Genomic DNA, 56,182 nt, shown 5'->3' on the forward strand with positions numbered 1-56,182 from the left:
CCAGGGGTTCCGTGACATGACCGAACGCATCCTTCATATCCGCTGCGGCGACGATCTGCGCGCCAAACTGCCCGATGCCGGGATTGTCGGCGATTACCTCAAATGGTGCGATCCGCTCTGCGATGGGCCGACACCGCTCGAGGTGCCGAACGACGATTGGTACAGCTTCCGCGCCAAATGGATCTCCGCCCGTTATGGCGATGTGCTGGCTGCCGTCATGGGCGACCTCATGCAGCAGGATCAGGGGCTGTTCGAGGCACGGCTTTACGACAAGGTCGTCATCTGGTCCGAACATGACCTGTTCGATCAGTCGATCCTCGCCCGTCTGCTCGCCCATTTCGCCGAACGCCCGCACCCCGGCCTGCATCTGATCGATCATCCCGATTACCTCGGGAGCCTGGAGCCGGGAACGCTGGCCAATCTTTACGTCAAAGCCCAGCCGGTGACGGATCAGCAGCTTCGCCTGGGTCACCTGGTCTGGGATGCCTGGCGTGATCCCTCCCCGCGTGCCTTGGCCGAGATCGCGAACAGCGAGCAGCAGGTACTACCCAATCTCCAGGGCGCGCTGCGCCGTCATCTCGCCAATCTGCCGGGGGTGACGGACGGGTTGTCGATGACCGAACGGCTGGCCTTGCAGGCGATAGCCGACGGCGCCACGACAGCCAGCGAGATCTTCAAGTCGGTCGGGCGGGCGGAACCGGCACTCTGGCTGGGCGACACGATGTTCTTCCCCATCCTCGACGATCTGGCACAGGGTCCCCTCAGCCTGCTTGAGAAGCGCGGAGGAACTTACAAGCTCTCCCCCGTGGGCGGGGCCGTCGTGATGGGCCAAGCCGACGCCACCCGCTTCCTGGGCCGCGAGCGCTGGGTGGGCGGGGTGCAGCTTTCCCCCGTTCCGGAATGGCGCTGGGACGAGCGCACTTTGAGACTGGTCGCCGCTGGCTAATCGCGAACCTAGTCGTTAGAGTGCGCCCATGGAACCGATCCCCGATCTTGGCTCCGACCCCAGTGTCGTCGGCCCGCTGAAACGTCTTCCGCCCCATAATGATGAGGCGGAGATGGCGCTGCTTGGCGCCATCCTCCACAACAACAAGGCGCTGGAACGGGTCTCCGAATTCCTGAAGGCGGATCATTTCGCCAGCCGGGTACACGGCAAGATCTATGAAGCTATCGAGAAGATCGTGGAGCGCGGCCAGATCGCCGACCCGATCACGCTCAAGCAGTATTTCGAGACCAATGAGGACCTCGCCACCGTCGGCGGTTTCGCCTATCTGGTGAAGCTGGCCGATAGCGTCGGCACCATCATCAGCTCAGCCGATTACGGCCGGGTGATCCACGAGCTTTACCTGCGCCGCAAGCTGATCGAAATCGGCGAGGAAATGACCAATGCCGCCTTCGAGCATTCGGTCGATACCCAGGCCAAGGATCATATCGAAGAGGCGGAAAAGAACCTCTTCAACCTCGCGACGCTCGGCGATACAGAAGGCGGTTTCCAGCCGCTGAAGCAGGCGATCACCAAGGCGATCCATATGACCGAGGCGGCTTTCCGTCGCGACGGTCAGCTGGCAGGCGTTCCCACCGGCTATCGCGATCTCGATAAGCTGCTGGGCGGCATGCATAATTCAGATCTGATCATCCTGGCGGCCCGTCCGTCGATGGGCAAAACCGCCTTTTCGACCAACGTCGCCTATAATGCCGCCCGCGCGCTGATCGACCCCGACAAGCCAGGGCGCCATTCGGTCGCGTTTTTCAGCCTCGAAATGTCGGCCGAACAGCTGGCGAACCGTATTCTCGCCGACGCCTCGCAGATCGCCTCGCACCGGCTGCAGCGCGGCGAGCTGGACAATAACGACTTCGAGAAGCTGGTCCGCGCCAGCCAGGATCTCGAAGGGCTGAACTATTTCATCGACGATACCCCGGCCTTGAGCATCGGCGCGGTGCGCACCCGTGCCCGCCGTCTCCAGCGCCAGCAGGGCCTGCATCTGATCATCGTCGACTACTTGCAGCTTCTGCGCGGCTCGACGTCCCTGCGCAACGAAAACCGCGTGCAGGAAGTCTCGGAAATCACCCGCGGCCTGAAGGCGCTGGCAAAGGAACTGGGCATCCCGGTCATTGCACTGTCCCAGCTCTCCCGTCAGGTGGAATCGCGCGAAGACAAGCGGCCCCAGCTTTCCGATCTTCGCGAATCAGGCTCGATCGAGCAGGACGCCGACGTCGTGATGTTCATCTATCGCGACGAATATTACCTCGCCCGCCGCGAACCCGGTGAAGGCACGCCGGAGCATGAGACCTGGCAGGCCGAGATGGAAAAGGTCCATAACAAGGCCGAGATCATCATCGCGAAGCAACGTCATGGGCCTATCGGTAAGGTCACCCTCTATTTCGATGGCGCGACTACCCGCTTCTCGGATCTCGCCGAAGAAGATCATATGCCGGAGTCTTACTAAGCTTGCCCGCCCCTGCCCGTCTGACCATCGATCTCGGCGCCGTCGTCTCGAACTGGCAGTTCCTGAAATCCCAAGCCACCCATGGGCAATGCGCCGGGGTGGTGAAGGCCGATGGCTATGGCCTGGGGGCCGATAAAGTCGGCCCAGCGCTTTATGCTGCCGGATGCCGCCAGTTCTTTGTCGCCCATCTGCCCGAAGGCATCGCCCTGCGGACCGCCCTGCCCCAGGCCGAGATCTTCGTGCTGAACGGCCTGCTGCCCGGCGAGGTCGGCCCCTATCGTGCCAGCCGCCTTATCCCTGTCCTGAACGATCCAGGGCAGGTCGCCCTCTGGATGAAAGAAGCCCAGGGCGCCGCCGCCGCAATCCATGTGGATACCGGCATGAACCGTCTGGGCCTGCGTGTCGACGAAGCCCGCACGCTCTTTACAGAGCCCTCCGTCCAGGCCTATCCCTGGCGCCTGCTGATGAGCCACTTTGCCTGCGCGGACGAGCCCGGCCATCCGTTGAACCAGATCCAGCGCGATGCCTTCTTTGATATCGCCAAGCTGCTGCCGGATGTCCCGACCAGCCTTGCCAATTCGTCTGGTATCTTCTTGGGAACCGACTATCACGGCGACCTGCTGCGGCCCGGCGTTGCGCTCTATGGCGTCAATCCGGTGCCGGGAAAGCCCAATCCTCTGAAAAGCACTGTGACGCTTGAAACCAGCATTCTCCAGGTCCGCCGCGTTGACCCCGGTATGAGCGTCGGTTACGGTGCGGCGCACAAAGCGGATCGTCCGACCCGCGTTGCGACCGTAGCCTACGGCTATGCCGATGGTTATATCCGCAGCGGCAGCGGCAAGGGCGCAGCTTACCTTTCCGGGCATGCGCTGCCCATTCTTGGCCGGGTATCGATGGATCTTCTGACACTCGACGCAACCGACCTGCCCGAGGCGCTGGTACATCCCGGCGCGATGGTCGAACTCTTCGGCCCGTCGCGCAGCGTCGACGATGTCGCCAATGATGCCGGAACCATCGGCTATGAAATTCTGACCGACCTCGGCCGCCGCGCCGACCGCGTCTATATCGGAGCGCGTTGATGATCCCCTTGGTCACGCCGCTCGGCGCTACCGTCCTGGCTTTCCTGGCCGCCACCGGCCGCCTTGCCATCTTCGCGGCAGAGGCATTGCTCGCCTGCGTCCGTCCCCCCTATCACTGGCGCCAGATCGGCCGGCAGATGATCGAGATTGGCTATTTCTCGCTGCCCGTCGTCGGCTTGACCGCACTCTTTACCGGCATGGTGCTGGCGCTGCAGTCCTACACCGGCTTTGCCCGCTTCAATGCCGAAGGCGCCATCGCTAATCTGGTCGTCCTGTCGATGACCCGCGAGCTTGGCCCGGTGCTGGCTGGCCTGATGGTTGCCGGACGTATCGGTGCCGCGATGGCAGCCGAGCTTGGCACCATGAGGGTAACCGAGCAGATCGACGCCCTAACCACCCTCTCGACCAATCCGATGCAATATCTGGTCGCCCCTCGCGTCATCGCGGCGGTCGTGACGATGCCGCTGCTGGTGCTGGTGGCCGACGTCATTGGTGTGATGGGCGGCTGGATCATCGCCAACGGCAAGCTGGATTTTAATTCCTTCTCCTACCTGCAGAACACGATCTCCTTCATCCAGGCGTCGGACGTGATCTCGGGTCTGGTGAAGGCGGCGGTCTTCGGGTTCCTGATCGCGCTGCTGGGCTGCTACATGGGCTATAATTCGGATCGCGGCGCCCAGGGCGTCGGCCGGGCGACGACCAATGCGGTCGTCACCTCCTCGATCCTCATCCTTGTGTTCGACTATCTGCTGACGGAGGCCTTCTTCGCGTCATGAGTGAAGCTCCCGTCAACAAGATCTCCCTCAAGGGCGTCACCAAGCGTTTCGGCCCCAAGGTGGTACTGGATGGTATCGACCTAGACATCCCAGCGGGCCAGTCCACCGTCATCATCGGCGGGTCGGGCACCGGCAAGTCGGTGATGCTCAAATGCATTCTGGGGCTGATGGAGCCGGATCGCGGCACTATCGCCATTGATGGCGCCGACACGACCCGTGCCCGCGGCAAGGCGCGTGAGACGGTGATGGCCAAGGTCGGCATGCTGTTCCAGGGTGGCGCCCTCTTCGACAGCCTCAAGGTCTGGCAGAATGTGGCCTTTGCCCTGATCCAGGCCGAAAAGATGGCCCCAGCCAAGGCGCGCGAGATTGCTATCGAGAAGCTTGCCGCCGTCGGCCTTTCCGCTGATGTCGCCGATCTTTTCCCGGCCGAGCTTTCGGGCGGTATGCAGAAGCGCGTCGGCCTTGCCCGCGCTATCGCCCGCGAACCGGAGATCTTGTTCTTCGACGAGCCCACCACCGGCCTCGACCCTATCATGTCCGACGTGATCAACGGTCTGATCCGCAAGTGCGTGCAGGATCTGGGCGCGACGGCCGTGACCATTACCCACGACATGCATTCGGTCCGCCGCATCGCCGACCATGTGGCCATGCTCTATCAGGGTAAGCTGATCTGGAAGGGTCCGGTCGGCGATATGGATAATGAGGGCAATCCCTACCTAAGTCAGTTCATCAACGGCCGCTCCAAAGGCCCGATCCAGATGCAAGTACGTGGCTAAAGGCTCCATCTTCGTCTGCCAAGCTTGCGGAGGCGTGCACTCCAAATGGCAGGGCAAGTGCGACGCCTGCGGAGAATGGAATACGCTTGTAGAAGAAACCGCCGGTCCGCCGCTGGGCGGTAAGTCCAGCGGCAAGGGCGGCCCGACGCGGGGCGGCGGCAAGCTGGATTTTGTCGACCTCGGCGGCGTGTCGGAAACCGCGCCGCGCCGGGTGTCGAATATCGGTGAGTTCGACCGTGTCACGGGCGGCGGTATCGTCCCCGGCTCAGCCATCCTCATCGGCGGCGATCCAGGCATCGGCAAATCCACCCTGCTGATCCAGGTGACCGCCCGCCTCGCCGCCACGGGAACCACCTGCGCCTATATCTCTGGCGAAGAGGCTGTGGAGCAGGTGCGGCTGCGGGCCTCCCGCCTGGGTATCGCCAGCGCGCCTGTCTCGCTCGCCTCGGCCACCAACGTCCGCGACATTCTGAGTGCGCTGGAGAACGGTAAGGGCCCGGATGTGGTCGTGATCGATTCGATCCAGACCATGTATCTCGACGCCCTCGACAGCGCACCCGGCACCGTGGCCCAGGTCCGCGCCTGCGCTCAGGAACTGATCCGGGCCGCCAAGCGCATCGGCTTTGCGCTGCTGATCGTCGGCCATGTGACCAAGGAAGGCACCATTGCCGGGCCGCGTGTGCTTGAGCATATGGTCGATACCGTCCTCTATTTCGAAGGCGAGCGCGGCCATCAGTTCCGTATCCTGCGCGCCGTCAAGAATCGCTTCGGCCCAACGGACGAGATCGGCGTCTTCGAGATGACCGATGGCGGCCTTAGCGAAGTTCCCAACCCGTCCGCCATCTTCCTGGCCGAGCGGCGCGACGATGTCTCGGGCGCCGCCGTCTTTGCAGGCATGGAGGGGACGCGCCCGGTGCTTGTGGAGATCCAGGCCTTGGTCGCCCCCTGCCCAGCGGGTAGTCCGCGCCGTGCGGTCGTCGGCTGGGACAGTTCGCGCCTCGCCATGGTCATCGCTGTGCTGGAGGCGCGCTGCGGCCTCACCATCGGGGCTCAGGACGTATACCTGAATGTCGCAGGTGGGTTGCGTATTACGGAGCCCGCGGCAGATCTCGCAGTCGCCGCCGCGTTGGTGTCGGCCTATACCCAGGTGCCGGTTCCGTCGGACAGCGTCGTGTTCGGTGAAATCGGCCTGGCGGGCGAGGTTCGACAGGTCAGTCAGACTGACGCACGCTTGAAGGAAGCCTTGCGTCTGGGCTTCGAAAAGGCTTTCATCCCGGCGCGTAAATCCGCTGGTGGATCGAAGGGCAAAGGGGCCGATGGGCCGTCAATCCAAGAGATTGACCGTCTGGTCGAACTTGTAGCCTTGCTTTCCCCGTCGGATACAGGCACATGGCAACGAAAGATCCCCTGATCCTCCATCCACTCCTTTAGGGTCGCGAACGAGCTAAGCATGAATGGCGGACTGACTATGGCGGATATGGCGGTCATCATCATCATTTTGGTGTCCGGCGTACTTGCGTTCCTAAGAGGCTTTGTGCGTGAAGCGCTGGGCATCGCTGCCTGGGTCGGCGCCGCCTTTGCCGCTGTCTGGCTTTATCCGTTTGTGCAGCCGCTGGCCCTCGAGCTCATCGGGATGGATGTGGTCGCGAACCCGGTTGCCTGGGTCTCGATCTTCCTGATTGCGTTAGTATTGCTGTCCATTCTCGCCTCCGCCCTTGCAAGTCAGGTGAAGTCTAGCCACCTGTCGGCTCTGGATCGCTCGCTGGGGTTCGTGTTTGGACTTTTCCGCGGGGCGGTGCTGGTGTCGCTCGCCTTCTTCCTCGCGACTTTGATCGGTTTCGTGAAACCGGCAGAACCGCCGATCTGGCTGGCCCAGGCGCGCACTTTCCCGCTGATCCAGCAGGGGGCCGACATGATCTCGGTCTTCGTGCCCAAGGATCAGCAGGCCCGCAGCGCTGCACAGGCCGAGGAAGCGAAACGCAAGGTGGAACAGGTACAGGACGCAAAACGTGCTTTCGACGCGCTCAATCAACCGGCGCCCAAACCGGCACCGAACGATCCGAGCGGCTATAATCAACAGGACCGCAATAAGCTGGATCAACTGATCCAAGCCAAATAAAGGACTTCCCGGCGACCGGCCCGCCGCGACGGAAGGAGTGACCCGAGTATGCTGACGACCAACCCGTTCGATGACGACACTCTTCACGAGGAGTGCGGCGTCTTCGCGATCTATGGCCATGCGGAAGCAGCAGCGCTGACGGCGCTCGGGCTGCATGCGCTTCAGCATCGCGGGCAGGAAGCGGCGGGCATCGCGGCTTTCGACGGCAAGACCTTCAATGTCCAGCGCGCTCTGGGTCACGTCGGCGACAATTTCTCCTCCCAGGAAGTGATCGGGCGCCTCAAGGGCCATGCCGCCATCGGCCACACCCGCTACGCCACCACCGGCGACGTCGTATTACGCAATGTGCAGCCGCTGTTCGCCGAACTGTCGGTCGGTGGTTTCGCGCTTGCCCATAACGGCAACCTGACCAACAACCAGAAGCTCCGCCGCCGCCTTGTCGAGCGCGGCTCGATCTTCCAGTCGACCACCGATACCGAAGTGGTGGTGCATCTGATCGCGACCTCACTGAACAATACCGTCGTCGACCGCATGATCGATGCGCTGCGTCAGGTCGAAGGTGCCTATTCCTGTGTCGCGATGCTGGATGACGCCATCATCGGCGTCCGCGACCCCAATGGCGTGCGCCCCCTGTGCCTCGGCAAGCTGGGCGACGTCTATATCCTGGCGTCGGAAACCTGCGCGCTGGACATCATCGGTGCCGATTTTGTGCGCGATATCGAGCCGGGCGAGCTGGTCATCATCGACAAGGACGGGCTGCATTCCCGGCACCCCTTCCCGCGCGCCCAGCGCCGCTTCTGCATCTTCGAGCATATCTATTTCGCCCGCCCCGACAGCGTCGTCGAAGGCACCAGCGTCTATGAGGCCCGCAAGCATATCGGCGCCGAACTGGCCCGCGAGAGCCACGTAGATGCCGATATCGTCATTCCGGTTCCAGACAGCGGTGTCCCGGCAGCACTCGGCTATGCCAATGAAGCCGGTATCCCGTTCGAGCTGGGCATCATCCGCAATCACTATGTCGGCCGCACCTTCATCGAGCCGACCGATCAGATCCGCCATCTGGGCGTCCGCCTGAAGCATAACGCCAACCGCGCGAATATCGCGGGCAAGCGCGTCATTCTGGTCGACGATTCCATCGTTCGCGGCACCACTTCGGTCAAGATCGTCGCCATGATGCGGGCGGCTGGCGCACGTGAAGTGCATATGCGCATCGCCTCTCCGCCGACCACTCACTCCTGCTTCTATGGCGTCAATACGCCGGAGCGGAACAAGCTGCTGGCGGCGCAGATGGATATCGAGGAGATGAATGATTTCATCGGCTCCGACAGCCTTGCCTTCGTATCCATCGACGGCCTCTATCGCGCGATGGGCAAGCGTAGCCGCAATACCTCCGACGATCAGGGTTATTGCGATGCCTGCTTCACCGGCGACTACCCGATCTCGCTGACCGACCATGACAACGGCAGCGGCGCGACGGTTTCGCGTCTGGCGGAATCGGCTTAAGAAGAAGATTTTCCATGACTGAAGCACGTTTAGGGGGGCGTCTGGCCCTGGTGACCGGCGCCTCCAAGGGTATCGGCGCAGCCGTTGCCAAGGCTCTTGCAGCCGAGGGCGCTCACATGATTCTGGTTGCCCGCAGCCAGAAGGGTCTGGAGCAGGTCGACGATGCCATCCGTGCTGCGGGCGGTACCGCGACCCTGCTGCCGATGGACCTGCGCGAAGGCGACAAGATCGACCAGATGGCCTATGCCATCGCAGAACGCTGGGGCAAACTCGATATTCTGGTCGCCAATGCCGGGATGCTGGGCGCGCTGACCCCGGTGTCGCATATCCAGCCCAAGACCTTCGATCAGATGATCGCCACGAATCTGACCGCCACCTGGCGCCTGATCCGTGCCGTCGATCCGCTGCTGCGCGTTGCAGAGGCTGGCCGCGTCGTGGTCACTACCCCGGCTGAGGCTAATGGCGCCCACCCCTATTGGGGTCCCTATGCCGCCTCCAAGGCTGGGGTCGAGGCGTTGATCCGTTCGTGGGCAGCGGAAACGATGCAGACACGCCTGAAGATCAATCTGCTGGATCCTGGTCCCGTGGCGACTGCTCTGCGGTCGCTGGCATTTCCCGGCGAAGACACCTCCAAGATCGCGACACCAGACCAGGTTGCTCCCCGATTTGTTGAGCTTTGCTTGCCTGACGTCAAACAGCACGGGCAATTGCTCACTATCTGAACTTTTGCTCAAAATAGCTATTTAGTTTTATATAAGACTCCGCAATACTCCTCCCCACGATGAGGCGTGCTAAGCGCCCTTTTGTCCTTGGGGGAGGAATTCGGATGTCTTTGTTGCCTCGGTTGCTGGCGCCTATTCTCTTGGTTGCCCTGACGGCAGCCCTGCTGGTTGTTCTTTCGTTGCGTTCCCTGGAGGGGGCATCGATCCGGGCGGACGAACAAGCAGCCCTCGACCGCCGTCTGCTGGCAATCACCGAAGTTATCGGCCTGACCGGCGGCATCCAGCGCGATGTGCTGATCATGGTGGAGGAAACCGAAGCCGCCATCATGACCGCCAGCCAGAAGCGCATTCAGGAAGCCCGCACCCGCATCGAGCAGCGCCTGAATGATCTATCCGCAGGTGCGTCATCCGCTGAACAGGCCAGCATCGACAAATTCCGCAGCGCCCTGGACCGCTTCTTCGGCGGGATCGCGAAAACGGTCGAGATGGCCCTGATCAACCTGAAGATGGAGGCCTACGACTTCTCCAAGGGTGATACCGAAGTTGCGGTGTCCGAGGCCACATCGGTCGCCCAGAACCTCGCCGCCGATCTGCGCACCCGCACCGACGCGCTGCAGAAAGAGAATCGCGAGGCTTCGGCCAGCGCCTTCACCACCCTGATCATCATCGCCATCGCCGGGATCCTGGTCGCGGTCGTGGCTGCTGTGACGATCATTGTCCGGTCGGTCACCATGCCCCTGCGCAAGGTAACCGAAGCCACCAGCCGCCTTGCCGAAGGCGACCTGAGTGTCGAAGTCCCCGAGGCCAAAGGCCGCGACGAGATCGCCGTGCTGGTCAAGGCCCTGGGCGCTTTCAAGGTTGGTACCGAGGAGCGCCGCAAGCTGGCCCGCGAACGGCTGGAACTGGCAGAGAAGACCGAAGAAGACCGCCGCGAGACCCAGGCCGCCCTCGCCCGCACCTTCGAGGCGGATGTGGCCGGTATTCTGCGCTCGGTCGAAGGGGCCGTGGGCAAGTTGCGCGCCCAGGCCGACGATCTGTCGGTGACCGCCGAAACCACCTCCCGCCAAAGCGGCGAAGCCCGTAATGCCGCCGAACAGGCGGCGCGGAATGTGGAATCCGTGGCCGCTGCCGCCGAGGAGCTCTCGGCCTCCATCCGCGAAATCGCGACCCGCGTCGATCATTCCACCCGCACCGCTGGCGAGGCTGTGGGGGCCTTGGGGCGCACCGACACTGCAATCCAGGGCCTTGATCAGGCTGCCGTTCGCATCGGCGATGTGGTTCGGCTGATTGCCGATATCGCCAGCCAGACCAACCTGCTGGCCCTCAACGCCACTATCGAGGCGGCACGCGCGGGTGAAGCGGGTAAGGGTTTTGCCGTCGTTGCCTCGGAAGTGAAGACGCTCGCCACCCAGACCGCCAAGGCGACGGACGACATCACGGCGCAAGTTCAGGAAATGCAGGCCGCGACCCAAGGTGTGGTTGGCGCGATCCGGGGTGTGGGCGATCTGATCCGCTCCATTGATGCCACATCGGGCGAAATCAATCGCGCCATCGAACAGCAAGGCGCTGCCACGGCGGAGATTGCCGAAGGCGTGGCGCTGGCCGCGCGCGGTACGCAGGAAGTGACGGGCGCTGTCGGTGGCGTGAGCCAATCGGCGGGTGAGGCCGGCGAAGCAGCAGCGACGGTACGTGGCGCCTCCGAGGCCTTGTCAGGAGATACCGGACGCCTGACCCAGGCGCTCGACAGGTTCTTGGCGAATCTGCGGGTGGCGTGAAGATATTGCAGCCCCGACTTGATCGGTTTCATGGGAACATCTTCCATAAAGCAGGGTGATGCGCGCTATCCTCATAAGGATCGCGATACGGAAGAGACTTCGGCATGAAGCATGTTTTTGGTAGCCGCGACCCGAACGCCGAGGTTGTTATCCTCTATGGCAATTGCCAGACGCTTTACCTCGCGCACCTGCTGGCGTCGGCAGACAGCCCCCAAAGCGGCCGCAGTTATGTGGTCGGTTTGAACCATGCCATGCCGGGGGAAGAGATCGATCCGGTCGAACCGAGCTTTCTGCGCCGCTGCACTCTCTATCTTGAGCAATATGACGAGGCAAAGGAACTGCCCGCACGGGAATTGATACGCCAGGGAATTCCCCGCGGCACGCCGCAGATCACTTTTCCACCCCTGGTGATGCATTCCTTTTGGCCGTTCGAGGTTTACGAACCACGAGCACGCCGGACCGAGCACTATCCCTTAGCGCGCTTTCCGTTCGGCGACAGGATCGGCCTTGAAGTCATCCGGCAGAAGCTGACAGGCGACGCGGCCTATGATGCCTATATGCGCCTTTCGCGTGAACAGATGCCCGATATCTGGCAACGCCTGGATTTTGATTTCAGCAAGATGGCATCACGCGATCTGGCCAGCGATATCCGGATGAGCGATTTCTTCAGCATGTGCTGGCGAGGGCTCCATCTCTTCTGGACCTGGGGGCACCCGTCGCGCGAACCGATGGCACTTCTTGGCAGTCGCCTCTATGAAACAGCGCATCCGGTGCTCGGGGGTGACCTCGCGATGGGCCTGCGCATCGTTGAAGAACAGTCGGACTTCTTGGGCGGCATGAAGCCGTATCAGCTTCCCGTCCATCCGCTGATTGTCGAGACCTTGGATCTGGGTTTTGGCGGCCCAGAGATGAAATATGAATGGTTCGACGAGAGGTGGACCTTCAAAGAATATATGACCCGTTATCTCGCTTATGACGAGAACTGGGGACATCTCGGCTATTAAGCGCGCCTAAGCCGCTACCCCACGGGCTGCCAGCAGGCTTTTCAACGCCTGACCGCCCGCTGCAAAGGCGATATGCAGACGGCCGTCGCTGACACCCGTGACGGTGAATTCGACACTGTCGCCGCCGCTCAAGACCAAGGTCGCACGGGTTCCCGCCGGTAGTTTGCCGGAGGTCGTCAACATTGCCCCGCCCCGGCTGACATTGCTGATGCGCGCGCTCTGGGTGCTGCCGCCGACCTTGAGGTCGCAGACCTGATCGGCAGGATACCGCGGCGTTTCCCGGCGATTGACGATCTCGGAACTGTCGCGCACCGCCCGCACAATAGCGCCGCGCAGATCGGCGATATCCCCGGCAACGGCCTGGGCAACCTGCTGCACATCGCTGGCGATGGCGCCGGTCTGGTTCGCCTCGCTCGATACGGAGGCGATTTCGGTTGCCACCAGCCGCGCGGCCGACGCCGTCTCGGCCACATTGCGGGAGATTTCGTTGGTCGCAGCCATCTGCTCTTCGATGGCAACCGCGATGGCGCTCGCCACCTCGTCGATGCGCAGCACCTGCTGACCCGTGCGCTGCACCAGTTCGATCACCTGGGCCGAAACCGAGCGCACATCATTGAGCGTACGGTTGATCTCCTCGGTCGAATGGGCTGTCTGGCTGGCCAGATTCTTCACCTCGCCCGCCACCACCGCAAAGCCCTTACCCGCTTCACCGGCGCGCGCCGCTTCAATCGTGGCGTTCAGCGCCAGCAGATTAGTCTGGGCGGCGATATTCTGGATCAGCAGCGCGATCTCGCCGATACGGCTGACGGCCTGCGACAGATCGTTGATTGCGGTTTCGGTCGTCTGACCAGTGGCGACAGCCTCGCGGGTCGCCTCGGTGGCATGGACCACCTGCTGGCCGATCTCGCGCACCGAACCGCCGAGTTCAGCTGTGGCTGCCGCGACTGCTTCCGCATTGCTCAAGGCCTGAGAGGCTGCGGCCGACACGCTTTGCACATTGCCTGAAACCTTGCCGATGGAAACCGCCATCACCTTGGCGTCGGCATCCATCCGGCTTGACCGTTCCGCCACCCGTCCGACAGCCGCCTGGGTTTCATGTTCGATGCGGTCCGCCATCGTCTGCAAGGTCTGACGGCGCAAGGTCTCCGCCTCTTCAAGCTCGCCCGTCTGTTCCGTCAGCGCCCGCTCCGCCTCGCCCATCGCATCGCGCAGAACGGTGATCTCGCTGCCCTGGCTCCTGACCGCCGGTATCGCATGGAGAAAGGCGACACCCAAGCCCGCAAAGCCGATGACGATCCCGACTGCGACGACCCATCCGCCCCACCCTAGCAATGCCCCGAGCGACAGCAGAAGAATGCCCAAAAGACCAAGGCTCGGCCCCAACAGGATTTGCGTGTTCAGCGACAGACTGCGGATCATGACGGCCCCAAAAAAAGTGGTGCCTAATAGTAGCGCAATTTAACCAGAATTTTAGCACCAAACTGAGGCTCGACATACGTTACAGAATAACATATCAATTCATCGCCCTTACTGATGGAGCCTGCCAACGATGTCCCGCCTTCGCCTCTCCCTATTGTCCGCCTTAAGCCTTCTGATTGCCGCACCGGCTTTCGCCGAACCAGTCAAGGTGATCGCCAGCTTTTCGATCCTCGGCGATATGGTGAGCAAGGTCGCCGGGCCGGATGCGGAGGTGCGGGTACTGGTCGGGCCCGATGGCGACGGCCACGTCTATCAGCCGACCCCGGCCGATGCCAAAGCCGTTGCCGAGGCCAAGGCGATCTTCGTAAACGGTCTTGGCTTCGAAGGCTGGATGCCGCGCCTGATCAAATCCAGCGGCGCCAAGGGCCCGCTCATTCAAGCGACCAAGGGTATTAAGCCGCTCAAGGGCCAGGAAGAAGGCCACGGCCACGGCCATGATCACGGTAATGAAGACCCCCACGCCTGGCACGACCTCAAAAACGCGCAGATCTATGTGAAGAACATCGTGGCCGGCCTTAGTGCCGCCGCGCCGGAACATGCCGCCGCATTTGCGCAGCGCGGTGCCGCCTATAGTGCCGATCTCGCTGCCCTGGATCAGGATATCCGCGCCAGCATCGACGCCCTGCCCAAGGCTAAGCGCAAAGTGATCACCAGCCACGATGCCTTTGCCTATTTCGGCCGCGCCTATGGCATCACGTTTCTGTCGCCACAAGGGGTGAGCACGGAAGCCGAAGCGTCGGCCAAGGATGTCGCTAACCTGATCCGCCAGATGCGCAAGGAGAAGATCCGCGCGGTCTTCGTCGAAAACATCACCGACGCCCGTCTGGTGTCGCAGATCGCCAAGGAAGCCAATGGCGAACTGGGGAGCGCACTTTTCTCCGATGCCCTGTCGCCTGACGGTGGCCCCGCCCCGGATTTCATCAGCCTCATGCGCTACAACACGGCCAAACTGACCGAAGGCATGGCAAAGAATTGAAGCTTCACTTGGCGCATGACGCGGGGGCGGTTACCCTCGCGTCATGCATCTGTTCAGATATATCGTAACCATCGCCATGCTGGGCTTCTCGACCCCCGCCATCGCCCATCCCCATGTCTTCATCGACGCTGGCATGCGCCTGCTCGTGAAGGACGGCAAGCTTGAGGCCGTGGAGGTCCATTGGAAATGGGACGAGGTCTATTCCGATAGCTGGATCAAGGATTTCGACCTCGACCGCGATCAGAAGTTCAATGCGACCGAGACCAAGAAGTTCGTCTCCGAGGCGACAGCGGGGTTGGAGCGGTTCGCGGAGTTCATCTTCCTGCATGACGTGAAGGGCACACGCCACGAATTTGGCGGCGTGGACAACTTCCGCCTAGGCATCGAAAAGGGCTCCGTCACCTATGATTTCCGGGCCAAATTGAAGAAGCCGATCGCGATTTCCGGCACCGCCCTGACGGTTGGTGCCTATGATGAAACCTTCTTCATCAGCGTCAGCTTCCCCAAGGACGCCAAGATCGGCATCGAGGGCGCGGCGCAATGTCTGGCGCGGGTGATCGAGGACGATCAGCATCTCATCTATGACGGCATGGTGAAGCCCGAGGTCGTGGAACTGACATGCCCCGATTTCTAGTTCTGCTGGTGCTGGCGTTAAGTCTGTTTGCGATCCGCCCCGGCTTTGCCGCCGACCCTTTCAACAACCGCGCGCCCGCCCCCGCAGCCTCTGCCCCGCAGGCACCCTCCTCGGCCTTGAGCGCTTCCATCGTCGAAGGCCAGCGGCAGGCGGGTCTGGAACTGCGGCGCGCTCTCATCGATATCCGCGCCCGGGGGCTTGCCAGCGGCGCGCTGCTGGCCGGACTGGCCGTCTCCTTCCTCTATGGCGTACTGCATGCCCTGGGGCCTGGGCACGGTAAAGCTGTCGTCGTCGGCTATTTCCTGGGACAGCAGGCGCGGCCCTGGCGCGGCCTCTGGATGGGAACCCGCATTGCCATCACCCATGTGGGCGGCGCCATCATCCTGGCCGCCGGTTTCTGGTTCTGGTACGGCCAGCAGCCCGCCGCAAATGTCGAGGATATCCCGGCGGTCCGCATGATCGCCGCCGTTCTTCTGCTGCTCCTGGGCGCCCTCATGCTGCGGGATGCGCTGAAGCGACCGGCTGTCGAAATCCGCATTTCCGGCTGCGACTGCGGGGACGAGCGCCACCATCGCCGCCGCCCGCCCGAAGGCCGGGACAAGGGCAATATCGCCGCTCTGGTCGCAGGTTGGGTTCCCTGCACCGGCGCCGTGATCGTGCTGCTGTTCTGTATCGCCAATGGCCTCTGGCTGGCGGGACTGCTGCTCGTCAGCGCCATTGCCCTGGGCATGGCCTGCACCATGGCCGTCATCGGTCTGCTCGCGATCCTGCTACGCAGTCAGATCTCCGGCTGGATCGACCGTCGACCGAAGAATAGTCGGGCCATGCGTGCGCTCGACCTGGCAGGTCCGATCCTGGTCATGGTCTTTGCCGGTCTGTTGCTGCTGGTCGACCTGCGGCTGGTGTGACGACTCATTAGTTCAATAGATCATTCGCCTGCAATTGATCTATCTGACTCATGAGTCAGAGGCCCTTGATGAGCTTCAGCACCGCGCGGAATGCCGGATCGTTGGCATGCTGCAGCCATTCGAACAGCACCATTTCCGTCGTCACGATATCCGCCCCCTTCTTCGAGAGGCGGTCGAGCGCCACCCGGCGGTCCTCCTCATGGCGCGAGCCACAGGCATCGGCCACGATGGCGACGCGCTTGCCCGCCTCCAGCAGGACCAGAGCTGTCTGCAGCACACAGACATGGGTCTCGGCCCCACAGACGATATAGGACGGCTCCTCGAAACTGAGGCCATTCTCCGGCCCCGCCGCGAAATGGGTTTTCGCGAGGATTTCCGAGGGGAGCAGCCGCCCCCGGATCTCCGGCTCCAGCTTGCCGATACGGTCGGCGCAATGTTCGGTCGCCTGGACCTTCACATTGAGGAAACGGGCGCCGTCGAGCAGCGCCAGAATGCGGGTCTTCACCGCCTCCCCCCGGTCGATGGCGGGCATCAGCTTCACCTGGGGGTCGACGATCAGCAGCATTCCGGCGCGTGACAGCATCCCTTATCCTCCAATGGCCTCTTTCAAATCGGCGATCAGATCGCCGGTATCTTCGATCCCCACCGACAGGCGCAGCAGATCGGTCGGCACCGGGCTCGTCGGCCCTTCGACGGACGAGCGATGTTCGATCAGGCTTTCGACACCGCCCAGCGAGGTCGCCCGCTTCCAGAGTTGCGTCCGGGCCGCTGCTTTGATAGCTGCTCCTTCGCCGGCCTTAAGCCTGATCGACAGCATCCCACCAAAGCCACCCGACATTTGTGTGGCAGCCAGATTATGCTGCGTGTGGGTCGGCAGACCGGGATACATGACCTCCAGCACGCGGCTGTCTTCGGCAAAAGCCTCGGCAACCGCCTGAGCCGTCCGGCACGCCTCACGCACACGGATCGACAAGGTGCGCATCCCCCGCTGGAGGAGCCAAGCCTCGAACGTGCCGAGCACGGCGCCGACCTGGGCACGAACGGCGACGACACGCGCCCAGAAGTCATCCTGCTTGCCGGTCGTCAGCATCCCAGCCAACACGTCGGAATGGCCGTTGAGATACTTGGTCGCCGAATGCATCACGATGTCCGCGCCGAACGACAGCGGGCGCGAGAGGATCGGCGTCGCGCAGGTGCTGTCGACCGCCAGGCGCGCACCTACGCCATGGGCCAGCTCGGCCAGCCCCGCGAGGTCGCTAATGGTCCAGAGCGGATTGGCCGGGGTCTCCACCCAGATCAGCGCCGTCTTCCCGGGCTGGATTGCGGCCTTAACTGCCGCAAGGTCGGTCATATCCACCAGTTCGACCCGCAGACCCCATTCGGTCGCGGCCCCCATCAGCCAGTTGCGCAGCGACCAATACATGACCTTCGGCACCAGGATATGGTCACCGGGCTTGCAGGCGAGAAACACCGCCGTCGCTGCCGCCATACCGGAGGCAAAGCTCAAGGACGCGACCCCGCCCTCGAGGGCCGTCAGCAGTTCTTCGGCGGTTTCAAAGGTCGGATTATGCGGCCGAGCATAGACACGGCCGTTGCGGTACTGGTTATCTTCATCCCGGACATAGGTGGTCGAGGGGTGGATCGCCGGAATGATCGCCTTGGTGATAGGATCGACAGCCCCTAAAGCTTGTGCCGCCAAGGTTGCAGGCGCATAGGGCTTGTGGCTATCCATGGTACTCGCTCCGGTCGATTGGGAAGGGCCTACACTAGGCCAGAATGCTGCCATGTGGCACGCAAAGGGCGACGTAAGCCTTTGCAGATAAGCCCGCTTGTGAGAAGAGCGAATCGCAGTTAGACTGAGCTTAGGGATGGCGTATCGTGCGGTAATTTTTGCCTAGTTGGGTAAAAGAGGTCGCAGGAGGCGCCGCGTTCGGTCGCGGGTGCGACTGTCCCATCTTGGCAACGTTACCGGGACATCCGGGAAACGTTATGGCGACCGCGCATTGCCGTGCCAAGGGAAGACAGCTGACCTAAGCAGCCGGTGCGACTGTCGCGCATACGGGTCAGGGTGCGCGCGTGTCTGTCTCTGTTTCCTGATCTTTGTTTAGGTCAAGGGTCCGCCGCTGTATGAACAGCGGTCAGATGGAGCAAGTCCGTACATGATGCGCAAAGGTGCTTTCCCCTCCGCCCGCCCCTCGGGTCCGGCTCTGCCGACCGAGCGTCTGAGCGGCCAGGTGAGCTGGTTCTCCACCACCAAGGGTTTTGGGTTCGTCAAGCCGACCGACGGGACGGAAGACGTTTTTCTACATGTTTCGGTGGTGCAGCGCGCAGGAATGGATTCCTTGCGTGAGGGGACGACCGTTGCCTGCGAAGTGGCGCCGGGCAAGAAGGGCCGCCAGGTCATGCGTCTGCTGGAAGTCGACGAGTCGACCGCCGTCGAAGGCAGCAGCGGCGGCGACCGTGAACGCGCTCCGCGTGGCGACTTCGGCGACCGTGGCGGTTACGGCCAGGATCGCGGCGGCTTCGGTGACCGTGGTGGCTATGGCCAGGATCGCGGCGGCTATGACCGCGGCGGTTACGGTCAGGATCGCGGTGGTTATGGCCAGGATCGTGGCGGCTACGGCCAGGATCGCGGTGGTTATGGCCAGGATCGTGGCGGCTACGGCGAGCGCAGCTATGGCAATGACCGGGGCGATCGTGGCGGCAACGACTACAGCGGCCCGACCGAAAGCGGCGAAGGCATCGTGAAGTGGTTCAACGCAACCAAGGGCTTCGGCTTCATCACCCCGGATTCGGGCGGCAAGGATGTGTTCCTGCACGCTTCGGTGCTGCGCCGCGCCGGTCTGGTCGAAGTGCAGCCGGGCCAGCGCGTCCGCTTCACCTCGATCGAGCGTGACAAGGGCCCCGAAGCCCGCAGCCTAGAAGTCGACGGTAACGGCGGCGGCGGTGGTGGCGGCTACTAAGCCGTAACCGCCAAAACAGGTTGGAGATCAACCCGTCCTCATGATAAATGAGGACGGGTTTTCTTTTTGAATCAAGCGTGAAGGAAGTTCAGATGAAGCGCAGCCTCATCTCGATGATCGCCGGTATGACATTGCTGGCCGCCCCCTCCCTCGCGCTTGAAGGGCCGGAACTTTATCCCGGCGAAAAAGGCCTGCTCGATCAGTCGATCAAGGACGGGCTTGTCGTCGCCTCGAACACCGCGTTGGGTTGGGCGAACTGGTCATCGGTCGTCAAAGGCTTTAGCGAGCGTTATCCCGAACTGATGCTGGTGCATAACGACATCGGCTCCACCGCCGCCGTGACGCTGCTGGATCGCCAGCGCGAGCGTCCGGGTGCCGATACGGTCTATCTCTTCGGTCTGATTGCCGTGGATGCGGCCAGCCGTGGCGTGCTGCAACCCTTCCGGCCGCTCAATGCCGACCGCCTGCCGGGACCGCTGAAGGATAGCGATGGCCTCTGGACCGTCGTGCACCAGATGCCTATCGCCTTTCTGGTCAATCGCAAGCTTGTGAAGAACGTCCCCCGCTCCTGGGCGGACCTGCGCAAGCCGGACTATAAGAACCAGATCGTCTATTTCGACCCCTCAACCACCTCGGTCGGTCTGATGACGGCCTTTGCCGCCAATGTCGCGGCAGGCGGGTCGATGGATACGGTCCGCCCAACCATCGATTATTTCACCACCCTGCATAAGAGCGGCAATATCCAGCGCGTCGATACCGCCACCTCCTATGCCCGCTTCCTGAAGGGCGAAATCCCCATCTGGATCAATTTCGAAGCGGACGGCCTGCGGGCGAAATATGCCGATGGGCTGGAAGATATCGACATCGTGCTGCCGAGCGACGGCACCGCGTCGGCGCCTTACGCCATGAGCCTGATCAAGGGCGCGCGGAACGATCCGGGCGGCAAGCTCTGGTTCAATTACGTGATGTCGGAACAGGCCCAGCGCCTGTTCGCCGAAGGTTTCGTGCGCCCTGCCCTGCCGAACCTGTCGCTGCCACCCGAGATGGCTGGCCGCTTTGCGCCACTGCCGAAGACGGAAGTGATCGACCCGCTGCGCGCAACCCTGCGCAAGCCCGACATCGACCGCTTCTGGCCGAAGAGCTAACAACTAACGTCGCTGGGCCGCCCAGAAGTCGGTCAGCCCCTGCTGGACCTGATCAAGCGTCAGCCAATCCATGGGCCAGACTTTGTCGGCGATCAGACGCCGTATAGCTTCGTCCGGATCCACGGGCGAAGCGGCATATCCTGCATTCGCCCCCCAGGGTGCATAGCGTTCCGACGGGCTGGCGCCAAACAGTCCGAAAGTCGGGACGCCGCTGGCCGCCGCGATATGCATGAGGCCGCTATCATTGCCAACGAACAGCGAACATCCCCCGATAGCCTGCCCCGTCACCCCGAGATCGCCATAGCCGAAGCCATCGATGATGGTCTGCCCGTCCAGAGCATCCACCAGCGGCTGAACATAAGTGCGGTCGCTGGGGGCGCCGAAGATCGCGATAGCTGCCCCCGGCAACGGCCCATCCTGCGAGACGATCCAGCGGGCCAGGGTTGCGAAGCGCTCCTGCGGCCATTCCTTGCCGCGTCCATTCGCTGTCGGCCCCAGGGCAAGGACCGAACGGTCGGACGGCAGCAGCGCCTTGCCTTTGGCGATCTGTTCGGAGGACGGGAAGAGGCACGGAGCGGGGGGAGAATCGAGCCCCAACAACCGCCCAAAGCGTTCAACCTGATGCCCCTCGCCCACGCGGCGCCCCGACCAGCAGATCAACCGGCGGCGCGGCACGCTATAGCCGATGACAGATCCCCGTAGATCCAGGACCGTGTCCCAATAGGTTCCGACCGTTTCGCGCCACAGCCCCAGCCAATGCAGGCTATGGCGTCGCTTGACCAGGGGGATGAACCGCTCCAGGCCGGGCAGCCCGTCGAACAGCGGCTTCACCAGGGGGCCACCGGCAACCGTCACCAGCGCGCCCGGCATTTCCTCAAGCACCCGCGCAAGCACACCCGACCCCAGGACGGCATCGCCGATCCGGGTGGAGGTGATGAAAAGCAGGCGCTTCTTTCCCGGCATTCTTCTAGAACTCTGACCAATGGGGCGGTAAATAAGCACCCGCCCCGCCGCCTCGCCAAGGAGTTTTCTTCCATGTCGGCCACCAGACCGCGCCTTTCGGCCCTGATCGTCGCCCGGAACGAGGAGAAGATGCTGGGGGACAGCCTCAAAAGCATCGCTTTCTGCGACGAGATCGTGGTGCTGCTGGACCGCACTACCGACCGTTCGGCGGAGATTGCCCGTAGCCTTGGCGCCACCGTGATCGAAGGGGCTTGGGAGCTTCAGGGGGAGCGGCGCATGACCGGGATTCACGCCTGCACCGGCGACTGGATTCTGGAGATTGATGCGGACGAACGGGTCGATGCCACGCTGGCGGCAGCCATCCGGGCCTATATCGACAGCAATCCGCCGTTCGGATCGGCCCGCGCGGCCGTCCATAATTATGTCGGTGGCCGCTTCTATCGCCACGGTTGGGGTGCTTATAACAGCGTGAACAGCCGCGGCCTGCTGTTCAGCAAGGGGGCGAAGATCTGGCACCAGACCGACCGCGTCCATTGCCGGATCGAGGTCAAGGGGATCGAGGGCAAACTCGATGGCGCGCTGATCCATCATGTGGACGAGAATATCTCGGACATGCTGGCCCGTCTCGACCGCTATACGACCAGCAATGCCCTGCAGCTTATCGAGCGCGGCAAGGAACTGGGGCTGACCCGGACCTGGGTACGCCGCTTCTTCACGCGCTTCCTGAAGGTCTATCTTCAGCGCAAGGGCTATAAGGAAGGCTACATGGGGGTGATGCTCGGGCTATTCGCCGGCCTCTACCCCCTGCTCTCCTATCTCAAAGCCCGCGAAATCTTGGAAACCCGCGGCTCCAAGAACGACTAGCGCTCGATCAACATCACGGCGTCAGCCACGGTCAGGAAGGAGATCAGCTTCTCATACTGCCCGCTGATGCCTGTCTGAGTCTGCTTGGCGACCCCGAGGATCTGACGTGCCGTCGATTTGTCGCCCGCCTCGGCCTGGGCAATCGCAATGAGCGCGAGGCTCGCAACGCGCTGACCGGTGGTGATGGTGCTATCATTGACCGACTGGTCGTAGGTGCGGATTGCGTCGCGGGCAACTGCGCGAGCTGTCTGCTGATCGCCAGCGGCTGCAAAAGCACGGGCGATCTGGGCCTGTCCGATAGCCTTGTCAGCCATGGAAGACGCAGGCGGCAGCGCATCGCGGGCGGCCATGGCGGTTCCCATCGCGGCTTCACGATCGCCCAGCTTGGCCTGCACCTGAGCAATGGCTGCCAGGGCCGAGAGCTGATCGCGTCCTGCGGGCAATGCGGCAGCCGACCGTAGCCCTTCCAGCGCCATGTCGCCCGCCGGTCCCCGGCTACCGACATCGGCCATCGCCTGGGCAATCAGCGGCAAGGTGGCGGCGCGGATTGCCGGATCAGTGCTCAGCGCCTTCAGTGCAGCATTCGCAGCTTCGGTCGAGGTCACGGGGTCCTTCAGATCGGCATAGGCCTGGGCCATGATCGCGAAGCTGGCCGACTCGCTCAAGGCGGGGGGCGGCGGGGTGTTATCCTGGCTGGCTTCACGCAGGACCAGCAACATGTCGCGCCCCATGATGCGGGCGCTGTCGGTATCGCCCATGCGCGCCAGCGTGCGCGCCATGCGGGCGATGGCATTAGCCCGCCACCAGCGGTCGAGATTGGAGGCTTTGACCTGATCGAGCAGCATGGTCGCCTGCTTCACCGATTGCGAGGCATCGCCCGGCAAGGGGCGTCCCTGGGCCTGCACGGCCAGCGGGGTGGTTGCCATCAGCAGGGCAATCGCCCCAGCCTGCATCAATCGCTTCATCGGTACTCCAGTCTCCAGCGGCATATCGCGCGCCCATCAAGCCCTAAACGGACCCCTCTTGCCAAGAAGAGCGTAACCCGCCACTTCTGGGATCAAGGAATTATCAGGAAAAACCATGACCCAGATCGCTGAACTCACGACACGGACTATCGTTGCCATTCGTGGCGAAGATCGGGTCACCTTCCTGGATGCCTTGATTACCAACAGCCTTGAAAAGGCAGCACCGGGCGAGCCCGTCTATGCTGCCTTCCTGACGCCCCAGGGCAAGTATCTGTTCGATTTCACGGTTATCCCGCACGAGGATGTGCTGCTGATAGACGTCGAGGCTTCCCGCGCCAGTGATCTCGTCCGACGCCTGTCGCTCTACAAGCTGCGCGCCAAGGCCACACTGACGGTGGAAAGCGATCTGTGGCGGACCTATGCCGCCTGGGACGGCAGTGCGAGCGAGGAAGCGGGCCGTATTCACTGGACCGATCCGCGTCACCCCGATCTCGGTCAGCGCTTCATCCAGCCTCGCGAGGCGCCGCAGCCTGACGGGCTGGTCCCCGAAGCCGCCTACCATGCCCACCGCTACGCCCTCGGCATTCCCGAAGGCAGCGTCGATCTGCCGGTCGACAAAGCTCTGCTGGTGGAAAGCGGCTTTGATGAACTACAGGGCGTCGCCTGGGATAAGGGCTGCTACATCGGGCAGGAGCTGACGGCACGCACGAAATATCGCGGCCTCGTGAAGCGGCGCCTGGTGCCCGTCCGTTTCGAAGGCGCGCCTCCTGCCCCCGGCACGCCGCTGCTGATGGGTGAGAGGGATGCAGGCGACATGCGCGGGGGTACCGATGGCATCGGCCTCGCCCTGATCCGGCTGGAGTTCTTGACGGCCGATGCCCTGACCGCCGACGGTAAGCCGGTTCATCCCAGCGTCCCCGACTGGGTGCGTCTGCCGCAGGAGAAATAGATCCGTTGAGTTTTACCATCCGCCGTCTGGATCCGACCGACCTGCCCGCCGTCCGGGCCTTGCGCCTGGAAGCTCTGCAGGCACATCCAACCGCCTTCGGTGCCAGCTATGACACTGAGAGCAAGGAAGAGCTTGAAAGCTATTACAGGCGCCTGGGCAACCTGATCTATGTCGGCGGATATGTTGGGGACGAGTTGGTCGGGATCTCCGCACTCATGCCCCTACCGCCGGGAAATAGCGCCCATATCACCAAGCTGGTTTCCGTCTATATCCAGGAAAAGGCCCGGGGTACCGGCATGTCATCGGCGATGATCCAGACCTTGATCGGCATCGCCAGCCGACTGAAATTCGAACAGATCATCCTGACCGTCGAAGCGGGCAATAGTCATGCATCGATGCTCTATGAGCGCCTGGGCTTCGTGGCCTACGGGCGCCATCCGAAATCCCTAAAGATCGCCGGCCGATATTACGACGAGTTGCTGATGCATCTCGACCTTGTTGCCGCTGGGGCTTGACCCGCCCGCCCGGCCTGTCTAACCATCGCTCCTCCCCGATTTTCTGCGGGATATAAGACGAGAAGGTGTGACATGGGTTTGTGGGCGGATTTGCAGTGGCGTGGGTTGGTGCATCAGTGGACTGCGGAGGATCTGGGTCAGATTCTCGAGACGCAGAAGATCACCTTCTATAACGGCTACGATCCCAGCGCGACCTCGCTGCATGTCGGCAATCTCGTCGCGCTGACGCTGATGAAGCATCTGCAGCGCGCTGGACATAAGGTGATTGGCCTTGTCGGTGGCGGCACCGGCCTGATCGGCGATCCGTCGGGTAAGTCGGCCGAGCGCAATCTTCTGTCCCTGGAAAAGGTGGCGGAGAACGGCAAGCAGATCCACGCCCAGATCGTAAAGGTGCTGGACGCCTCCGACAATCCGCCGATCTACGCCAATAACCTCGATTGGCTGGGCACGATGGGGCTGCTGGAATTCCTGCGAGATACCGGCAAACATTTCTCCGTCAACGCCATGATCCAGAAGGATTCGGTCAAGAACCGGATCGAGCGCGAAGGCGAAGGCATCAGCTTCACCGAATTCACCTACAGCCTGTTGCAGGCCCGCGACTTCCTGGAACTCTACCGTCGCCATGGCTGCACCATGCAGACCGGCGGGTCCGATCAGTGGGGCAACATCGTCGGCGGTACCGACCTGATCCGCCGCGCCGAGGGTGCACGCGCCTTCGGTCTGACCGTGCCGCTGCTGCTGAACGCCGAAGGCAACAAGTTCGGCAAGTCGGAGAAGGGCGCCATCTACTTGGACGGCGCCATGACCAGCCCTTACGCCTTCTACCAGTTCTGGCTGAATACCCAGGATGCCGACGTGATGCGGCTGCTGAAGCTGTTCACCTTCCTGCCGCGCGAAGAGATCGAAGCGATGGACAGTCAGGTCGGCGAAGGCTCGCGCCCCGTGCAGAAGCTGCTGGCCGAGACGATGACGAAGCAGATCCACGGCGATGCCGAAGCTGCCCGTGCCATCGCGGCGTCTGCCGCCCTGTTCAGCGGCGATATCGCAGGCCTGCCGACGGCGACGCTGCTGGAGGTGTTCGCCGATGTCCCGGCCGTCGAACTGCCCCGCGACCGCGTCGCCCAGGGCGTTGCTCTGCTGGATCTGCTGGTTGAAAGCGGCGCCTGCCCGTCGAAGTCCGACGCCCGGCGCCAGGTGAGCCAAGGTGCCGTTCGCCTGAATGGCGGGGAAGCCGTCACCGGCGAACCCACCTTGACCGCGAACGACTTCCTGGATGGTCAGGTGCTGGTCATCCGGCGCGGTAAGAAGAACTATAGCTTGGTGAAGCTGATTTAAGTCGGATCAGGCCCTCTTCCCCAAACGGAAGATCGCCAGCACGAGGCCACCCGCGACCAGCCCCCAGAAAGCTGGTCCGACGCCGAAGATGCTGAGGCCGGACGCAGAAACGAGGAAGGTGACGACAGCAGGAATGCGGTCACCTTCCTCCTTCACCGCCCCCAGCATCGACTGACCGAAAGCCCCCAGCAGCGCCAGCCCCGCCGCTGCCTGGATCAGCACGGGCGGTGAGGTCACCACCACGGTCGCCGTGATCATCGCCAGCGGGATCGTCGCGATATACCCGACACCGCTCCAGAGCGTCGCGATATAGCGGCGCTTGGGATCAGGCCCCGCATCCGGCCCGGCACAAAGAGCCGCCGTGATGGCGGCGAGATTGACCGTCAGCGCCCCAAAGAACGCCCCGAAGATCGAATAGGCCCCCGTCACCGCCAGTACAGGCCTTGCCGCAGGGTGATAGCCGTAGCTCGCCAGCACGGCGAAGCCGGGGATATTCTGGGAGGCCATGGTCACCAGGAACAGCGGCAGGGCGATAGAGATCATCGCCGTCGGCTCGAACACCGGGGTCACGAATTCCAATGTCGGCCAGAGCGCGCTGCCCGCCCCCAGGTTCGGCGGATCGGTCATGGCGATCAGAACAACCGCCAGAGCAGCCGCCACCGGAACCGCATACAGCTTCGCCAGACGCATCATCACCACCCAGACCAGCAAGATGGGCAAGACGAGCATTGGAACGCTCCCAAGCGCCAGGAAAGGCGCCAGACACAGCTTCAGAAGCACACCACCCAGCATCGCACTGGCAAGGCTGGTGGGAATGGCGCGGATCAGCCGTCCCAGGGGCGACCAGAAGGCGCAGAGCAGGATCAACCCGCCCGTCACGATGAAAGCCCCCACGGCGGACGGGAAACCACCGGGCATCACCCCAGCCGTCGCCAGCAGGGCCGCGCCGGGTGTCGTCCAGGCCGCGCTGATCGGCATGCGGGTCAGGAGGCTGAGGCTCCAGGACACCACGCACATCCCCATCCCCAGCAGCACCAGGGCGGACGCAATCTGCCCCGTCGTCGCCCCAACCGCCGTCAGCCCCTGGATCACGACAGCGACCGAACTGGCATAGCCGACGAGCGTCGTCAGGAGGCCGGTCATGATCTGCTGACGGGTGCCGCTGCCAGCCGTTCCGGGCACGCCCGTCGTGGCATCCGGAGTCGCAGTCTGCGCCACCCCCGCCTCTGAGGAGGATGCAGGGGAGCGAGCAGTAAGCGGGCCTGTCGGAGCGATGCGGGTCATGTGCCGTTCCCGAAGCGATTCTTGATCCAAGGACAGCGTTTTTGTAGATTGGATCCAATCAGCAAACAAGGGGCTATCTTGGCGGACACCACCGACCGACTGAATCTATTGATCGCGGCCAGCAAGCCGCGTTTCCGCACGGCAACCGAATTTGTCGAAGCCACCTTGAAGGCAGGCATCATCGATGGCTCCTTGCCCGCAGGAACGCCTCTGCGGCAGGAGGATCTGGCAACTCGCTTCCAGGTAAGCCGCATGCCGGTGCGCGAGGCTCTACGGCAGCTTGAGTCCCAGGCCCTGGTGGATTTTCATCCCCATCGCGGTGCCATTGTCGCCGAACTTTCCGCCGCCGACAGCGCCGATGTGGCGAGCATTCGCGTCGCCGTCGAAACCGCAGCCCTCTCTCTCTCCATTCCCCGGCTGACCGAGGAGGACCTCAACCGGGCGGAGGAACTGCTTGCCGAAATGGACAGTGAACCGACCGAGGCGCTGGGCGAACTCAATCATCGGTTCCACCTGACGCTCATGAGCCGTGCGGGGCACCCTCGCCTGCTGACGCTGGTGGAACAGCATCTTGCCCTCGCCGACCGCTATGTCCGGTTCCTGGTGGCGGCGCGCGGCCATCAGGAACTATCCCAGGATGACCACAGTGAGCTGCTGGCAGCGGCCCGCGCCCGCGACATTCCTGCCGCCTGCGCAATTGTGACAAGGCATATCGAGGAAGGTCATCGCAGCCTGCATGACTTCCTTACCCAGAGGACCAGTTGACGTGGACTGTAAGCGGCGCTACTCCGGAAGGATAAATAAAGTCTTAAAGTGAGTTTCCGATGTCCTCTCCCCGGTTCGATGGCGTTCTGTTCGATATGGATGGCCTGCTGCTCGACAGCGAACGCATCTATCTCAGCATCTTCCGCATCGCGCTGGTTGACCTGGAGCTGGAGTGGGACGAGGCACTTTACCTCAGCATGATCGGCCGCAACGGCATCGAAAGCGCCAAACTGCTGATCAATCACTATGGCCCGACCTATGATCACGACCGCATGCGCGCGCGCCTGGACCATCATTGGAAGCTGCACGTCGCCAAGGAGTCGGTGCCCCTGATGCCTGGGGTCATCGAGCTTCTGGACCTGCTGGACGAGCTGCGCATCCCCTGCGCCGTCGCGACATCGACCGCACGGGGCCGGGCAGAAGCGAAACTGACCGACGCCGGGATCCGCCATCGCTTTCAGGGCCTGATCGGCGGCGATGATGTCAGCAATGGCAAACCGCATCCTGAACCTTATCTCAAGGCGGCTGCCCTGTTAGGCCTCGATGCCTCACGCTGTCTCGCGCTTGAGGATAGCGCCAATGGTATCCGCTCAGCCCATGGTGCGGGCGCTGCGGCAGTTATGGTGCCGGACCTGCTGCAACCGACGTCGGAAATCGAGGCGATTGCCCACCGTATTGCCCCCTCTTTGCTGGATGTGCGCGACTGGCTGGCATCCACCCATCATCTACCGTTGACAGCGATGGTCGATAGCCGCTAGAACGCCCCCCGCATACGTCGTGCAACTTCAGCGTAGATACCCCCGGCGGGAGGGTGGCCGAGTGGCTGAAGGCGACGGTTTGCTAAACCGTTGTACGGGTTAAACCGTACCGTGAGTTCGAATCTCATCCCTTCCGCCAATTACGCTGAAGAGTCGCAGGAAACTGCGGCTCTTCTTCGTTTTTGGAGTTGGCCTACAGGTGCCACGAGTGGCCACCAGTGGTCACGGTTGGTCAGCAAATTTCAGGCTCGTTGTCGCGCGACTGTCGCGCCCCCATCCCGCTTCCAGCCCCCTCCCGGAGGGCGGATGCATCCCTGCAACGGTCGAGCGGGCACACCGGAAGCTCTTTCCGTGCCCTCCATCACTCAAATCGCAACAGCATCACAATGCGATCGATGAAAGGACGTCGGAAAAATCCTCCGCCGCGAACCGAAATCAAACAAAGCGATACCTCGAAGCAAACTGGTTTTCCTTCGAGAAAACCATCGCAGAAAGCAACGCCGAAGCGATGGAAATTGCACGCCTCGGCGTTGCTCAAAAAACTCCCGACGGTCACTGAAACCGATCACGAGCAAGTCTCAAAAAACATCACCGAGACGCAGTTGGGACGACAACGAGGAGCCGCGAAAAACCCCTCGCGAAATTGAGCGCATAACTACCGACAAAGAGCCATACAACGGGCATCCCATACGGAAGCAGATCGTCTGCGGGAATGCTGCGGATAATATCGCAGGCATGAAGTCCACACGTGACATCAGCCTTAAGAAGACTCACAAAAACCACGACGGCACCCGAAACGGCGATACCGATATTGGAAATCTTCAACTGAAGATCCAACAGTTCTTCAACATGCGGCCGGTGCTTTTGGAACCACGAAGCGAAACCCGGAAGCATGACTGCAAAATTGATCACCAACGTGAGACCGGCTGCTAACGCGATGATTGCCGATAAACCAAACCCGACGAAGGCAAAGATCGGGTGAAAACTGATCGTAAGGAACCCCCATAAAAGTCCCGCGGTGAGAAGAACCAAAACAATACGCCACAGAACCCGTGCGACGCTCTGCATCGCAATCACACAAACTGAAGCCGCCAGCAGCAAAACGACAACCGTCGCGGCTTCGGGAGGCATTAGAGATAAGCGGCAAGGCTCGCTCGCAAAACAACCTCCATATAAGAGCCAAGCTTGAATCCCGACCGAAAATGCCCCTGTCGCCAACAATGAGACAGCAAACAACATCAGATTGATCGCCTGCCTCTTCGTCATTGGCGCATCAGAAGATCCAACCAAGATGTATTTGCCGACATTCGAAAAATTCCGCAAAAAAGCCATCGCTTTTCTCCTCAAAAATGCAGATCAACACCTCCACTAAATTACATGCTGAAACATCATCCCGTCCCCATACGGCGACCATGACCTGACGAGGTTGACGAATGGGACAATCGACGTGGCCATGAGTGCCCGAGCACAGCGTTCCCCTCTTGTTCCGATTTCGATTGTCAGATCGCCAGAGCTATGGCATTTAATTTTCATGGTCTCTGTCGGATCATCGTCACGTACTAACTTCGCGCTTCGGACTTGCCATCAGGCGCGGCAAGGATCCCTGGCGCGAAGCTCTGAGGGGGCTCCCCGAAGTACTACCGGACGAAAATCGACGGATGTGGAATCGGAATAGGACTATGAGCGGCTCAGCCCTCCCGAAAACGCTAACGCCCGCAGGCCTCTTAGCAATGTCCGGTTCAGCATGACTCATACGGATGCTCAGACCCTGCATCTGGCCTCTCTGATAACGCCCAATGGGCGTGACAGAGATAGCTGCGTCTACGCTTTGAAGCGTCGGCGACGGAGTCATGCGCCTTGGATCCGAAGCTTTTCGACGATTTGACACAACTGCACCGACCAGAAGCAGCCGAGCTTATCGGTTGCTCGATGCGCACGCTTGGCCGCCTTCTGACGGCCGAACGTGACCGGCCGCCGCATCTGCGCATCGGCCGAAACATCGTTTTCCTGAGGGGGCCTCTCCTCAAGTGGATCGACGAGCGGCTCCAGCAATCTCAGATGCTGCCGACCTCACCTGCGGTCGGGAAACGGCCAAGAGGGCGACCTCCCAAGAACCGTCCCTAACAACCTTTGCACAAAAGCTGCCGGGAGCGAAAAACCCTTCGGAATCAATGCTTCTGAAGGGGTGACACTTGAACTCGTGCCGCCACGGCCCAGCTAAGACCCTCCTGAATCGGAGGGCCTTAGATGTACCCTGTTGTGCCGAATCTCCTGATCGTAATCGGGCGCCCATACGACATAGAGCCGGAGACCGGACTCACGGCCCGCACCTGCCTGAAGTTGCCCGAATATCGCGGACATTTTTACCTCGAGGACATCCTACTGCGGCCAGCCACCGTGCGGCCGCCGACCTACCCCATTACCCCTGGCGACCGGATGAACCACATCGGCACCGACAACGGCAGCCAGGTACAACTGCTGCGGACCAAGGATCGCTCTCAGTTACGGGGCCATGCTGCGCAAGAGGCCAGAGAGAGACGTTCCCTGCGCAACCATCTCAACGCCTGGGGTGCGGAACCAAATGAAGCTCTGCAGGCGACTCAACAGGATATCTTGGCGGGCATCCCGGCCCCTCTCCAGCCCGCCTTTGACAGCGCGATCCAGACGGTCGTCCAAACGTTAGCATGGCTGCAAATCTCCAGTCAGATAACCCTCGATGAACAGGCTGGCAGCTACGCGTTGCTCGCGAAACAGTTCGACGACATGGCGCTACAGCCCCAAAGCCTGCCGGGCTTTTTCACCCCCGCCGTCAATCAGCATTAATCCGCCGCGACACCCGATTCCCCCAGGGCTCGGCGTGACTCAATTGCCTGAGACCTGCCTGGATCAATTCTATCGAGGATCTGCGATGGCTCTCACAAATCTGTGTGTCTTGGCCTGGTGCGGCGCTTCAGCCGCCGATGGGAAATTAATCCGAATCGACGCCGTTCCCCTGCCCCGCTACGTCGGCACCGGATATCAGATCCATGCCCTCACAAAATTCACCGGGGCCGCCGCTCTCGACCGCTTTCAAAAAGCCTGGAGCTTTTCGCCCAAACACCCCTGCTACCTGGTCGGGACCCGGCAGGATCTCCAGGCGTTGGAACTCGCCCGCCTGCAACTCGGCCAGTCCGTCCTCACCGGCCCATCCGACAAATATCGCACCGTGGTGTTTTGGGAATCGCGCACCGCCCTTCCGCCCCTGATCATCGACCTCGAATCCCTCGGCGTAGGCCTGGGAATGCAACAGCGGATTCCGGCTGGAGACTGGTCGGTTCCGCTTTTCCGAGGCGCCTCCGTTCTGGCTGGCATCGCCGCCACCCAGGATGCCTCACATCACCGGAACAGCCTGCGAAATACGGTTAAGCATCTGAATAAATTCGATTTTTTCACACCACCCCCCCCCCGAAGACCTCCCTAAAAATCTCTGATTCTTTCCTGTTGACAGAATGGCCTTTTATCCACTAGCTGAAAAGGCCTCTGCAATAAAGGGGCAATGAAATGTATCTTCCAAGAAATGTCTTTCGAGATCAAGACGGCCAACTGGTCGTCTATGACGCGAACAATCTAGAAAATTCAGTTTTCGGGACTCTCGCTCTCAGCACGTATACTCTAGGAAAGAGCCTGAATACACAAATCGGCTACGCCCGCGTGCTGGTTCGATTCCTAGACCATGTCGCCAACACCTCAGGACGCCCTCCTGAGGATCTGCGGCAGTCGGATTTCGACAGCTTCTTCGACATGACCCGCAACAGTTTCGCTGCCCGGGTTCTCAAGGGCCAAATCGCCAGCAACGACGATCAACTGCCGCAGCGCGCCAAGACTACGAATGTTGGCGAGCAGAGCAAACTCTGGCACCTGTTCAACGCCCTGGAAATGCGCGGCTTGGCGAAAAACCCGATGTTCGTTCCCGCCTGGACGGAACACAACGGGCGCAAAACTCCCGTCTTCAACGATGAAGGTCGGGATCCCAAAGAGATCCGCATTCCCGACGAGCAGGAATTGGAATTGCTGCTCGAGGCCATGCCGCGGGCTTGGCGTCCGCTCTGCATCTTCCTTTTGGAAACTGGTGCCCGTTTCAGTGAGGCCGTCGGCGTCTTCACAAAAGGCTGGTGGCAAAACCGGCAGGAATTCAGGGACGGCCGATTCAAACGCGCAGCCTTAGTGCCGATCATCGGCAAGGGATATCGCAAGCAGTCGCTCCGCGTGCCCGAGGCGGGCCTCGAGGCCGCGCAGGCCATCGTCAAAAGCGATTTCTGCGTGGACGGCAAGCTCATCACCTATGCGGCCTTTCGTTACCGTCTCGGGAAAGCCTCCAGGGTCGCCGAACTAGCCGAACCATACCACGCCCATCCGCATATTTTCCGGCACTGCTTTGCGTCGCGTCTGTGGCTGGAAGAGACGAATGAGGACCTGCCCAACAAGCTGATCCGCATCAGCAAGGCGCTGCGCCACAAGGACTCCATCACGACGCTCAACTACCTGCACCGGATGGGTACGAGGCCGCCGGAAATGCCGCCGGTGAAACTCGAAGACCTGTTCAAGGAACTTCGCGATGAAGATTAGAGCCTCTAACGGCACTCATGTCGATTTCGGAGCACTCCGGGGCACGTCACCGACAGTCGATTTTCTGATTGAGACCCTGAAAATATACAAAGAGGGAGGTCTCCGCCCCGCAACGCTGCATAGCTATCGTCAGGCATTGCCAAACGTTGCGCAGGTGCTGGAGCTTGCCGCTGCGAGCCTTAATCTGCCTTCGCCGACCGCCGCCGCCGATATCTCGACACCCCTCTTGATAGCCGTAGCCACAGTCTTAAAGAAGGATACCACCAAATCTCAAAGCAGCAAAAATGCCAGCTACACCTTCACTCTCGGCATTTTGAGACAGGCACTGGATCAGAAGTCGGTTTTCATTCCGCGCTCTCCATTTGTCGTTCTGAAAAATCAGTCAGCTCCGACGCCTAAAAAAGAACTGACCGTTGCGCGCACAGCTGAAGAAGCCTGGCTCCGGGATTTTCAGGCTTTCTGGCAAAACCCGACTAATCAGTTGCGTCCAAACCCTTACGATATCGGGATGGCTGCAAGCCTGATCATCCGCGTCACCGGCTTCAATCTCTCTTCGATCCTCCCCCTGACCAGCAACAGCGCCATACGACGCACTGCGAATGGTTTAGTGGGATTCACTCGCGTCAAACACAGAGCTGGCCCCTCTGGCATCATTGGGGAATTCAAACCTGCCGAAGTAACGCTCGTCCGCTTTGTGCTGCAGTTGCTCGAAAGCATCAACCAACGCAACGGCCTCAATGGCACTTGGACGTACTACAGCCGCAAGCAGCCTATTTCGCTCGGCGCCGATGACTACACATGCCTGAAATCTTTGATCGACCGGGCGAGGGAAAAAGCGGGCATCACGGGGGTAACGAACCGCGGTCTCCGCATGGCGAAGGTCCCGAAAATTCTCTCGGCAGATGTGCGGCTGGCGATACTCGGCCACCAACGCGCGCTGGGACAGCAAGACACCCTTTACCTCAAGGCTGGCGTCACCCTGGAAGAATGGGCCGCAGCCCTCGAACAAGCCCAAAAACTCCTGATCACAACCCCGGAAGGAAACGCACCATGAAAGAGATTCCCGAATATGTCCTCCCCGAAGTTCGCTTCGACGCTGACGTCTGGGGCTGCAGCACCCTTGAAGCTAAGCCGGTGCAAGCCTGGCGCAGATTGCTCAAATGGCCCTCTGTCGCGCCGTTTGCCTATGAAGCTCGTAACCAGAATGACGATCTGATCATCCTGAAGCTCTTCACCTTCGAACTCTGCCATCAGTTCAAACTCTCGACGGCGCGCGATTTCCTCTACTGGATGCGCCGCTTGCTGGCCTTGTGTGCCGAAGAGCGCGGTCGCGAACATGTCAACCTCGAAGACATTACGCTGCAAAATCTGCTTTGCCTTAGCCAACATTTGAAGGGGCGCCCTTTTCGGTCCTTCTGCGGTGCCGTGGTTCGCATCGGAGAGGTCGTCCGGGACTACGGGCTTTCCGGGGGACCTGTTATCACCCGTTGGCAAATCGACGAGGTGATTCGCGCTTGCGATAAACACACCACGCGGCGCGCACCTACCGTGAAGCTCTGCCCTGAAGATGCCCGACCGCTGCTGGATCATGCTTGGGAAATCCTGCTGCATGACGCGCCCCTCCTGCAGGAGATCCTGCCGGTCAAATCATTTCGAGCAAATTTGCCCGCCGATTTGAAGTCTGTGGCTTTCTCAGCAACCTCCGAAACCCGGTCGATTCATGATCTCTCAGTCGCCGTTCAAGGGGCTGCAATCCTACTGATCAGCTTCCTTGTGGGTATGAGAGCGTCGGAAATCGCAGCACTCGAACCCGGCGCCGTCAGAATGCTGGGAGTTAACAAAAATGTTCCGGTTCTAGTCGGGCAGACCTTCAAAACGACCCCGAACAGTCCCGAAACCTTCTGGCCTTGCGGAGAAGTCATCGCACGCGTTGTCGAGATCATCGAAACAACATTCGCAGAGCATCGCGCACAGAACGGCATCACATCGCTTTTCGTCGCAACCCGCAGCAATGCGACAATCGCGATACTGACGACGTACCTGGACGATTACAGGAACCTCTTTGCAGATCGTTCCCAAGCGCCCCGAATCTCTATCCGATCGGGCAGAAAAACTCTGCTCACCACGATCGCAAATCTCTCAGGAAGGACTGCACTAGCCAACCTGACTATCGCCGCGAAACAAGCACACCACCGCGACCTCGAAACCACGATGGAATATATCGACGACTCTCACATGTGACCCATGCAAACAGGAAATATAAAATGGATAAACGACCAGCAGCAAACACTCTCCGCGGACAGGAAAGACAGAAGCTCTCCATCGCGAAAATTCTAACGGCTATCGAAAGCGCAAAAGAGGAGGAAATCGAGATAACAAACCAATATCTCAAACAAACGACCGGTCTGCGGACCAGACAGCTAAACAAGTACAAAAAGGTCGATCAACTCAAACCCTATTTCGTAAAGCTATCGAAGGGGAAACGGATACCTCAGAAGAACGCAAAATCGAATGAAAATGGAGCAAACATCGCGCTCGTTCGCGCGCTCGCAAAAGCCCAAAAAGAGGCTGCAGAAATGGAAGAAGAAATTAAAAAACTGAGGAAACGAAAATACGACAAGGACCTTGATTGAAATACCATTCCAAAATAAAATAGATCCGATCAATCAGCCCGATCGGATCTATTTTATTTTGGAATTTTCCCAAAGTGGCAATGCCACATTAATTCTCGATTATCTCAAAATCACGCAGAAACATTACGATAATTGGCAATGCCGACAGTGAGAATTTCAGGTTTTCGTATAAATCTGAAAAACGAAGACTTGGTACTCCGACTTTGGACACTCTCACCATCTGAAAATGGCATCACCCACTCGCGCCTGTAGCGCGTCTTGTCGCCTGCAATTCCGCCCATCCTAACCCCTCACCCGCTTGGAGTTGGTCCGGCAGTGAGTGGCGGTTACCTCCCAGACCGCAAACCCCAACCACCCTTGGACTTTCACTCAGAAAGCCCGCCCTCATTTCTTCACACCACAGAGGATTATTCTCAATGCGCCCTGAAGCCCCGGCCAGATTTTTCGTCACTGGCAAGCCTCATAAAATTACGGATGAACTGTACCTCCGCACCCTCATGGGTTTTGAGCGGACCAAAGGAGCCTACATTCTTGGCCTGCAGATGCCTTTGGCGGTCAAAGATTGGCCCTCTCTCGAGGCACCGGCTTCCGAGCCTACGGCAAGAGTAAATGATTACGTCTCCGTGGAAAGTGACGTCGTCTTGTTTATGGTCCGTTCCAAGAAGCTCACTCCCAATCAAGGAGCTTTCGAGGCAGACGAACGCACTCAGATCCTGGACCTGTTTGCCGGAGGTTCACTCTGTGTTTACGAGGATGGGGAGACGCTCTCCTCCATCAGTGCAATGGGGGCTTCCCATATTCTCCAGGACTGCCCTCCTGATATTCTCACCGCTTATGGGCACTCCGCCACCGCCGCGGTCAAAACTTTATACTGGCTGGTTTATTCTGGGCAGATGACACATGCGAACATGATCAAAAGCCTAAAATACCTCTACGCAGATCTACGCTGCCTGCCCTTTGATCTCGAAGAGTGGATTAAATCCTGATGGCTTGGCTAGCGACCCTTCTCTAGGCCTTCGATCCCGCTTCTCCCCGGGTTATGGCCAACGCCAAGCCGGGAACACGCTGCACTCCGCCTCGCCCTGAGTGACCAGCCACCAAATCGTCCGAGCCGCCCGTACCACCAGCCGGCTCGCAAACGGTCAAAACTCAACCGAATCCCAAATCACACGTCGCAAGGGCAGTCCCTTTGCGCTCGCGATCGTGCGTTCATTTTTCAACGTAAATAAAGGAACTCTCATGCGCCACGAACCGCCAGCCAGGTTATTTATTTCCGGCCGACCGCTTCAGATCAACGATCAACTGCATCTACGCGCATCCATCGGTTTGGGGCGCAAGAAGGGCGCCTACCGCGTGGATTACTGGACGGCGCGTGCTCAGAAAAACTGGCCCGATATGGGGCCTCCTCCGACTGGCCTTCGAGCAAACGTCTGCTCATGTCCAGCAGTCGACACTTTTATCGCTTTGATTCGCTCGAAGAAGCTCACTCCGAGACAGGAAACCTTCGAAAGCGAAGAGCATGCCATCCTAATGAATGTAATTCACGGCTGCGGCATGCAGACAGGACCGAACGGTGAGACAATCGCGTCGATCACCGAAGAGATGACGGGTTCGATTATGGAAGGATGCCCACAGGACATCCATCAGGCATTCTGGCACACCATGAACGCTGCGGTAGCAACCTTAATCTGGTTGGAATTTTCCGGCCAGATTACGCCTGTCGGCAAAATGGAAAGCTTCGAACGGATTCGAGGCGCTGCGTTCCGCATGCCGTTCGATCTCAAAAAATGGGTCGATGAAAATCAAGCGTGATGCTTGGCCTTCCTGTTGTATCGATTCATTGAATCCTGCTGCATCATCGGGATTATGTATGCAGACCTCATCCAATCGGCCGCTGGCGAACGGATTGGATGGGGAAAGGTACTGATCCTCTTTCCTTATCTGCGCACCAGCGTGGAAATGGGTATCGAACGCTATCTAATGCATACCAACAGCGGCCAATATCATCCCCAGCTACGTGCGATCGAAGAACGTCTGGCTGAGTATGTGCCAAACCCCTCGCCGCACCTTTCCGTGAGTTGGGACACCTGATTTCAGCCTGGAACGGAAGCACCGCGCATGTGGAAGCTCGGCTTGCTTGCAGAGCGAGTCGGCAATCTGACCAACGCACCGGAGCCATCGCTGAACGGTGAGGCAGGATATCCCGCCCCACCGACACACCTCTACAATCCCTTGATCGGGTCGAACAGGAGCGCAGCCTCCAATTCCAACATCGTATAATCCTGCTGCTGAGGGGTCAGGTACCCCATCCTGGTCAACAGCACTACCATCAACCTGTATGCTGCCAACACTCGACAGAACGGCCCGGCCGCCAAGGCGGCAGGCCGCTGGTAGCAGCTTTCCTTCAATAGCGCCGTGATGCTTTGCCTAGCTTCTGCAATCGCAGTCTCGTTCGCGCCGATGATGGGCAAAATATTTGCCCACACCGCTTCGTCATTCCGCGTATCGCCGATGACCGAGATATCGACAAGCACCCCTCCCATCATGGAACGGGAGCCAATGCCTGCGGCTAGCACAGATGAAACCAAACGGTCCGTCTCCGTCGTACCCGGCATCGCTTCATAAGAGAAGTCTTGGATCTGAAAAGCCTCCGCACCTCGAATGAAGCGGCTTTCCATGGACAGGATGCCCGGAGGCTTCGACTGAGGCATCGCAAAGCGCAATCTGATGCTTTCGTAGCTCATCTCCGGCCCTCCCTATGCCGCCTGCCGGACGCGCTTGCGCGCGGGTTCGACCTCGAGCAATTCCTCGATCGACGTCAATGATGCCCGCAGCCCATCTGCCGTGATGCGCCCGGTTGCGTGGAGATGGTCGAACAGCAGGAAGGCCAGACCCAAAGCCGCTCCAAGCCCCAGCTTTTGGGACCTCGTCCAGTCCACGATCACCCCGTGCCGGGTCCTCAGGGCGATCTTCTGCCCCGCAGCAATCAGCGCATCGATCTGACCGGCACCAGGATGGGACCGCCGCATCAGCGCCCGTCGGTCAAGCCGGGCGCGCTCAGCATCAGGGTGCCGTTCGTCCAAGATTACCATCCCGGCACCGCCCATGGTTTCTGCAACCACGACCTGGCCTTTGGGTGCCAATTGATAAACAGGACCTGCATGCGGTCGGGAGGCAATGCGCTTGAGCCTAAAGGCGCCATCTATCGCCTCGAGTTCGAGCATCGTGACATGAGCACCGGCTCTGACCACGCAGTGCGCCGCTACAAAAGCCCGTACGGGCATTTCTATAAGTTCCAATAGGCCTACTCCTTGCTAGAGAGATCGGCCCTCACAGATTCGCTCAAGCTTCCGACATTCAAGAGTCGATTTCAAAAAACATCAGTAATTTTAATAACTTATAATGATATGGAAATGTTGGCCGTGTTCTCAAAGGACGCACTCACCCCATCAGGGCACGGGCAGAGAAGCGGTTCCTGGGCGGCAACGGGACCACTCTCAAGCTGCTTCGGGGCGTCAGACATTCAGCCACCAAGAACGCCTGCTCCGCATCAAGTTCCTCGCCTGGAACCTCCCGATGCCAGGCGCGCGGAGTGCCCTGCTCGCCTGAACTCCAGCGATATCCCCTGCCCTTCAATAACAGCCGGGACTCGAACGGAGCATCCACCGCCCAAACCCGGAAAACCCGACGCCGGGCATGGGTCAGCAGCGCTTCCAGCGCCTGTTGGCTGCTGCGCAATAGAGGCCGACTCAGGATCTCCGCCAGCGCCCAGACATCGTCCAAGGCACGATGACCTTCGTGCCAAAGCCCGATCTTCATCAGCAGATACGCCAGCTTCGATCCTTCGAAACCCTCGGCGCGCCAATCGACCTCAGAGTAGGAACATGCCCAGCCGAGGCTATCGAAGATCGGCCAATGTTTCTCCGCGAACGGCCGATCGAATGCCGCGTTATGGGCTATAATCAGGGCAGCATCACGTAGAAAGATTGAAACTTCCTGCTCGTCGATCTTCTGACCCGCAACCATCGCATCGGTGATCCCCGTCAGCGCCGTGATCTCCGGCGAAATGGGCACAGCAGGCTCCCGGAACCGATCAAACACGTCAATCACGCGGCCGAGGCGACCACTGGCCTTGCCGTAGGTCAGCTTGATCATCGCAAGTTGGATAACCTCATCGCGGTCAACATGGAGACCCGTCGTTTCAGTATCCAACAGAACCAGGACGCCGGTCTCCTCACCGGGATCAAGGTCGCCATAACTCTCTCTCGGCATCAGCCGGTCCAGGATCCTGCAGCCCTGCTGCTCCAGGATTTCGCGGGCCTGCTTTTCCTTCATTAGAATTCAATCCTCCCAAAATCGATCGGAGGCCGCCAGCGAACGAACTTCACCTGATCGAGCGCCTGTTCCGCGAAAGCCTGTCCAGTGACCTGGTCCTCCCCGGTCAAGCCATTCCCAAGCGCGAGATCGAGCAGAAAGGCGCTCAGCTTCTCCCGCCCGGTCGGCAGACTGAGCAGTTTGACGGCCACACATGACAGCAGATAGCGCAGCAGGCCCGCGCGATTCGGCTGACCCATCCGATAGGCCGAATCCAAGGGCAGCCCCACGGCATCCGCCAAAACTTCCATCGAATTGAATTGCGGCCCGAAACGACTGACGACATCACCAAAATACAAAGCGTGGCTATTGGAGGACCGCAAGGGCAGCCCCAACCAGCGGACCCTGATCAAACTGAGAGCGCTGGATGCCTCGTAGTCATGGCATAAATAGGTATCCAACAGACTATGATCCCAGAGCGTTTCCAGGCTGTCCACCAGATGCGACCCCAGCATCACCTTGAAGTCCTTCACGCTGGGGATACTGGTTTCCAGATTTGCCTCCAACACCCCCAAGGCCTGCAGTGGACAGTCGGAAGTCTGGGTCGGCTCGATCAGCGACAGTCGTAAAAAGCGCGTCGTCATGGGACCTCCACCTTTGGAGGCCCTCAGATAGGAACGTTGGCTCGGCCGTAAAGGCATGAGCCGGAAAACAGTCAGTCCATCAGTCCCTTACGGCCTGGCCCCAATCAGTGCGACCCGCCCTTCGACGGGTCGCATGAAGGTAGCTACGGCCGCATTGACGGATATTCGGGTTCCACCGGTACCGGTCTCTTTTCCTGATTGAAGTGGGATACGAGCAAAGCATGAGCGCCAGCCTCCGTCGGCTTTTCACCCAAGCATCGATTTCCCACCCAGGCCTCATAGACAATCGTGCCGTTGGGACGGCGAACAGGGACGACAGAATAGTCTTTCGGCAACAGCATCGGGCTTTCTCCTGATTGACGCCGGACACCCCGGCGACATCAGCGTCCTTCGGAAATAGTGAAAGTAATAACGCTTTCCAAAAGGCTCCCTGCCCGACCAGAAAGAATGGCCCACTTTTTACGGCGGGCCACTCACCAAGTCACCGACGCAAGCGCAATGACCGCACCGGCTCTTCTGGCTCTTGCTTTGGCTCCGATCCCCGTTTGTGTTCTATCGCAATACCAACGGCAGCAGCCCTGGTCGGGGCAGTACCGATCGGATGGCCGTCGGGCGCACAGGCCAAGAATATCACCTTGCCCGCCAAGACGTACTCAACGACGGTGTAGTCTGTGGGTAAATTCATTTGTGGCTCCTCTTTCGATCACCGGTCAGATCGCCGGCCACCAGAGAAGCTAGTCGACAACTACGAAAGTAATTCACCCTATTTTTCGCCCGACGTTTTTTCTGCTCAACGATCCCCTTGAGCAACGAAAAATGACCTCGCCATTCGCCCGACCCTTTTCGGCCAGATCGGTGGCATCGGCAAAGCGGTCCGTTCACTTGCGCCAAATCGCAGAACCATGTTAGCTCACGCCGTCGGCGAGCAACCGAACACACAACTAAACGGCCCTACCCTCAAAGTCGGGCGGCCCGGCCCATACAACACCAGCTTGCTTCAGAGGCGTCCAAAACCTTTGAAGTACGGGAAAGGTCGGGGGCAGACACTGTGTGTAAGCTTGCTACCGCCCGGCACCAGGCCGGCATCGGCCTGGCGTCGACCGCGGTAGCTTAGAAACTAAATCCGTCCAACAGACGGAGCATCTCAGCCTGACTCGATGCGCCTATTTTCGCGTAGGCGCTCGAACGTTGGGACTTAAGCGTATTCGTTGATATCCCCAGGCTGGCGGCGATCTCAGCGCCTGTCGCCTCGTCGTCGGTCAGAGCCCTTAATATCCGCACTTCTGCCGCGCTTAAATCAAAGAACGATTGAATCGCCTTCCACGGACGCTGTTTCGGTGCCCCCGGATCGCGCATCAGCACCGTCGCAAACGGCTCCGCTCCGCCCAGGATCGGGATGATCCGGGCCACCAGGACCGTGTTCCCTTCAGCCCTGCAAAGCCCATCGACCGGCCGACCTGTTACCAACGCTTCGGCCAAGACCTGCTTGAAATGAAATCCTTTGGGCGACAACAACCACGAACGCTTAAACAGGCCGAACTGCCGCCGCAACACCTCGCCCATCTCGTTGGTCTGCCGTACGTTGAGCGCACTGTTGACCAGGAATACCGCCAAGCCTTGGGTGTCCAGGGCTTGAGCCGATGCCTGGGCATTTTGCTCCGCACGGCTCAACCGGACATGCACGTCGAGCGCATTGCGCAGCGGGCCGGTCAAACTCTCGAAGAGATCACGATCTGCACCCTCGAAGCCGCTCTGCTGCGCTGTCCGGTAGAAGACAAGCGACGCCGAAGTACCTGGGTCGATCGTCATGATTTGGACTAGCTGATGTCCTAAGCTGAACGGCTTCAGGAAACCTTTATAAAAATCGGTGTCGGTGTAGCCGCGTCCCAGCACCTCTTCACCGGTGAAGATACGATCGACATTCCCCTGCTGCACGAAGCGTCGGAGCGGGCTGATATCGATGAAACTGTCCAGGTAAACCTGATGGAAAACCGGGTCGATGGTCGAGGCCCCGATCGACACTGTCTTCGTCATCGGAGTGCCATGATGCACCATGAGCGCCGCGCCAGCGGCCCGCATGCTTTCGGAAACCGATTCGACCGCCTCCAGCCAGGAAGCTTGGCCGGCGGCGGCTGCATGCAGAACACTCGAAACAGAACCAATCATTGATTAATTGAACCGACTTGGAGACCTCTGATTAAGCTCACCCTTAATCAGTTGTGACAATCCCGTTATTTCAACAACCCAAGATTGCGTCACTTTCACCCCCGGGGGTGATTACGCCGCCTCAAACCCATGGCATTCGAGAAGAAAGCAGGGCGGTGCCTCGTCGGCGCCAGTTTGAAGCAGAGCAACCCATGACCAAGAGCGAGAACGCGGCCGGAGGATATACACGGGGTTCCCCCCGGGTATTCTTAATTCTTCGTTATCTCGCAACCCGCGATTGCGATGGGTCAAGTCCCGTTTTAAGCTCGGCGAAGCGGCGAGCAATCCGCAGAGAGTCTGTCCTGGTTCCCCTGCCAGGACAACCCGACCTAGACCAATCCCTACGCGCGGCTTCCACCCCCGCCGCTGTAGGTAAGGTGGGGTACCGCCCTGCGCTTTGGCTGCCGCTCGATGTCGGATCGTCCGACACCGCCCATAGACAGCCCTCTAGCAAGGGACCACAGGTATGACTCACTGGACCGTCGCCCACCGACCGCCCCCCTCCGCCCGCGCCCCGTTTCGAGTGCCAGATCCGATGGATATCATTTCCATCGCGGTACCTTCCTGCAAACCCGGAAGAAGGGCCGAGGCCGGTACTCCGGCCCGCTCCTAACTCCTTCCCATTTTAAGCCGCTGCGGCGCAGGCCTCCGTCTGCGCCTGCCCCATCACGCCCGGTTTTCGCCGGAAGGAGCACGCATGACTACCCCCCTTCTGCCTTACACCCTCGGTAAGGCCCAGATAACTTTCACCGCCGACCTCGGCCTGATGCATCATGAACAAAAGTGGTCGGAAACCAATGTTACCGGCAGCGGCGGCGGCGGGTATGTCTCCGGCAACCGCGACTATGTCAGCGGCAGCATCGACGCGGTCAAGATCCAGTCCGACGTCTCCTTGAAACAGGAACTCTGGGTCAACCTCCTCGACGGCCGTCAGCAATGCTACTCGCTGACCAACTTTCATGTTCAGGCTCTGCCCAACCATCCCGTGCTGATCCTGAAGGCAACTACCCTGCAATCAGGCGGCTTCTTTGACCTCGAAGTCGCCGTGCGCAATCTAGTAACCGGGGGCTTCTTCACCAACCCCGACGTTATCGCCGGTATCGTGCATAAGTTCGCCTATCCGAAATTAGTTGAACCGGGCCTGATCGGCGGCGGTCTTCTCGCCACCGCGCTCGGCTTCTACGGCGGAGCCGGCATTCTGTCGCTGGCCTTCGTTGCGGTCGGCTTCCTCGCGAGCAAAGTCATCCCCAAGGCCATGGTGAAGGTTCAGGTCGAGCGTTTCGCCCAGCATCTTGTCGCCGTCGAAGAGGAAGCTCAGGCCCAAAGCATCGCCCTCATCCGGCAACTGACAGCTGAAGCCGCCGGAGCAAACACGTAGCACCATGATTTCCGCCATCGAACTGGCCCTCAGCATAGATCCCGATGGCGGCTACGTCGTTGAACTCGTCGATCAGCCCGTCATCGGCAGCGACCCGATCCTCGAAGGCCTCCGCCGTCACCTGCCGGGCGGCTGGAGCGTCTTGGTTGACGCTGCCGATCTCAACCGGTTCCGGCTTCATGTCGAGACCGACGATCAATTGTTGGCCCTGATCGAAGCCCTTGCCGCCCTCAATGCCCAGTGGGCCTGCGCCCTCGCGGCGCCCCGGCTGCATTCATGAAAGATCCCCCCGATGAAGAAGATCATCGCTCTTTCCTTTCTCCCCGCCGCTTCGTTCCTTGCCGGGTGCGTCCCCGGCAGTGACGCGCCCACGACCTACGCCACAGCGTCAGCTTCGTGATCTCGCATGCCAAGGACTCACGCCATGATATTTCGTCCGCTTGCTCTTGCGCTTATAGCGCTGCCGCTGATTTTGGCTGCTTGCGATGATGCCAAGCACACGAAGCTTTGCAGCGACAACGACTTCGTGTCCGAGCATATCTATCCTGATGTTCCAAAGACGATCGCTAAACATTTTAGCTCGAAGGCTACCAACGCACTCGGCTGGATCGGCGCCATTGCCGGCATGATGAACGCAGAAACCATCGCCAAGGAGGTCGACCGCGACTCCTTCAAACTGCTGTCAGCCGTACCGACAACTAAGGTCGGACAAGTGTATGGGTGTCGCATCATCGTTGCCGCCAACTTGCCCTCCAGGGGTCAAATCACAGCTTACAAGATTCCCTTCGATGTCGAATTCAACGACCCATTTGGCAAGAACCCGACCTTCAGCTATGAGGTCGACTTTAAACTTATGAGTTCAGAGGCGCGGAATAGTCCGAAGCCCACGAGCAAGGCGCCGACTCCTCCGACGCCAACAGCGTCATCACCAGCAACTCGATCGCCAGCTGCGGCTGTTCCGGCCGCGCCACCACGACCATCTCAACTGCCCTCAAAAACTTGGGAAGAGAAAGTGTTCGAAGGGTGCACTGCAACGGAGACGTTGGACTATATCCGACGCTCTACCAGTGATTTTGCTCGCCAACATCTAACTTCCGATGGCCAAACATTTGACTCCAATAAACTTCAGTCTCTTGGGCTGACAGCAGAAGAGATGCTGTCGGTTTTGGCGGGCCAAGCTGAAACGAGTTCCGCTGGATTCGACCGCAGTTCTTGCTTGTACATCACCACTCTGACGAATGGCGTTCACAAGGTCGAAGTCGTCCTTACGATGCCAATAGCCGGTGAGCCCCCTCGGCCAATCGGCTCCCCTAGCATCAAGGATATCTATAGCCACCCTTAAAGGGGTTTAAGCGCCTTGAATTTGCCCGCCAAACTATCTGCATGGGGCGAATCGTAAAAACAATTTTAACGACATCTCCGTGGAGGAAACTCAGCCGGAGATGTCGTACATGACTTTGGCGCAAATTGAAGAACCGGTCGCCGCCATCGTCCGCCGCAATTCCCAGCGGATCTGGCTGCAGCACCGCGAGGCCAGTTGCAACCTCTATATGGAGATTTTCGACGGCACCGCCGGTCGCCTGCAGGCCAACTCCTGCAGTCTGCAGATGTTGGCCGAGCGGACCTTGGAGATCGAAGATTTCATTCTGGAATAGTCGGCGAATTTTTTCTGATTTCGACGTCTCACCCGTCAAGAATCGGAGACTTGATGACTTAGCCTCCTGATATCGCCGGTGCCCCACCGGACATACATCAGGAGGCTCTCATGTTCCGTTTCGTTGGCTGCATCGTCGTCACCGGCTTCGCGCTTTTCGGCCTCGGTCAATTTTTGCGGGAACATGTCGTTTCCAGCAAGTCAACAGAGGTTTAGGCCGCGGCGGGGAAAATATTCCCGCAGCGGTTGCGGAATCACGCTAGCCAGCCGCCAAACCGCTTTGCACAATAGCTTGAACCAGACAGTCGGATAGAAATCCGTCGAGAGAGTTTGCATGTCAGAGAAACGCCGAAGCGACAAGCTACCCCGAGAGAAGATCCTGCTGCTCTATCAGCGGCTGACCATGAGCCCTCAGAAACATTTTCAAAAAGCGCTGGCCGCTGAGTTGGAGTGCTCGCCGCAGACCATTGCTCGCTTGGTCGACACCATTGAAGTCCACATCGGCAAAGACGCATCGATCGAGCGCGGCATTGAGAACAAGAAGCGGTTTTATCGCTATCAATCCGAAGCTCAGAAAAATGGCCTCGGCTTCGATTTCGAGGAACTGCATTACTTAGCCGTGTGCCGAGACTTCGCCGCATCCCAGTTGCCCCCGCCTGTTGCCCAACGGATTGATAAGACCCTCAGAGACTTGGCTTTGCAGTTGTCCGAAGGCGAGGCATTACAGCCTCGTTCTGGCGCCGTTGGTTTTCGCAGCAAGGGTTACATAGATTACCAACCGCACCAGCCGACGATCAACGCCCTCCGCTTGGCAATTGAAAACCAGAGGGTCTGCGACGTGGTTTATCGGGCGATGGGGCGGGCAGAGAACAAGAGCTATCGCTATGCTCCCGGCCGGATCTTGGCGATGAACGGCACGCTGTATGTCCAAGGTTATCAGATGGATGAAGGGTCGCTTCAAAAAGGTCGCCCAACGACTCTATCCCTGCATCGGATCTCGGTGCTTTCCCCGACCGGGGAACACTTTTCCTTTAATGCAGCCGACGACGAAGCTTGCAGCTTCGGACTGAACTGGCATCCCCCGAAGCGCATCCGCGTCGAGGTGTCTGCGCAGGCGGCCGACTACGTTCGCGATCGCATTTGGAGCGCAGATCAAACCGTGGATGAACACGATGATGGCAGCTTGTCCCTGACCGTAACGACCACAAGCGAGAAAGAGCTCAACGCCTGGATTTGGAGCTTTGGGGGACTAGCGCACGTCGCATGAGCCCTCCCGCTAAAAGCCTGCATCTCCCTATTACCACCTATAAAAGCCGTATTTTCGGAGTTATCGATGAACGCCATTCATAGCGAGCAAGTGACCGACCATTTAACGCGGGTAGTCACCGTCAAACTCGAACCCGGCGCCCGATATGTCGTCGATAACTTGTTGATCGGGGCTGGAGACACCATCGCGGTTGGAATGCGATCGATCGAACTGAAAGTGACCCGGTCGCGTAAGCAAGGCGACAGCACCATTGAACAAACCGTCGTAGAGACCCACTCCCTCCCCGCAATGCGCTACGCATCGCCAAAAGCCCTCCGCTATCTCGTGCAAGCCGGCCAGGAGCTTGAGCCCGGTGAAGTCTCCATTCTGGAATATGAGGTGGAAGACAGTTTTCTCAATCGCGTCGAGAAGACCATTCGTCGGATGACGAAACACTCTTCCAGCCTCCATGTGATGGGGGCCATTCCAGACGGGAAGCTGCAGAAGGCAATTGCCCACTACGCCAATTCCGTCGATCCGGACAGAGTTTGTTTCCTATTCGACGACACCGTGTTCGGCAGCGCGAAAGACGGCTTCCTCATCACCGACAGCGGCTTCTACTACAATAATGGCGCACGCCGACTAGCGCTGCGCTTCCGCGAAATCGATACCATTCGCGTGGAGCCGGCTGCCGTTAAAACCGGGGAAAAAGCCGCTGACCGCTCGCAACTCATTGTGACGAACTCTGACGGGGAGATCACGGTTGGTGATGATTGGCCGGGTGTCCCACTCGCCGACTTCGAGAGCCTTCTAAACCTCGTCATCCACGCACGCGAGATCGGCCAGACCAAAGAGGTCGATGGCTATGTGATCGTGGAGGATATGCCGGAGCCGGTACGTGCAGCTTACTTAGGGCTACTGGTTTGGCTCACCTACCATAACGACGGTCAGATCGATGAAAGAGAACTGTCCGAACTCCAGGTGTTGATGACGCAATTAGATTGCGGTCCTGAACTGCGTCATCAGATCCGTAGCTACATCAGCGCGCCAAGCAATCTGGATCCGGCCACACTCGTCAAAGAGATGTTCGCCCAGACACCTTCTGGCTCAGAATTGGCTTTGGCCGGCTCTTTGATCAAGGACGCCGTTCGGATGGTGCGCTCGATATCAAAAGAAAGTGCTTTAGAGCAGCCGGGACTTCGCCAATTGGCAAGCCTTCTTAATATCGATGATCAGCAGATTGCCTTCATTGAAGACGCCTGCATACAAGATGAAAAGATCATGGCTGGTGAGCTATCTGACAGTCAGATTATGACTACGGCTAAAGTTATGGCTGCAAAAGCCTCCGCCGTCGGAGTGCCGATCGCCGCCGTCTATCTAAGCGGCAGTGTCACCGGTTTAAGTGCCGCGGGTGTAACAAGTGGCCTTGCAAGCCTTGGTCTAGGCGGCATCTTGGGTTTCTCATCAATGGTCAGCGGCATCGGTGTCGCGCTTATCCTCGGGGTCGGCATCTACAAAGGCGTCCGCTGGCTGGCGGGCGGAAAAGAGCGCGACAAAGCCTCCCGACGGGAACTGATGCTGCAGGAGGTTCTGCGCATCCACCAAAAGGCCATTAGCAATCTTGCCGAAGACGTCGCCTTCTTCGGTCGCCGGATGGTGGACCTCACCACAGATGTCGAAAAAAATAAGTTGCTCATCGGCAAGCTATCTCGAGAACTCAGCATGTTTGCCGATGCCATAACTCGCCTACGTTCCAAGGAAACAGGACTGGAGAGCGAGCTTAAGACTGAACTTGAAAAGCGGGCCGCATGATGTCGGGCGCCCAACGTGAAGGCGAGCAGATCGCTTTAGCTCAACAGGACCAGATCACTCTTGTCCAAGAGCAACTATTCAAGATCGAAACCCATGCTGCGATACTAGCCGTAGAAAGCCAGGATCAGGCAGATGATTTGGCCGCCCTTGAGCGGCAGATGGCCGATCTCTGGGCTCTGAGTGGTGTGCCAGCACCGACGGAAGCCGAGATTATGGCGGCGGAGCCTTCTGTTGCCATTGAAGTGACCGAGACCGAGGTCGCGATCATTCAGGCCCAAATCCCTGATCTGTCGGCATCTTTCTCAATTCCAACAGGCGACGGTGATTGGGCTACCTTTGTCCAAGAGACCCACACTTATATCAACACGCGTGGCATCGATATCGAACGCGACCCGTTTCAGCAGTTGCTGAAACCTCATCAGATCGCGAACGTCCATCGTCGGTTTCAGGCCGATTTCGGTGCAGCACCGTGGGATCGCTGGGATAGCGCCGCAGTCGCGACGGCTGTGCTGGTCGGGACGTTGGTAGACTATTTCATTGTGGCCACCCCATTAGGAGGCGACTTCAAAGGGCAGAAAGATCAGCGTGGCAGCCTGGTAACCGCTTGGCTTCGCGAGCTGTCAGAGGCCATTTACGATGACGAAACGCCGAAAAACGGTCTCGAACAGTGGCTGCACGAGCTAGTAGAGCGCGCAGAGGACGCGGCAAAAGTTCCCTACGATATATCAATCAATTCGAAGGAGGATGGGATCAACATCAGCGGCCTAAGGCCGGCGATGCACCGGGTGATGAGCCCCGGGCATGATCCGATCCTGGGACTTGTTTTCGGCGTTATCGACATTCTGCGAAACACCTGCACTTTGATCGACGACAAGGGCGTCATAAACGTCATCGAGCGCAGCGGAGAAGCAACAACCACCGATCCGTTGGAGGCATTGGTGACTGTATTGCTCCATATGTTTTCGGACGTCTTCACATCGACCGGCCTCCCCGCCCCCTTCATGAGCGTGCTGCAGACCCTCAATATCGATTCCGGCATCTCGCTCAAAGAAGACGGCCCGTCAGTCACCGTAACTAACGTGGTGCGCTACATGTATGCGCACGGTTACGATCTTCGACATTTTGCCACGACAACCTTGTCCCCTGCGATCGCCGAACTGCTTATTCGTTCGTTTCATGCGGTCCGGGGTCTAGGGTCTGATAGCGAGGTCGACGTGGCCGGCATCGGCGGGAGAATGAAACTCGCCAAGATGCTCGCGCTGTCGCACGGCCTACTGGCCTCGACCAACATCATGAAAACCGCGCTCTATGGATGGAATCCAACCGCCTTCAATTTCGCGCAGTTCATGGTGTTCGGGAACAGCTTGTTTGGCATGCTCAAAGTCGCACAGGAGCGTGATGATCTAATTAGTGACCGGCTCACCTCCGGGTGGGAGCAGCTGATGGCCCAAACAGCGGTAGGGCAAACAGCCGGCTAAGATCGAAATCACAGTTTGCAATTGCCTGACTTTGGGCGAATGCCGGAAAACATCGGAAGAGATAATTCGTGGGGGCGCGACATGTACCAAGGAAAAAACTGGGACTATGCGGCCGGAATTCTTTGGCCCGTTTTAGTGCAAGCCGCTTCTAATGGTCGCCGATTCTTTTATAGCGATCTCAGCCCACTCATCGACACGAATCCCCTAAATGTCGGAAAGGCATTAGGCCCAATTCAGGATTTCTGCCTCGACCATGACCTGCCACCGCTGACCGTCCTTGTTATCGGTAAAGCGAGTAAAGTTCCTGGTAGCGGTTTTATCGCTTGGGATATCGAAGATCTCGAGCAAGCGATGAAACTTGTCTTTGCTGAGAACTGGTCGGCGATCGAGAATCCGTATGGCCACTTCGGCCCTGACGACAGTCGGGAGAGCTTGGCTGACCGCTTGCTGAAAGCCCCCGACACAAGCGGCGAGATCTACCGGCACGTGAGAGATCGTGGCGTCGCGCAACGCATCTTTAAAGCAGCACTTTCGGAAGCGTATGACCACAGCTGTGCATTCTGTGGAATGACCTTCACTGCGGCGCTCGAAGGGGCTCATATTATTCCATGGTCCATGTGTACGCCGGAGCAGAAGCTCGACGTGCGGAATGGCATATTGCTTTGCGCCACCCATCATCGCTTGTTTGACCAAAAATGTATGGGAGTCAGAGCCGACTTCCGGATCCAGCACTCTGATCCGGAGGGGGAAGATGAACCCTATTCCGAGATTGATACGGCCCTCAGCATTCAGCTTCATGGAAAGCTGATGCGCCTTCCCAAGAATCCCTCCATTCGCCCTAGCGCCGAACTCATCGCTAAAAGATGGAAAGCTGATGGCTGGGACGGAGAATGAGAGCGCCTATTGCGTTATCGCATCAGGATCTTCTATAAAGCCCAAACGCGGGTGTAGCTCAATGGTAGAGCAGAAGCTTCCCAAGCTTACGACGAGGGTTCGATTCCCTTCACCCGCTCCATAACAGATTGATTTAAAAGCAATCATCTCAAGCAGAGCTTTCATTGTGACTCTGATTTGAGAGTCGTGCGGCCACTGGTATAATTATCTGCCAAAGTCACGAATGACTCACCTCGGCTTTTTGGCTGACAGCCACATCATGCGCGTATCGCAGAATATTTAAAGCCAGCAGATCAAAGCTTCCATCGCTCAAGACGTTGAGCAAATCTGGGCAGATATTTTTCCCCAGCCCGTGTTCGGCACCGTCGGGTGCCAACGGAATTTGGAGCGCAGCTGATATGACTCTCATCGATTTCAACTGCTGTGAGGTCGGAACACGTTTTCGCGCCCACTCATCGTAATGTCGGAAATTGTTCGCACCAGCAATCACGATCGGGCCAGTTGAACATCCGCCAAACTTTTTACCCTGCCCATCCCAGATATGAGCGGACACGCCGATGGCCTCTTTAAATCTCAGGAGAAGGTTACTGAGCAATACCATGATCGCTCCGGAATAGGCCTCAGCAGCGGCTGCATTGGCATCAATCGCATCATTTGCGGCATGATAGCTTCTAATCACTTCGGGAGGGAAACCATTCCAGAACGGTCTTCCTGCCCCAAAATCAACGGATAATGATCTATTTGAGGCTTCTTTCAACTCGTACTGGGCATCTCGCTCATTGCGCCAAGCGTCAAAAAGAACTTCGAGATTGGGTGCGCAAGCCCGCCAGCTCCACACCAAGCGGACCATCTCATGGTAATATTCATCGTTCAGAACCAGATCTCCCCGGTTAAGAACGATGTCACCATTCTTTATAACGATGTCGCCAGGTTTCCTCAGCAGCGCCAGATCATAGCGTTCAACGATCTCATTATATTCAATTACCGGCTTGGCCATATTCAAAAGGCCCCCGGGCCTGTCCGGCGCCGAGGGATTACCCCAAACTCACGGGCATGCCCAAGACCGGCCCAAGCCCCGTAAGAGCCGACGACGTACAAATGCTGCTTGGCGCGGGAAACGGCGACATTGAGGATATTCGGCGTACCTGCAGCCCAATTCCGAGCCCCCGTCTGTGTCTTCATCGGAGCGCCTAAAACAAGGATGACGGCTTCGGCCTCACGCCCTTGAACGGTATGGATGGTTCCGATGCGGTCCTGGGTCCATTTCTCAATGTCGATGCCCATGCTCTTAAACAGCTGTCTCTCGAGCTTCAGGCGATCCTTCAGGCCTTTCGCGACAATTCGGAAAGGCGTGATGACAAAGAGATCCGGGTTTTGAAGTCCCTCAGCACCGAGTTTCTTGAACAGCTCGACGACCATCTCGCCCTCTGCCGGGCACCATTTCGTATCGGCTTCATCATCGACGTCAAACCAGGTGGTCGGGCCCAACACCTGCCCGACCGGGCCGAGTTTGGGCTTACCGGCGGCATGCACCATCTGCCCGTCATAGGCGATGCGGTTCGAGATTCCGAACATGGGGTCCTGGCAGCGTCGATGTACGAGCAGCGGCACACCAACACGGCGTGGACCGCGGTCAGTCCGGAAACTGGCCTGAAACCGTGACGCCCGATCAGCCAGCGTCTGCGTTGACGCCTCCGGTGCCGACCAGACCGACTTCTCTACCATGAAGAATTTGGAAATCTCCGAATTCAGGCGCTCCGGCAGCGAGATCACCGGCGGGATCTGCAGCGGATCCCCGACCACGATCGTCCGTTTGGCTCGCATGATAGCCCCAACAGCGGCCTGAGGGGTCGCCTGCCCCGCCTCATCGACCAGGAGCCAGCCAATGCTTCCCGCCGGAAGATCGCCGAGCATGCGGTCGACAGACGCGAAGGTGGTCGACAGGACAGGGATCACCATGAAAAGCGTCGACCACAGATCGCCCAACAGCTTCCGCTTGGCCTCATCCGTCGGCACGCCATTCGTGAAAAACTCCATCAGAACGTTGAGGTTATGCAGAACCTTCTGCGCCGTCTCATCGATGAAGGCCTTATGCACCGCCATCGCCGCGATAAAGAGTTCCTCACGCTTGCGATGCAGGCTGTCCGGCAGCCATGGTGCGCTCAGGTTTTTGGCTTCATGTCCTTGCTGGAAGAACACCTCATCGACCATCAGGCTGCCTAAGACCGCCCGATGACTGTCAACTTCCAAGGTCAATCGATCGACCTTTTGACGGGGTGCCATCAGCGCATTTTCAGCATCGCGAACTTTGGCGTTGAAACTGTTCAGCTTCGATGTCGCAACAGCAGAAGCCTGATCCGCCTGACGTAATCGCGTGATGGCGGTCTTTTCCGCATCAACAAGAGGAACGCTCTCATACAGCCAGATTTTCCATCTCTGCGTTCTAAAAAGCTTTGCAAAAAAGCCCGGTCTCGCATTCCGATGCTGCTGAGCCTCTGCCCCTCGTCGGCCGCGCTCTGCCTCTGCCGCCTGCAGGGCACGCTGGCATCTCTGCGCTTCGGCTTCGACTGCTGGCAGCTGTGCCGTCAGCTCAGCGAGTATGGCCTCACCTGCTTTCAATGCGTGCTGCGCCTCAATCAGTTCGAAGCACAGTTTTCTGACGGCCTCCAAGTCCGTCAGCTCCCGCTCCACTTCCTTCTTGAGCGACAGCAGACGCGCCTGCGCCTTCCGCCAATTCGTCCCCGTCTGTTGGGGTAATGGCGGCTTCTCGAGTTCCAGGAGCCTCGGCATCCGCCGCTCGATTTTACCCGTCTCCGGATCCTTGATCTCCTTGACGATCGATTCGCCTTTGACCGCCTTTAGATAGAGGCGGAAGGCGAAATCTTCGTCCCACCAAAACCGTTGAGTGAATGCAAATCTGTTCTTGGCATTTCCCAGAACGGCAGCCACCAACCCCCAGGTATCAACCGGCTCAATATCGACGGCCTCTTCATCCTCCTCCTCAGAGGTCTCCTCGGGAGAATGAACGCAGTCGCTGATAAATTTGAAATACGTCAGCTCATCCGCTTCACGCCCGACAGCTTTGGCTGCCGGCAGTTCGCGGCTGATATTCTCGACGGCCTTATTGTTGCTGGAAGCGACCAACACTTCGTGGCCCTTCAAAGAAGGAGCCAAGGAGTACATCAGATAGGGCCAATCTCCCACTGAGGCTTTCTCCCCCGAAAAGGTGAATGCCTTCTCCGGATCATCAAAGGCGGCCATCGCCAAGGCACGATCGAGAACACTAGAGGCGACGACATCGCGCAGGAGCGTTGTCTTGCCGGTGCCAGGCGGGCCATTGACCGCAATGATCCCCTCTTTGCCTGCCAATTCCGCACGAGCGAGATTCACCGCCGCTTGCTGCAGCAGAACCAGCGGATGTCCGCCGGGGCTTGGCCAGCGTGCCAGCGGGATCATCGATGGAGCCACGGCCGCCTCTAAGGCCGCATCCTCTGCCAATAGATCAAAGGTCTGCTTCGGCTTTTCGATACCGAGATAACGCCGCAGCCCCGGGGGCACATTTCCCTGCCCGACCAGCGCTGCACTGCGCCCGAGATCCCCCAAGTAAAAGGAATTGAGCAGCTGCACTTCCGGCGGATTCTTGGCCTTGAAGTAGTGATAAATACGGATCGCGAAAGACGGTGGCTCGACCATATCCCTCGCGAGGCCGAACTGAGCCACCAGCCAATTGAACGCTTCCAAGATGGTCTGCATATCGACCGGAAGAGGCTTGTCATCCTCGTCAAAGCGACGAACCATCGTCTCAAGCTTGCCGATAATCCGAGTCTCAATCTGCGGCCAGGCTCCCAGCGTGCCCAGCTTGAGCTGCAGGGCCAAAGGTAGAGCCCATGCGAAGCTTGAGACCCCTACGGCCTTCTCTTCCAGCAGGAAGCCATTTTTATCAACGAGCAACGCAGCAATCGCTGCGTTTTCCTTTTCTCGGGCATTAAAATCGGCGTCTTCCCCGAAAGCCTTCACCAGCGCCGATGTCGCTTTGACCATCGGCACCGAGCCCAGCACGATCTGATAATACAGCTGCTTCTTGGGCCTCGACTTTTCGCCTTTCACCCAAGGCAGTTCAGCCGTGAGTTTAGCAACGCAACTCGCGTCGCCCGCGGCCAAATCCTTAGGCTGCTTATATGTCTGCGGCGACAAAGCCTCCAGCGCTGTCCAAGCCGCAATGATAGCCCCTGGTTCGTTCGCCCCTTCAGGGGGCCGAAACGTCGGCAGCGGCCCAAGATCGAGGATCTGAGAGCCAGCAGAAGCGGAGGCCTCCCGAGGGGGTGGCTGCTGAGTACTCGCCGATGGAGTCACTCGCTTCGGCGGCATCGAAGGTTTGGTCTCCGCCGGAGACTCCGCCGAGAATAGAGGGGCGCGAGGTGTTGCAGCCATACTCTCGCGAACCTTGGCATGCAGCCGCCCGGCACGATCAGTGTTCCGAGCCTCCAACTCTTTGTTCAGCGCACGCATTGCATCGACGTCGCCCTGAGATTTTTCGAACAGCGCTTCGAGCTGATCGATCCGATACTTCATAAATGGGCGCGCCGTATCCCCAACCATTCCAACAATCCAAACT

General features: G+C 59.5%; 56 protein-coding genes and 2 tRNA genes (1 of these 58 only partly in view). 43 read left to right on the forward strand and 15 right to left on the reverse strand.

Annotation, left to right across the window (positions count from 1 at the left end):
• The 12 genes from kynU to ACFSM5_RS07690 all read left to right on the forward strand — a co-directional run.
• On the forward strand, positions 1–20 hold the end of the coding sequence (gene kynU / locus ACFSM5_RS07635) for a kynureninase (protein WP_379875724.1). The gene continues 1,210 nt to the left of window position 1, outside the view; 20 of the gene's 1,230 nt are visible here — the last part of the coding sequence; its start codon lies beyond the left edge, outside the window; the stop codon is at positions 18–20.
• Complete coding sequence (locus tag ACFSM5_RS07640) at positions 17–946, forward strand: hypothetical protein (protein ID WP_379875725.1); 930 nt, start codon at positions 17–19, stop codon at positions 944–946. Before kynU ends, ACFSM5_RS07640 begins: the two co-directional genes overlap by 4 nt.
• A 28-nt stretch (positions 947–974) precedes the next feature.
• Positions 975–2,447, forward strand: a complete 1,473-nt coding sequence (locus tag ACFSM5_RS07645) for a replicative DNA helicase (protein ID WP_379875726.1) — start codon at positions 975–977, stop codon at positions 2,445–2,447.
• A gap of 2 nt (positions 2,448–2,449) precedes the next feature.
• Positions 2,450–3,526, forward strand: coding sequence for an alanine racemase (gene alr, locus ACFSM5_RS07650; RefSeq protein WP_379875727.1), 1,077 nt, complete (start codon positions 2,450–2,452; stop codon positions 3,524–3,526).
• A gap of 2 nt (positions 3,527–3,528) precedes the next feature.
• Positions 3,529–4,302 carry an MlaE family ABC transporter permease gene (locus tag ACFSM5_RS07655; protein WP_417498517.1) on the forward strand — a complete coding sequence of 258 codons (774 nt, stop codon included), beginning with the start codon at positions 3,529–3,531 and terminating at the stop codon, positions 4,300–4,302.
• Positions 4,299–5,078, forward strand: a complete 780-nt coding sequence (locus ACFSM5_RS07660; protein WP_379875729.1) for an ABC transporter ATP-binding protein — start codon at positions 4,299–4,301, stop codon at positions 5,076–5,078. The genes ACFSM5_RS07655 and ACFSM5_RS07660 overlap by 4 nt, the downstream gene beginning before the upstream one ends.
• Positions 5,071–6,489 (forward strand): DNA repair protein RadA, encoded by a 1,419-nt coding sequence (radA, locus tag ACFSM5_RS07665; RefSeq protein ID WP_379875730.1) that lies wholly within the window; start codon positions 5,071–5,073, stop codon positions 6,487–6,489. The genes ACFSM5_RS07660 and radA overlap by 8 nt, the downstream gene beginning before the upstream one ends.
• A 39-nt stretch (positions 6,490–6,528) precedes the next feature.
• Positions 6,529–7,197, forward strand: coding sequence for a CvpA family protein (locus ACFSM5_RS07670; RefSeq protein ID WP_379875731.1), 669 nt, complete (start codon positions 6,529–6,531; stop codon positions 7,195–7,197).
• Between the two features lie 48 nt (positions 7,198–7,245).
• The gene (gene purF / locus ACFSM5_RS07675) at positions 7,246–8,700 is read left to right on the forward strand and encodes an amidophosphoribosyltransferase (protein ID WP_379875732.1); all 1,455 of its coding nucleotides are present in this window, start codon (positions 7,246–7,248) and stop codon (positions 8,698–8,700) included.
• A gap of 14 nt (positions 8,701–8,714) precedes the next feature.
• The gene (locus tag ACFSM5_RS07680) at positions 8,715–9,422 is read left to right on the forward strand and encodes an SDR family NAD(P)-dependent oxidoreductase (RefSeq protein ID WP_379875733.1); all 708 of its coding nucleotides are present in this window, start codon (positions 8,715–8,717) and stop codon (positions 9,420–9,422) included.
• 104 nt (positions 9,423–9,526) lie between these two features.
• Positions 9,527–11,197: a methyl-accepting chemotaxis protein gene (locus ACFSM5_RS07685; RefSeq protein ID WP_379875734.1), complete on the forward strand. Its 1,671-nt coding sequence runs from the start codon at positions 9,527–9,529 to the stop codon at positions 11,195–11,197.
• A 104-nt stretch (positions 11,198–11,301) separates the two neighbouring features.
• Positions 11,302–12,201: a WcbI family polysaccharide biosynthesis putative acetyltransferase gene (locus tag ACFSM5_RS07690; protein ID WP_379875735.1), complete on the forward strand. Its 900-nt coding sequence runs from the start codon at positions 11,302–11,304 to the stop codon at positions 12,199–12,201.
• 6 nt (positions 12,202–12,207) lie between these two features.
• Here ACFSM5_RS07690 and ACFSM5_RS07695 read toward each other — a convergent pair whose 3' ends face one another.
• Positions 12,208–13,620, reverse strand: coding sequence for a methyl-accepting chemotaxis protein (locus ACFSM5_RS07695; RefSeq protein WP_379875736.1), 1,413 nt, complete (start codon positions 13,618–13,620; stop codon positions 12,208–12,210).
• 130 nt (positions 13,621–13,750) lie between these two features.
• Between ACFSM5_RS07695 and ACFSM5_RS07700 the strand changes: the two genes are divergently transcribed.
• Genes ACFSM5_RS07700 through ACFSM5_RS07710 form a run of 3 tightly spaced genes read left to right on the forward strand, consistent with a single transcriptional unit; the run spans position 13,751 to position 16,198 of the window.
• Positions 13,751–14,656 (forward strand): metal ABC transporter solute-binding protein, Zn/Mn family, encoded by a 906-nt coding sequence (locus ACFSM5_RS07700; protein ID WP_379875737.1) that lies wholly within the window; start codon positions 13,751–13,753, stop codon positions 14,654–14,656.
• Positions 14,657–14,699: 43 nt separating this feature from the next.
• Positions 14,700–15,290, forward strand: a complete 591-nt coding sequence (locus ACFSM5_RS07705) for a DUF1007 family protein (protein ID WP_379875738.1) — start codon at positions 14,700–14,702, stop codon at positions 15,288–15,290.
• Entirely contained in the window at positions 15,275–16,198 is a 924-nt protein-coding gene (locus ACFSM5_RS07710) for a nickel/cobalt transporter (protein ID WP_379875739.1), read from the forward strand. The genes ACFSM5_RS07705 and ACFSM5_RS07710 overlap by 16 nt, the downstream gene beginning before the upstream one ends.
• 55 nt (positions 16,199–16,253) lie before the next feature.
• Here ACFSM5_RS07710 and ACFSM5_RS07715 read toward each other — a convergent pair whose 3' ends face one another.
• The gene (locus tag ACFSM5_RS07715; protein WP_379875740.1) at positions 16,254–16,781 is read right to left on the reverse strand and encodes an isochorismatase family protein; all 528 of its coding nucleotides are present in this window, start codon (positions 16,779–16,781) and stop codon (positions 16,254–16,256) included.
• A 3-nt stretch (positions 16,782–16,784) separates the two neighbouring features.
• Positions 16,785–17,930, reverse strand: a complete 1,146-nt coding sequence (locus tag ACFSM5_RS07720; RefSeq protein WP_379875741.1) for a trans-sulfuration enzyme family protein — start codon at positions 17,928–17,930, stop codon at positions 16,785–16,787.
• 427 nt (positions 17,931–18,357) lie between these two features.
• Here ACFSM5_RS07720 and ACFSM5_RS07725 point away from each other — a divergent pair, with 427 nt between their 5' ends.
• On the forward strand, positions 18,358–19,161 hold the full coding sequence (locus tag ACFSM5_RS07725) for a cold-shock protein (RefSeq protein ID WP_379875742.1): 804 nt from the start codon (positions 18,358–18,360) through the stop codon (positions 19,159–19,161).
• Between the two features lie 92 nt (positions 19,162–19,253).
• Positions 19,254–20,306, forward strand: a complete 1,053-nt coding sequence (locus ACFSM5_RS07730; RefSeq protein WP_379875743.1) for an extracellular solute-binding protein — start codon at positions 19,254–19,256, stop codon at positions 20,304–20,306.
• Between the two features lie 3 nt (positions 20,307–20,309).
• Here ACFSM5_RS07730 and ACFSM5_RS07735 read toward each other — a convergent pair whose 3' ends face one another.
• Positions 20,310–21,269, reverse strand: a complete 960-nt coding sequence (locus tag ACFSM5_RS07735; RefSeq protein ID WP_379875744.1) for a glycosyltransferase family 9 protein — start codon at positions 21,267–21,269, stop codon at positions 20,310–20,312.
• A 72-nt stretch (positions 21,270–21,341) separates the two neighbouring features.
• Here ACFSM5_RS07735 and ACFSM5_RS07740 point away from each other — a divergent pair, with 72 nt between their 5' ends.
• Entirely contained in the window at positions 21,342–22,133 is a 792-nt protein-coding gene (locus tag ACFSM5_RS07740) for a glycosyltransferase family 2 protein (protein WP_379875745.1), read from the forward strand.
• On the opposite strand, the gene ACFSM5_RS07745 is transcribed toward ACFSM5_RS07740, so the two are convergent.
• Positions 22,130–23,098, reverse strand: coding sequence for a hypothetical protein (locus ACFSM5_RS07745; RefSeq protein WP_379875746.1), 969 nt, complete (start codon positions 23,096–23,098; stop codon positions 22,130–22,132). The genes ACFSM5_RS07740 and ACFSM5_RS07745 overlap by 4 nt on opposite strands.
• Positions 23,099–23,213: 115 nt before the next feature.
• Between ACFSM5_RS07745 and ygfZ the strand changes: the two genes are divergently transcribed.
• From ygfZ to tyrS, 3 genes are all read left to right on the forward strand, one after another.
• Positions 23,214–24,047, forward strand: a complete 834-nt coding sequence (gene ygfZ / locus ACFSM5_RS07750; protein WP_379875747.1) for a CAF17-like 4Fe-4S cluster assembly/insertion protein YgfZ — start codon at positions 23,214–23,216, stop codon at positions 24,045–24,047.
• A gap of 5 nt (positions 24,048–24,052) precedes the next feature.
• Positions 24,053–24,562 (forward strand): GNAT family N-acetyltransferase, encoded by a 510-nt coding sequence (locus tag ACFSM5_RS07755; protein WP_379875748.1) that lies wholly within the window; start codon positions 24,053–24,055, stop codon positions 24,560–24,562.
• Positions 24,563–24,634: 72 nt separating this feature from the next.
• Positions 24,635–25,897, forward strand: a complete 1,263-nt coding sequence (tyrS, locus tag ACFSM5_RS07760; protein WP_379875749.1) for a tyrosine--tRNA ligase — start codon at positions 24,635–24,637, stop codon at positions 25,895–25,897.
• Between the two features lie 6 nt (positions 25,898–25,903).
• On the opposite strand, the gene ACFSM5_RS07765 is transcribed toward tyrS, so the two are convergent.
• Entirely contained in the window at positions 25,904–27,181 is a 1,278-nt protein-coding gene (locus tag ACFSM5_RS07765) for a benzoate/H(+) symporter BenE family transporter (RefSeq protein ID WP_379875750.1), read from the reverse strand.
• 78 nt (positions 27,182–27,259) lie between these two features.
• Between ACFSM5_RS07765 and ACFSM5_RS07770 the strand changes: the two genes are divergently transcribed.
• From ACFSM5_RS07770 to ACFSM5_RS07785, 4 genes are all read left to right on the forward strand, one after another.
• The gene (locus tag ACFSM5_RS07770) at positions 27,260–27,946 is read left to right on the forward strand and encodes a GntR family transcriptional regulator (protein WP_379875751.1); all 687 of its coding nucleotides are present in this window, start codon (positions 27,260–27,262) and stop codon (positions 27,944–27,946) included.
• A gap of 59 nt (positions 27,947–28,005) precedes the next feature.
• The gene (locus ACFSM5_RS07775; protein ID WP_379875752.1) at positions 28,006–28,704 is read left to right on the forward strand and encodes an HAD family hydrolase; all 699 of its coding nucleotides are present in this window, start codon (positions 28,006–28,008) and stop codon (positions 28,702–28,704) included.
• Between the two features lie 47 nt (positions 28,705–28,751).
• A tRNA-Ser gene (locus tag ACFSM5_RS07780) sits at positions 28,752–28,843 on the forward strand.
• A gap of 69 nt (positions 28,844–28,912) precedes the next feature.
• A complete protein-coding gene (locus ACFSM5_RS07785; protein WP_379875753.1) occupies positions 28,913–29,263 on the forward strand; it encodes a hypothetical protein in 351 nt (116 codons plus the stop codon).
• Between the two features lie 29 nt (positions 29,264–29,292).
• On the opposite strand, the gene ACFSM5_RS07790 is transcribed toward ACFSM5_RS07785, so the two are convergent.
• Both ACFSM5_RS07790 and ACFSM5_RS07795 read right to left on the reverse strand, forming a co-directional pair.
• Positions 29,293–30,036 carry a hypothetical protein gene (locus tag ACFSM5_RS07790; protein ID WP_379875754.1) on the reverse strand — a complete coding sequence of 248 codons (744 nt, stop codon included), beginning with the start codon at positions 30,034–30,036 and terminating at the stop codon, positions 29,293–29,295.
• A gap of 516 nt (positions 30,037–30,552) precedes the next feature.
• Positions 30,553–30,756, reverse strand: a complete 204-nt coding sequence (locus ACFSM5_RS07795; protein WP_379875755.1) for a hypothetical protein — start codon at positions 30,754–30,756, stop codon at positions 30,553–30,555.
• A gap of 195 nt (positions 30,757–30,951) precedes the next feature.
• Between ACFSM5_RS07795 and ACFSM5_RS07800 the strand changes: the two genes are divergently transcribed.
• The 9 genes from ACFSM5_RS07800 to ACFSM5_RS07840 all read left to right on the forward strand — a co-directional run bounded on the left by ACFSM5_RS07800 (position 30,952) and on the right by ACFSM5_RS07840 (position 38,033).
• A complete protein-coding gene (locus tag ACFSM5_RS07800; RefSeq protein ID WP_379875756.1) occupies positions 30,952–31,527 on the forward strand; it encodes a hypothetical protein in 576 nt (191 codons plus the stop codon).
• A gap of 85 nt (positions 31,528–31,612) precedes the next feature.
• Positions 31,613–32,164 carry a hypothetical protein gene (locus tag ACFSM5_RS07805; RefSeq protein ID WP_379875757.1) on the forward strand — a complete coding sequence of 184 codons (552 nt, stop codon included), beginning with the start codon at positions 31,613–31,615 and terminating at the stop codon, positions 32,162–32,164.
• Between the two features lie 80 nt (positions 32,165–32,244).
• Entirely contained in the window at positions 32,245–33,309 is a 1,065-nt protein-coding gene (locus ACFSM5_RS07810; RefSeq protein ID WP_379875758.1) for a hypothetical protein, read from the forward strand.
• Complete coding sequence (locus ACFSM5_RS07815; RefSeq protein ID WP_379875759.1) at positions 33,299–34,363, forward strand: hypothetical protein; 1,065 nt, start codon at positions 33,299–33,301, stop codon at positions 34,361–34,363. Before ACFSM5_RS07810 ends, ACFSM5_RS07815 begins: the two co-directional genes overlap by 11 nt.
• Positions 34,360–35,550 carry a site-specific integrase gene (locus ACFSM5_RS07820; protein WP_379875760.1) on the forward strand — a complete coding sequence of 397 codons (1,191 nt, stop codon included), beginning with the start codon at positions 34,360–34,362 and terminating at the stop codon, positions 35,548–35,550. Before ACFSM5_RS07815 ends, ACFSM5_RS07820 begins: the two co-directional genes overlap by 4 nt.
• 23 nt (positions 35,551–35,573) lie before the next feature.
• A complete protein-coding gene (locus ACFSM5_RS07825) occupies positions 35,574–35,942 on the forward strand; it encodes a hypothetical protein (RefSeq protein WP_379875761.1) in 369 nt (122 codons plus the stop codon).
• Positions 35,943–36,358: 416 nt separating this feature from the next.
• Positions 36,359–36,928, forward strand: a complete 570-nt coding sequence (locus ACFSM5_RS07830; protein ID WP_379875762.1) for a hypothetical protein — start codon at positions 36,359–36,361, stop codon at positions 36,926–36,928.
• A gap of 253 nt (positions 36,929–37,181) precedes the next feature.
• A complete protein-coding gene (locus tag ACFSM5_RS07835) occupies positions 37,182–37,754 on the forward strand; it encodes a hypothetical protein (RefSeq protein WP_379875763.1) in 573 nt (190 codons plus the stop codon).
• Positions 37,755–37,757: 3 nt separating this feature from the next.
• Positions 37,758–38,033, forward strand: coding sequence for a hypothetical protein (locus tag ACFSM5_RS07840; protein WP_379875764.1), 276 nt, complete (start codon positions 37,758–37,760; stop codon positions 38,031–38,033).
• Between the two features lie 131 nt (positions 38,034–38,164).
• On the opposite strand, the gene ACFSM5_RS07845 is transcribed toward ACFSM5_RS07840, so the two are convergent.
• The 5 genes from ACFSM5_RS07845 to ACFSM5_RS07865 all read right to left on the reverse strand — a co-directional run bounded on the left by ACFSM5_RS07845 (position 38,165) and on the right by ACFSM5_RS07865 (position 43,066).
• Complete coding sequence (locus tag ACFSM5_RS07845; protein ID WP_379875765.1) at positions 38,165–38,686, reverse strand: hypothetical protein; 522 nt, start codon at positions 38,684–38,686, stop codon at positions 38,165–38,167.
• 12 nt (positions 38,687–38,698) lie between these two features.
• On the reverse strand, positions 38,699–39,166 hold the full coding sequence (locus ACFSM5_RS07850; protein ID WP_379875766.1) for a hypothetical protein: 468 nt from the start codon (positions 39,164–39,166) through the stop codon (positions 38,699–38,701).
• Between the two features lie 217 nt (positions 39,167–39,383).
• The gene (locus tag ACFSM5_RS07855; RefSeq protein WP_379875767.1) at positions 39,384–40,277 is read right to left on the reverse strand and encodes a 3'-5' exonuclease; all 894 of its coding nucleotides are present in this window, start codon (positions 40,275–40,277) and stop codon (positions 39,384–39,386) included.
• A complete protein-coding gene (locus tag ACFSM5_RS07860) occupies positions 40,277–40,900 on the reverse strand; it encodes a hypothetical protein (protein ID WP_379875768.1) in 624 nt (207 codons plus the stop codon). The genes ACFSM5_RS07855 and ACFSM5_RS07860 overlap by 1 nt, the downstream gene beginning before the upstream one ends.
• A 1,110-nt stretch (positions 40,901–42,010) precedes the next feature.
• On the reverse strand, positions 42,011–43,066 hold the full coding sequence (locus tag ACFSM5_RS07865) for a helix-turn-helix transcriptional regulator (RefSeq protein ID WP_379875769.1): 1,056 nt from the start codon (positions 43,064–43,066) through the stop codon (positions 42,011–42,013).
• Positions 43,067–43,802: 736 nt separating this feature from the next.
• Here ACFSM5_RS07865 and ACFSM5_RS07870 point away from each other — a divergent pair.
• The 9 genes from ACFSM5_RS07870 (at position 43,803) to ACFSM5_RS07910 (ending at position 51,688) form a co-directional block, all read left to right on the forward strand.
• Entirely contained in the window at positions 43,803–44,483 is a 681-nt protein-coding gene (locus ACFSM5_RS07870) for a hypothetical protein (protein ID WP_379875770.1), read from the forward strand.
• Positions 44,484–44,487: 4 nt separating this feature from the next.
• Complete coding sequence (locus ACFSM5_RS07875; RefSeq protein ID WP_379875771.1) at positions 44,488–44,763, forward strand: hypothetical protein; 276 nt, start codon at positions 44,488–44,490, stop codon at positions 44,761–44,763.
• 144 nt (positions 44,764–44,907) lie between these two features.
• A complete protein-coding gene (locus ACFSM5_RS07880) occupies positions 44,908–45,825 on the forward strand; it encodes a hypothetical protein (RefSeq protein WP_379875772.1) in 918 nt (305 codons plus the stop codon).
• Between the two features lie 109 nt (positions 45,826–45,934).
• A complete protein-coding gene (locus ACFSM5_RS07885; protein ID WP_379875773.1) occupies positions 45,935–46,138 on the forward strand; it encodes a lysozyme inhibitor LprI family protein in 204 nt (67 codons plus the stop codon).
• A gap of 333 nt (positions 46,139–46,471) precedes the next feature.
• Entirely contained in the window at positions 46,472–47,404 is a 933-nt protein-coding gene (locus ACFSM5_RS07890) for a helix-turn-helix transcriptional regulator (RefSeq protein ID WP_379875774.1), read from the forward strand.
• Positions 47,405–47,470: 66 nt separating this feature from the next.
• Positions 47,471–49,195 carry a tellurite resistance TerB family protein gene (locus ACFSM5_RS07895; protein ID WP_379875775.1) on the forward strand — a complete coding sequence of 575 codons (1,725 nt, stop codon included), beginning with the start codon at positions 47,471–47,473 and terminating at the stop codon, positions 49,193–49,195.
• Positions 49,192–50,673 (forward strand): hypothetical protein, encoded by a 1,482-nt coding sequence (locus tag ACFSM5_RS07900; protein ID WP_379875776.1) that lies wholly within the window; start codon positions 49,192–49,194, stop codon positions 50,671–50,673. Before ACFSM5_RS07895 ends, ACFSM5_RS07900 begins: the two co-directional genes overlap by 4 nt.
• 81 nt (positions 50,674–50,754) lie before the next feature.
• Positions 50,755–51,567 carry an HNH endonuclease gene (locus ACFSM5_RS07905; RefSeq protein ID WP_379875777.1) on the forward strand — a complete coding sequence of 271 codons (813 nt, stop codon included), beginning with the start codon at positions 50,755–50,757 and terminating at the stop codon, positions 51,565–51,567.
• A gap of 47 nt (positions 51,568–51,614) precedes the next feature.
• Positions 51,615–51,688 (forward strand) — tRNA-Gly (locus ACFSM5_RS07910).
• Positions 51,689–51,784: 96 nt separating this feature from the next.
• On the opposite strand, the gene ACFSM5_RS07915 is transcribed toward ACFSM5_RS07910, so the two are convergent.
• Positions 51,785–52,564: a hypothetical protein gene (locus tag ACFSM5_RS07915; RefSeq protein ID WP_379875778.1), complete on the reverse strand. Its 780-nt coding sequence runs from the start codon at positions 52,562–52,564 to the stop codon at positions 51,785–51,787.
• A 2-nt stretch (positions 52,565–52,566) separates the two neighbouring features.
• Positions 52,567–56,166: a DEAD/DEAH box helicase gene (locus ACFSM5_RS07920; RefSeq protein WP_379875779.1), complete on the reverse strand. Its 3,600-nt coding sequence runs from the start codon at positions 56,164–56,166 to the stop codon at positions 52,567–52,569.
• Between the last annotated feature and the right edge of the window lie 16 nt (positions 56,167–56,182).

Source organism: Lacibacterium aquatile (assembly GCF_042683105.1).
Lineage (GTDB): Bacteria > Pseudomonadota > Alphaproteobacteria > Elsterales > Elsteraceae > Lacibacterium > Lacibacterium aquatile.

Bases quoted from the DNA above. Each gene is read 5' to 3' on its own strand.
- ACFSM5_RS07920 (WP_379875779.1), bottom strand. From the start codon at position 56,166: ATGGTTGGGGATACGGCGCGCCCATTTATGAAGTATCGGATCGATCAG.
- ACFSM5_RS07810 (WP_379875758.1), top strand. From the start codon at position 32,245: ATGTATCTTCCAAGAAATGTCTTTCGAGATCAAGACGGCCAACTGGTC.
- ACFSM5_RS07835 (WP_379875763.1), top strand. From the start codon at position 37,182: ATGCGCCACGAACCGCCAGCCAGGTTATTTATTTCCGGCCGACCGCTT.
- ACFSM5_RS07745 (WP_379875746.1), bottom strand. From the start codon at position 23,098: ATGAAGCGATTGATGCAGGCTGGGGCGATTGCCCTGCTGATGGCAACC.
- ACFSM5_RS07720 (WP_379875741.1), bottom strand. From the start codon at position 17,930: ATGGATAGCCACAAGCCCTATGCGCCTGCAACCTTGGCGGCACAAGCT.
- ACFSM5_RS07640 (WP_379875725.1), top strand. From the start codon at position 17: ATGACCGAACGCATCCTTCATATCCGCTGCGGCGACGATCTGCGCGCC.
- ACFSM5_RS07725 (WP_379875742.1), top strand. From the start codon at position 18,358: ATGATGCGCAAAGGTGCTTTCCCCTCCGCCCGCCCCTCGGGTCCGGCT.
- ACFSM5_RS07895 (WP_379875775.1), top strand. From the start codon at position 47,471: ATGAACGCCATTCATAGCGAGCAAGTGACCGACCATTTAACGCGGGTA.
- ACFSM5_RS07695 (WP_379875736.1), bottom strand. From the start codon at position 13,620: ATGATCCGCAGTCTGTCGCTGAACACGCAAATCCTGTTGGGGCCGAGC.
- ACFSM5_RS07765 (WP_379875750.1), bottom strand. From the start codon at position 27,181: ATGACCCGCATCGCTCCGACAGGCCCGCTTACTGCTCGCTCCCCTGCA.
- ACFSM5_RS07900 (WP_379875776.1), top strand. From the start codon at position 49,192: ATGATGTCGGGCGCCCAACGTGAAGGCGAGCAGATCGCTTTAGCTCAA.
- ACFSM5_RS07865 (WP_379875769.1), bottom strand. From the start codon at position 43,066: ATGATTGGTTCTGTTTCGAGTGTTCTGCATGCAGCCGCCGCCGGCCAA.
- ACFSM5_RS07670 (WP_379875731.1), top strand. From the start codon at position 6,529: ATGAATGGCGGACTGACTATGGCGGATATGGCGGTCATCATCATCATT.
- ACFSM5_RS07680 (WP_379875733.1), top strand. From the start codon at position 8,715: ATGACTGAAGCACGTTTAGGGGGGCGTCTGGCCCTGGTGACCGGCGCC.
- ACFSM5_RS07815 (WP_379875759.1), top strand. From the start codon at position 33,299: ATGAAGATTAGAGCCTCTAACGGCACTCATGTCGATTTCGGAGCACTC.
- ACFSM5_RS07690 (WP_379875735.1), top strand. From the start codon at position 11,302: ATGAAGCATGTTTTTGGTAGCCGCGACCCGAACGCCGAGGTTGTTATC.
- ACFSM5_RS07660 (WP_379875729.1), top strand. From the start codon at position 4,299: ATGAGTGAAGCTCCCGTCAACAAGATCTCCCTCAAGGGCGTCACCAAG.
- ACFSM5_RS07855 (WP_379875767.1), bottom strand. From the start codon at position 40,277: ATGAAGGAAAAGCAGGCCCGCGAAATCCTGGAGCAGCAGGGCTGCAGG.
- ACFSM5_RS07775 (WP_379875752.1), top strand. From the start codon at position 28,006: ATGTCCTCTCCCCGGTTCGATGGCGTTCTGTTCGATATGGATGGCCTG.
- ACFSM5_RS07740 (WP_379875745.1), top strand. From the start codon at position 21,342: ATGTCGGCCACCAGACCGCGCCTTTCGGCCCTGATCGTCGCCCGGAAC.
- ACFSM5_RS07915 (WP_379875778.1), bottom strand. From the start codon at position 52,564: ATGGCCAAGCCGGTAATTGAATATAATGAGATCGTTGAACGCTATGAT.
- tyrS (WP_379875749.1), top strand. From the start codon at position 24,635: ATGGGTTTGTGGGCGGATTTGCAGTGGCGTGGGTTGGTGCATCAGTGG.
- ACFSM5_RS07825 (WP_379875761.1), top strand. From the start codon at position 35,574: ATGGATAAACGACCAGCAGCAAACACTCTCCGCGGACAGGAAAGACAG.
- ACFSM5_RS07845 (WP_379875765.1), bottom strand. From the start codon at position 38,686: ATGAGCTACGAAAGCATCAGATTGCGCTTTGCGATGCCTCAGTCGAAG.
- ACFSM5_RS07805 (WP_379875757.1), top strand. From the start codon at position 31,613: ATGGCTCTCACAAATCTGTGTGTCTTGGCCTGGTGCGGCGCTTCAGCC.
- ACFSM5_RS07875 (WP_379875771.1), top strand. From the start codon at position 44,488: ATGATTTCCGCCATCGAACTGGCCCTCAGCATAGATCCCGATGGCGGC.
- purF (WP_379875732.1), top strand. From the start codon at position 7,246: ATGCTGACGACCAACCCGTTCGATGACGACACTCTTCACGAGGAGTGC.
- ACFSM5_RS07685 (WP_379875734.1), top strand. From the start codon at position 9,527: ATGTCTTTGTTGCCTCGGTTGCTGGCGCCTATTCTCTTGGTTGCCCTG.
- ACFSM5_RS07800 (WP_379875756.1), top strand. From the start codon at position 30,952: ATGTACCCTGTTGTGCCGAATCTCCTGATCGTAATCGGGCGCCCATAC.
- ACFSM5_RS07885 (WP_379875773.1), top strand. From the start codon at position 45,935: ATGACTTTGGCGCAAATTGAAGAACCGGTCGCCGCCATCGTCCGCCGC.
- ACFSM5_RS07880 (WP_379875772.1), top strand. From the start codon at position 44,908: ATGATATTTCGTCCGCTTGCTCTTGCGCTTATAGCGCTGCCGCTGATT.
- ACFSM5_RS07790 (WP_379875754.1), bottom strand. From the start codon at position 30,036: ATGGCTTTTTTGCGGAATTTTTCGAATGTCGGCAAATACATCTTGGTT.
- ygfZ (WP_379875747.1), top strand. From the start codon at position 23,214: ATGACCCAGATCGCTGAACTCACGACACGGACTATCGTTGCCATTCGT.
- ACFSM5_RS07820 (WP_379875760.1), top strand. From the start codon at position 34,360: ATGAAAGAGATTCCCGAATATGTCCTCCCCGAAGTTCGCTTCGACGCT.
- ACFSM5_RS07905 (WP_379875777.1), top strand. From the start codon at position 50,755: ATGTACCAAGGAAAAAACTGGGACTATGCGGCCGGAATTCTTTGGCCC.
- ACFSM5_RS07735 (WP_379875744.1), bottom strand. From the start codon at position 21,269: ATGCCGGGAAAGAAGCGCCTGCTTTTCATCACCTCCACCCGGATCGGC.
- ACFSM5_RS07860 (WP_379875768.1), bottom strand. From the start codon at position 40,900: ATGACGACGCGCTTTTTACGACTGTCGCTGATCGAGCCGACCCAGACT.
- ACFSM5_RS07700 (WP_379875737.1), top strand. From the start codon at position 13,751: ATGTCCCGCCTTCGCCTCTCCCTATTGTCCGCCTTAAGCCTTCTGATT.
- ACFSM5_RS07730 (WP_379875743.1), top strand. From the start codon at position 19,254: ATGAAGCGCAGCCTCATCTCGATGATCGCCGGTATGACATTGCTGGCC.
- ACFSM5_RS07870 (WP_379875770.1), top strand. From the start codon at position 43,803: ATGACTACCCCCCTTCTGCCTTACACCCTCGGTAAGGCCCAGATAACT.
- ACFSM5_RS07890 (WP_379875774.1), top strand. From the start codon at position 46,472: ATGTCAGAGAAACGCCGAAGCGACAAGCTACCCCGAGAGAAGATCCTG.
- ACFSM5_RS07705 (WP_379875738.1), top strand. From the start codon at position 14,700: ATGCATCTGTTCAGATATATCGTAACCATCGCCATGCTGGGCTTCTCG.
- ACFSM5_RS07850 (WP_379875766.1), bottom strand. From the start codon at position 39,166: ATGCTCGAACTCGAGGCGATAGATGGCGCCTTTAGGCTCAAGCGCATT.
- ACFSM5_RS07710 (WP_379875739.1), top strand. From the start codon at position 15,275: ATGCCCCGATTTCTAGTTCTGCTGGTGCTGGCGTTAAGTCTGTTTGCG.
- ACFSM5_RS07645 (WP_379875726.1), top strand. From the start codon at position 975: ATGGAACCGATCCCCGATCTTGGCTCCGACCCCAGTGTCGTCGGCCCG.
- ACFSM5_RS07715 (WP_379875740.1), bottom strand. From the start codon at position 16,781: ATGCTGTCACGCGCCGGAATGCTGCTGATCGTCGACCCCCAGGTGAAG.
- ACFSM5_RS07830 (WP_379875762.1), top strand. From the start codon at position 36,359: ATGCGCCCTGAAGCCCCGGCCAGATTTTTCGTCACTGGCAAGCCTCAT.